At 30.9% G+C, this 52,441-nt stretch carries 45 protein-coding genes; 29 read left to right on the top strand and 16 right to left on the bottom strand.

Going from position 1 to position 52,441, the window contains the following annotated elements; all coding sequences use genetic code 11:
* Positions 1 to 743, top strand: a 743-nt coding sequence (locus tag ABJD66_RS07155) for a CotH kinase family protein (RefSeq protein ID WP_348129817.1), incomplete at its 5' end; no start/stop codon positions are given.
* A gap of 346 nt (positions 744 to 1,089) precedes the next feature.
* On the opposite strand, the gene ABJD66_RS07150 is transcribed toward ABJD66_RS07155, so the two are convergent.
* Positions 1,090 to 1,821, bottom strand: coding sequence for an NUDIX domain-containing protein (locus ABJD66_RS07150; protein ID WP_303544416.1), 732 nt, complete (start codon positions 1,819 to 1,821; stop codon positions 1,090 to 1,092).
* A 261-nt stretch (positions 1,822 to 2,082) separates the two neighbouring features.
* Between ABJD66_RS07150 and ABJD66_RS07145 the strand changes: the two genes are divergently transcribed.
* The 8 genes from ABJD66_RS07145 (at position 2,083) to ABJD66_RS07110 (ending at position 10,171) form a co-directional block, all read left to right on the top strand.
* A complete protein-coding gene (locus ABJD66_RS07145) occupies positions 2,083 to 2,913 on the top strand; it encodes a hypothetical protein (RefSeq protein ID WP_348129814.1) in 831 nt (276 codons plus the stop codon).
* Between the two features lie 20 nt (positions 2,914 to 2,933).
* The gene (locus ABJD66_RS07140; RefSeq protein ID WP_348129811.1) at positions 2,934 to 3,998 is read left to right on the top strand and encodes a substrate-binding domain-containing protein; all 1,065 of its coding nucleotides are present in this window, start codon (positions 2,934 to 2,936) and stop codon (positions 3,996 to 3,998) included.
* 1 nt (position 3,999) lies between these two features.
* On the top strand, positions 4,000 to 5,523 hold the full coding sequence (locus ABJD66_RS07135; protein ID WP_348129808.1) for a sugar ABC transporter ATP-binding protein: 1,524 nt from the start codon (positions 4,000 to 4,002) through the stop codon (positions 5,521 to 5,523).
* Positions 5,524 to 5,541: 18 nt separating this feature from the next.
* Positions 5,542 to 6,510 carry an ABC transporter permease gene (locus ABJD66_RS07130; RefSeq protein WP_100895999.1) on the top strand — a complete coding sequence of 323 codons (969 nt, stop codon included), beginning with the start codon at positions 5,542 to 5,544 and terminating at the stop codon, positions 6,508 to 6,510.
* A gap of 13 nt (positions 6,511 to 6,523) precedes the next feature.
* Positions 6,524 to 8,020, top strand: a complete 1,497-nt coding sequence (locus ABJD66_RS07125) for a mannitol dehydrogenase family protein (RefSeq protein ID WP_348129805.1) — start codon at positions 6,524 to 6,526, stop codon at positions 8,018 to 8,020.
* Positions 8,021 to 8,905: a carbohydrate kinase gene (locus ABJD66_RS07120; RefSeq protein WP_348129802.1), complete on the top strand. Its 885-nt coding sequence runs from the start codon at positions 8,021 to 8,023 to the stop codon at positions 8,903 to 8,905.
* A 143-nt stretch (positions 8,906 to 9,048) separates the two neighbouring features.
* On the top strand, positions 9,049 to 9,675 hold the full coding sequence (locus ABJD66_RS07115) for a TetR/AcrR family transcriptional regulator (RefSeq protein ID WP_348129799.1): 627 nt from the start codon (positions 9,049 to 9,051) through the stop codon (positions 9,673 to 9,675).
* Positions 9,676 to 9,685: 10 nt separating this feature from the next.
* Positions 9,686 to 10,171 (top strand): Mpo1-like protein, encoded by a 486-nt coding sequence (locus ABJD66_RS07110; protein ID WP_348129797.1) that lies wholly within the window; start codon positions 9,686 to 9,688, stop codon positions 10,169 to 10,171.
* Positions 10,172 to 10,226: 55 nt separating this feature from the next.
* Here the strand turns inward: ABJD66_RS07110 and ABJD66_RS07105 are convergent, their stop codons facing one another.
* From ABJD66_RS07105 to ABJD66_RS07090, 4 genes are read right to left on the bottom strand one after another with little or no spacing between them, the layout of a single operon-like run.
* On the bottom strand, positions 10,227 to 11,615 hold the full coding sequence (locus tag ABJD66_RS07105; protein ID WP_348129794.1) for a TolC family protein: 1,389 nt from the start codon (positions 11,613 to 11,615) through the stop codon (positions 10,227 to 10,229).
* Between the two features lie 6 nt (positions 11,616 to 11,621).
* Complete coding sequence (locus ABJD66_RS07100) at positions 11,622 to 12,977, bottom strand: HlyD family efflux transporter periplasmic adaptor subunit (RefSeq protein ID WP_348129791.1); 1,356 nt, start codon at positions 12,975 to 12,977, stop codon at positions 11,622 to 11,624.
* 3 nt (positions 12,978 to 12,980) lie between these two features.
* Positions 12,981 to 14,648: an ATP-binding cassette domain-containing protein gene (locus ABJD66_RS07095; RefSeq protein ID WP_100895993.1), complete on the bottom strand. Its 1,668-nt coding sequence runs from the start codon at positions 14,646 to 14,648 to the stop codon at positions 12,981 to 12,983.
* Positions 14,638 to 15,318: a TetR/AcrR family transcriptional regulator gene (locus tag ABJD66_RS07090; protein ID WP_348129788.1), complete on the bottom strand. Its 681-nt coding sequence runs from the start codon at positions 15,316 to 15,318 to the stop codon at positions 14,638 to 14,640. The genes ABJD66_RS07095 and ABJD66_RS07090 overlap by 11 nt, the downstream gene beginning before the upstream one ends.
* Before the next feature lie 333 nt (positions 15,319 to 15,651).
* On the opposite strand from ABJD66_RS07090, the gene ABJD66_RS07085 reads away from it, so the two are divergent.
* The 7 genes from ABJD66_RS07085 to ABJD66_RS07055 all read left to right on the top strand — a co-directional run bounded on the left by ABJD66_RS07085 (position 15,652) and on the right by ABJD66_RS07055 (position 22,961).
* Positions 15,652 to 16,410, top strand: coding sequence for a hypothetical protein (locus ABJD66_RS07085; RefSeq protein WP_348129785.1), 759 nt, complete (start codon positions 15,652 to 15,654; stop codon positions 16,408 to 16,410).
* Between the two features lie 345 nt (positions 16,411 to 16,755).
* Entirely contained in the window at positions 16,756 to 17,994 is a 1,239-nt protein-coding gene (locus ABJD66_RS07080; RefSeq protein ID WP_348129821.1) for a TolC family protein, read from the top strand.
* Between the two features lie 11 nt (positions 17,995 to 18,005).
* On the top strand, positions 18,006 to 19,211 hold the full coding sequence (locus ABJD66_RS07075; RefSeq protein WP_348129782.1) for an efflux RND transporter periplasmic adaptor subunit: 1,206 nt from the start codon (positions 18,006 to 18,008) through the stop codon (positions 19,209 to 19,211).
* 5 nt (positions 19,212 to 19,216) lie between these two features.
* A complete protein-coding gene (locus ABJD66_RS07070) occupies positions 19,217 to 19,960 on the top strand; it encodes an ABC transporter ATP-binding protein (RefSeq protein ID WP_348129779.1) in 744 nt (247 codons plus the stop codon).
* Between the two features lie 2 nt (positions 19,961 to 19,962).
* Positions 19,963 to 21,183 (top strand): ABC transporter permease, encoded by a 1,221-nt coding sequence (locus tag ABJD66_RS07065; protein WP_100895987.1) that lies wholly within the window; start codon positions 19,963 to 19,965, stop codon positions 21,181 to 21,183.
* 5 nt (positions 21,184 to 21,188) lie between these two features.
* Positions 21,189 to 22,229, top strand: a complete 1,041-nt coding sequence (locus tag ABJD66_RS07060; protein WP_348129775.1) for a histidine kinase — start codon at positions 21,189 to 21,191, stop codon at positions 22,227 to 22,229.
* A 3-nt stretch (positions 22,230 to 22,232) separates the two neighbouring features.
* A complete protein-coding gene (locus tag ABJD66_RS07055) occupies positions 22,233 to 22,961 on the top strand; it encodes a LytTR family DNA-binding domain-containing protein (protein ID WP_348129772.1) in 729 nt (242 codons plus the stop codon).
* 97 nt (positions 22,962 to 23,058) lie between these two features.
* Here the strand turns inward: ABJD66_RS07055 and ABJD66_RS07050 are convergent, their stop codons facing one another.
* The 3 genes from ABJD66_RS07050 to ABJD66_RS07040 all read right to left on the bottom strand — a co-directional run bounded on the left by ABJD66_RS07050 (position 23,059) and on the right by ABJD66_RS07040 (position 25,915).
* Complete coding sequence (locus ABJD66_RS07050; RefSeq protein WP_348129769.1) at positions 23,059 to 23,919, bottom strand: RNA polymerase sigma factor RpoD/SigA; 861 nt, start codon at positions 23,917 to 23,919, stop codon at positions 23,059 to 23,061.
* Between the two features lie 601 nt (positions 23,920 to 24,520).
* Positions 24,521 to 25,264, bottom strand: a complete 744-nt coding sequence (locus ABJD66_RS07045; RefSeq protein ID WP_303544462.1) for an acyl-CoA desaturase — start codon at positions 25,262 to 25,264, stop codon at positions 24,521 to 24,523.
* 81 nt (positions 25,265 to 25,345) lie between these two features.
* The gene (locus ABJD66_RS07040; protein WP_348129765.1) at positions 25,346 to 25,915 is read right to left on the bottom strand and encodes a Crp/Fnr family transcriptional regulator; all 570 of its coding nucleotides are present in this window, start codon (positions 25,913 to 25,915) and stop codon (positions 25,346 to 25,348) included.
* 403 nt (positions 25,916 to 26,318) lie between these two features.
* On the opposite strand from ABJD66_RS07040, the gene ABJD66_RS07035 reads away from it, so the two are divergent.
* From ABJD66_RS07035 to ABJD66_RS07020, 4 genes are all read left to right on the top strand, one after another.
* Positions 26,319 to 26,510 carry a cold-shock protein gene (locus ABJD66_RS07035; protein WP_027075965.1) on the top strand — a complete coding sequence of 64 codons (192 nt, stop codon included), beginning with the start codon at positions 26,319 to 26,321 and terminating at the stop codon, positions 26,508 to 26,510.
* A 134-nt stretch (positions 26,511 to 26,644) separates the two neighbouring features.
* Positions 26,645 to 27,115, top strand: coding sequence for a nucleoside deaminase (locus tag ABJD66_RS07030; protein ID WP_303544477.1), 471 nt, complete (start codon positions 26,645 to 26,647; stop codon positions 27,113 to 27,115).
* Between the two features lie 162 nt (positions 27,116 to 27,277).
* Positions 27,278 to 27,799 carry a YetF domain-containing protein gene (locus tag ABJD66_RS07025; RefSeq protein WP_348129760.1) on the top strand — a complete coding sequence of 174 codons (522 nt, stop codon included), beginning with the start codon at positions 27,278 to 27,280 and terminating at the stop codon, positions 27,797 to 27,799.
* Positions 27,800 to 27,857: 58 nt separating this feature from the next.
* Positions 27,858 to 28,457 (top strand): DUF6642 family protein, encoded by a 600-nt coding sequence (locus ABJD66_RS07020; RefSeq protein WP_348129757.1) that lies wholly within the window; start codon positions 27,858 to 27,860, stop codon positions 28,455 to 28,457.
* A 160-nt stretch (positions 28,458 to 28,617) separates the two neighbouring features.
* Here the strand turns inward: ABJD66_RS07020 and ABJD66_RS07015 are convergent, their stop codons facing one another.
* Positions 28,618 to 30,114, bottom strand: a complete 1,497-nt coding sequence (locus ABJD66_RS07015; RefSeq protein ID WP_348129754.1) for a YfcC family protein — start codon at positions 30,112 to 30,114, stop codon at positions 28,618 to 28,620.
* 66 nt (positions 30,115 to 30,180) lie between these two features.
* Between ABJD66_RS07015 and ABJD66_RS07010 the strand changes: the two genes are divergently transcribed.
* Positions 30,181 to 30,846 (top strand): uracil-DNA glycosylase, encoded by a 666-nt coding sequence (locus tag ABJD66_RS07010; protein WP_348129752.1) that lies wholly within the window; start codon positions 30,181 to 30,183, stop codon positions 30,844 to 30,846.
* Positions 30,847 to 30,856: 10 nt separating this feature from the next.
* Here ABJD66_RS07010 and ABJD66_RS07005 read toward each other — a convergent pair whose 3' ends face one another.
* From ABJD66_RS07005 to ABJD66_RS06985, 5 genes are all read right to left on the bottom strand, one after another.
* The gene (locus tag ABJD66_RS07005; protein WP_348129749.1) at positions 30,857 to 31,705 is read right to left on the bottom strand and encodes a substrate-binding domain-containing protein; all 849 of its coding nucleotides are present in this window, start codon (positions 31,703 to 31,705) and stop codon (positions 30,857 to 30,859) included.
* A gap of 2 nt (positions 31,706 to 31,707) precedes the next feature.
* Positions 31,708 to 32,577 (bottom strand): nucleoside phosphorylase, encoded by an 870-nt coding sequence (locus tag ABJD66_RS07000; RefSeq protein WP_348129746.1) that lies wholly within the window; start codon positions 32,575 to 32,577, stop codon positions 31,708 to 31,710.
* A gap of 1 nt (position 32,578) precedes the next feature.
* On the bottom strand, positions 32,579 to 33,511 hold the full coding sequence (locus ABJD66_RS06995; protein WP_348129743.1) for a DUF1835 domain-containing protein: 933 nt from the start codon (positions 33,509 to 33,511) through the stop codon (positions 32,579 to 32,581).
* Positions 33,512 to 33,580: 69 nt separating this feature from the next.
* Positions 33,581 to 33,910, bottom strand: a complete 330-nt coding sequence (locus ABJD66_RS06990; protein WP_100895973.1) for a translation initiation factor — start codon at positions 33,908 to 33,910, stop codon at positions 33,581 to 33,583.
* A gap of 130 nt (positions 33,911 to 34,040) precedes the next feature.
* Positions 34,041 to 34,991, bottom strand: a complete 951-nt coding sequence (locus tag ABJD66_RS06985) for a 2-oxoglutarate and iron-dependent oxygenase domain-containing protein (RefSeq protein WP_348129740.1) — start codon at positions 34,989 to 34,991, stop codon at positions 34,041 to 34,043.
* Positions 34,992 to 35,120: 129 nt separating this feature from the next.
* On the opposite strand from ABJD66_RS06985, the gene ABJD66_RS06980 reads away from it, so the two are divergent.
* On the top strand, positions 35,121 to 37,097 hold the full coding sequence (locus ABJD66_RS06980) for a dehydrogenase E1 component subunit alpha/beta (RefSeq protein ID WP_348129737.1): 1,977 nt from the start codon (positions 35,121 to 35,123) through the stop codon (positions 37,095 to 37,097).
* A 58-nt stretch (positions 37,098 to 37,155) separates the two neighbouring features.
* On the opposite strand, the gene ABJD66_RS06975 is transcribed toward ABJD66_RS06980, so the two are convergent.
* Both ABJD66_RS06975 and ABJD66_RS06970 read right to left on the bottom strand, forming a co-directional pair.
* Positions 37,156 to 37,458, bottom strand: coding sequence for an HPF/RaiA family ribosome-associated protein (locus ABJD66_RS06975; protein ID WP_100895970.1), 303 nt, complete (start codon positions 37,456 to 37,458; stop codon positions 37,156 to 37,158).
* 198 nt (positions 37,459 to 37,656) lie between these two features.
* Entirely contained in the window at positions 37,657 to 37,962 is a 306-nt protein-coding gene (locus ABJD66_RS06970; protein WP_100895969.1) for a hypothetical protein, read from the bottom strand.
* Between the two features lie 586 nt (positions 37,963 to 38,548).
* Here ABJD66_RS06970 and ABJD66_RS06965 point away from each other — a divergent pair.
* The 7 genes from ABJD66_RS06965 to glpK form a co-directional block, all read left to right on the top strand.
* On the top strand, positions 38,549 to 39,565 hold the full coding sequence (locus tag ABJD66_RS06965; RefSeq protein ID WP_348129733.1) for a GntR family transcriptional regulator: 1,017 nt from the start codon (positions 38,549 to 38,551) through the stop codon (positions 39,563 to 39,565).
* Between the two features lie 162 nt (positions 39,566 to 39,727).
* Positions 39,728 to 42,748: a TonB-dependent receptor gene (locus ABJD66_RS06960; RefSeq protein WP_348129730.1), complete on the top strand. Its 3,021-nt coding sequence runs from the start codon at positions 39,728 to 39,730 to the stop codon at positions 42,746 to 42,748.
* Positions 42,749 to 42,766: 18 nt separating this feature from the next.
* Positions 42,767 to 44,344, top strand: a complete 1,578-nt coding sequence (locus ABJD66_RS06955) for a RagB/SusD family nutrient uptake outer membrane protein (RefSeq protein WP_348129727.1) — start codon at positions 42,767 to 42,769, stop codon at positions 44,342 to 44,344.
* A 92-nt stretch (positions 44,345 to 44,436) separates the two neighbouring features.
* Entirely contained in the window at positions 44,437 to 47,790 is a 3,354-nt protein-coding gene (locus tag ABJD66_RS06950) for a VCBS repeat-containing protein (protein WP_348129724.1), read from the top strand.
* Positions 47,787 to 49,559, top strand: a complete 1,773-nt coding sequence (locus ABJD66_RS06945; RefSeq protein ID WP_348129721.1) for a glycoside hydrolase family 36 protein — start codon at positions 47,787 to 47,789, stop codon at positions 49,557 to 49,559. The genes ABJD66_RS06950 and ABJD66_RS06945 overlap by 4 nt, the downstream gene beginning before the upstream one ends.
* 4 nt (positions 49,560 to 49,563) lie before the next feature.
* The gene (locus tag ABJD66_RS06940) at positions 49,564 to 51,219 is read left to right on the top strand and encodes a solute:sodium symporter family transporter (RefSeq protein ID WP_100895963.1); all 1,656 of its coding nucleotides are present in this window, start codon (positions 49,564 to 49,566) and stop codon (positions 51,217 to 51,219) included.
* A gap of 31 nt (positions 51,220 to 51,250) precedes the next feature.
* Positions 51,251 to 52,441 (top strand): glycerol kinase GlpK (gene glpK / locus ABJD66_RS06935; protein WP_348129717.1); only part of this gene is annotated, 1,191 nt, incomplete at its 3' end.

Here is a 52,441-nt window from a genome sequence, read left to right as displayed (position 1 = left end):
TGTATTTTGGTTTATACACTATGGTAGAAGAAGTAGAAGATACAGTTATAGATACGCAGTTTGCAGATAATGATGGAAACTTGTACAAACCAGATGGTGATGGCGCAAGCTTTGCAGATGGCTCTTTTACTGAAGATGTTTTTGTAAAGAAAACAAATGAAGACGATGAAGATTATTCAGATATTTTAAGCGTTTTTGAAGTTTTACACGCAGAGAATAGAACTACAGACCCTGAAACTTGGAGAACAAATTTAGAATCGGTTTTTGATACAGATAAGTTTTTAAAATATTTAGCTGTAAATACTGTTATACAAAATTGGGATACGTATGGTAGAATGACGCATAATTACTTTTTATACAACAATCCAGATACAGAAAAGTTACAATGGATACCTTGGGACAATAATGAAGCATTACAAAATGGAAATATGCAAGGCTCTTTAGCTTTAGATTTTTCTGATTTAAACTCAACAGAATGGCCTTTAATTGGCTATTTATATGCAGATGATACTTATAAAGCTACCTATGATGCTTATGTGCAAGATGTAGTAGACAATACATTTAATACTAGTATTATGCAATCTAAATACACCAATTATGCATCATTAATAGAACCTTATGCAACTACAGAATTAGAAGGGTATACATTCTTAAATTCTAGTGCAGATTTTTATATAGCGGTAGACGAATTAAAAAATCACGTTAGCGAACGCGCAACAGCAGTTCAAAATTATTTAAATTAGTGGGTAAACAATATCAATTTTACAAAAGTCAGTTATTCTACTATAACTGGCTTTTTGTGTTTTTGAGTATGCACATTTAAAGGTATATTAGTGTAAAATACAATTACAGAATTAAATAGGGTATTTACAGAAAACCACTACCAATACACAGATTGTTCAACATTAGCATTACTAAATACCGCATCTTTGTAGTGTAAATAAGATTTTTGATAATAGTAGTTTTTTTAGATTGATTGAAATTTAACTACTTGTAGTCGGTAGTTAAATTGGTTAGTAGTTGAGTTAGTTTTAAAAAACCGGTTATTTTTTAATAACCGGTTTTTTATTTTTAATAACTAAGAGTTTATTATATGCTAATTAAATAATTTTTCTGAAACATTTTATCATATATATCTTTACTAAACATATACAATTGTGCAGGTTTTTTAGAAACGCCAACCTGTTTTTCATCTAAAGCTATGATGTATTTTTTATTAATAAGCTTTCGTCTAAAGTTTCTATTATCAATTTCTATACATAAAATAGACTGGTAAAGATCTTGAACCTCATTAATGGTAAATTTGTCTGGTAATAATTTAAAAATTATAGGTTCAGACAAGCATTTTACTTTTAAATCTTCATAAGCTTCTAAGATAATGTTTTTATGGTCAAAGCCAACTTCTGGTAAGTTGTTAACAGGAAACCATTTAGCGTTGTATTTATTCTTATTTAAATCTACATCATCTGTCTTTAATAAAAAATAATAGGCAATAGTTATGGTTCGTAAATTAAATTCTTCATTCCTAATCCATACAAGATCCTTTTTATTCATCAATCTATTTGGATCACCAAAAGCCTTAAATTGTTTTTTATATTGATTTCTTAAACCAGTTAGTTCTTCTAATACTCTTGTGGCTGTTTGGTCTAACGTCTCGTCTTCATATACATGGTATCCTGTTAATACATAATCATCTACAAGTACTTCTTTATCTTTCTCCAAATACCTTTTAATGAGCAAAACATTTAAAGATTTGGTAATGGTATCAAAACCAAAAACAACACAATCTACAGATATGTTTAATATTTTTTTCTGTTCCATAGTATAAATCAATCTAAAGGATTATAGATAATATTTAGGCTAATATAAGTATTTTTTATTATTAAACGTACTAAATACGTTTTGATGATTTTCATTTTAAATTGATAATATCTCATTTTAAGGGTAAAATAATACACTTAAATGTTAAATTAATACATTTTAAATACTTTTTATTAGGTTTTTAAGTTATTATTTATTTACATTTGAAAACAAACGTAAAAATGACGTTTATAAATTTATATAAATAATATATTATAAGATATGAAAGATATAAAGCTATTATTACCAAAAAATATTAGTCTGTGTATTGGTTTGGTATTTGTTTTTGGAGTAAATTTAATTTATGCACAAAATGATACTATAGTTGATTATAAGCCATTTAGCGTTAGTGCACACGTTAAAAATATGCATATATGGCACGGATTTGTGGTGCACTCTGGAGCCGTATTAGCTACAAGTTTAGAGTTTAACTCAAAAAATGAAAAGTTTACGTTTGGTTTTTGGGGTGGAGGAAGTTTTGCTACTACAGATGTAATAAATAAAGATACGGGAGATAATGTAAGTGCGTATTACAAAGAATTATCTATTTATACCAAATACCGCTTTTCTGACAAATTTTTTATAGAAGCAGTTACACATAATAATTATACTGGAGTAGAAGAAAGAGGAGATAAATTAAGCTATTGGAGTTATGATAAAACCCAAGGATACAACTTTGTAGACCTTAATTTTGGATATAATGTTACACCAAATACATTATTATACTTAGCAACAATTATAAATGGAGGTTCTGGAGACTATGAAGTTTTAGATGATGGAAGTTTAGAAAATTCTTGGACGCATTATTTTGAAATTAATAGTAAAGTTTGGCAAGATAAAAACTCTAGTTTGTCAGTTTTTGCTGGTGGAGCTTGGTCTTTTATAACAGACAAAACTTTTTATACAGAAAGTAGTGGTAATATTATAAACGTTGGTACAACTTACAATAAAAATATAGATATAAAAGGGTATAAATTGCCAGTAGATGTAACTTTAATGTGGAATCCAGAAGCAGAAAAAGCTGTATTACAATTAGATATAACCTTATTTTAATAACAACAAAAAAATAAACTATGAAAAATAAGAACTTTAAAGTAGCTTTTAATAAGCTATGTGTGCCGTTACTGTTGTTTACTTTAGTCATAAATATTGTTGGTTGTGCAGAGGAAATAAAAACAACCAAACGATCTAATGGTGATGAAGAAGAAACCGGACAAATTTTTAAAAGTGCTATAAATTTAAGTGGTAAAAAAGTGGGCTATTGTACTCCATCTTTAAATGCTCCTTATTATCAAGCTTTATTACAAAGCATTAAATCTACTGTAGAAAAAAACGGAATGGAATTTATTTCTGCAGATGGTCAGGATGATATAAATAAGCAAGTAGCTGCCGTAGAAGATTTAATAACTAAAGGTGTGGATGTATTGCTTTTAAACCCTAAAGATCCTGATGCTTTAGTTGGTGTAACAAAAATGGCAAATAAAGCGGGTATACCTGTATTTATTATAGATAGTTCTATTAGTCCTGCTGCAGAGTATATTACTACCATACAATCTAATAATTTGGCAAATGGTGAATTAGCAGGTGAGTGGTTGGTAAAAAAAATGGGAAAAACTAAAATGAATATAGCCCTGCTAAGTGGTAACGCAGGTAACCCTGTTGGTAAAAAACGTAAGCAAGGTTTATTACAAGGTATTACAGAAGAACAGCTAAGAACTCAAGGTAAAATAGACTTAAATGTAAAAACTCAAGCTTACACAGATTGGTCTTATGCAGGTGGTCTAAAAGCTATGGAAGATATTTTAGTGGCTCACCCAGATATTAATGTAGTAATTACTGAGTCTGATGTTTGTGTACTTGGTGCTATAAAAGCTATTGCACAAGCTGGCAAAACTGATGAGATATTAATTGTAGCTGGTGCAGACGGACAAAAAGAAGCTATAAAGTACATAATGGACACAGATTTTTATGGTTGTACAGCAATGAATAGTCCTGTGCAAATTGGTATAAACTCTGTAAAATATGCAATTGAGTACTTAAATGGTAAAAGAGATTTTGACAAAACATCTTTTACTGCTCCATTGTTAATTACAAAAGAGAATGCCTCAAAATACTACAATCCAAAAGCATTATTTTAATATGAAAAATTCTGATAATGAGTACCGATTAATAATGTCTGGAATCTCTAAAAGTTTTGGAAATGTTTCAGTATTAAAAGATGTAAACATAAAAGTAAAGCACGGAGAAATTCACGCTTTACTAGGTGAAAACGGTGCAGGAAAATCTACCTTAATTAAAATACTAAGCGGTGTACACCAAAAAGATACGGGTAAGGTGGTTTTAGATGGTGAAGAAATTACACCAAAAAACACGCATGATGGTCAGGTTTTAGGTATAAACGTGGTATACCAAGAGTTGTCATTAGTGCAAGATTTATCTGTTGCAGAAAACATTTACTTGCACAAACTTGGTACTACTAAATTTTGGATGAACTGGAAAGAGTTAACCAATAATGCACAAGAATTATTAGACTCTTTAGGTTTTAAAATTAACGCTTCAGCAAGAGTTAGAGACTTAAGTATTGTACAAAAACAAGTAGTAGAAATAGCAAAAGCCATTTCTGAAGATACTAAAGTATTGGTGCTAGATGAGCCAACAACAGTTTTTGACCCTACAGACATAAAAAAACTATTTAGTAACCTATTTAAATTAAAAGAAAAAGGAATTTCTATTATTTATATATCTCATCATTTAGATGAAATTTTTAAAATAGCAGATACCATTACTGTGTTAAGAGATGGTGTAGATACAGGCAGTATGTCTACTTCAGATACAGATAAAGATAGTGTTATTCATTTAATGATTGGTCGTGAATTAAGGGATTTGTACCCTAAAAAAGATAATTTAATAGGTGAAATTCCTGTTTTTGAAGTTAAAAATTTAACTGCAAAAGATACTATGGTTTATGATGTATCTTTCTCTGTAAAACCAGGTGAAATATTAGGTATTGCTGGTTTGGGAGGTAGTGGAAGAACAGAAACGGCTAAGCTTATTTTTGGTGCAGACAAAAAAAAATCGGGCACATTGTTTTTAGAAGGAAAAGAAATTAAAACAAATTCTCCTGTAGATGCAGCTGCTCACCAAATTGGTTTTGTGTCTGAAGACAGAAAAGAAGAAGGTGTGTTTTTACCATTATCTATTAGGCGTAATATAAGTGTTACTAGCTTTAAATCTATCTCTAGCAAGTTAGGTTTTATAAATATAGATAGTGAATATAAAAAGGTATTGGGTTTAATTGAAAAATTAAATATAAAAACTCCAAACTCAGAGGTTAATGTAAAAAACCTAAGTGGAGGAAATCAGCAAAAAGTAGCATTAGCAAAATGGCTAAGTATAGATAGTAAAGTAATTTTTATAGACGAGCCAACAAGAGGTGTAGATGTTGGTGCTAAAATTGAAATTTACAAGCTTATAAATGAAGTTGCTAAAAAAGGAGTTGGTGTTGTAGTAATATCTTCTGATATGCCCGAAATTATGGGAATTACAGACCGTATTTTGGTAATGCACCAAGGAACAATTTATGGAGAGCTACAAAAGCATCAATTTTCTGAAGAAAACATTCTACGTTACTCTATAGGAGAACCATTAAAACAAACTAATTAATAATATAAAACCAACATTATGGCTATCACATTAAAAGAGCAATTAAGCAGCCCAGGTGGTGTTCTTAAGTTTTTAGTAAAATATAATACAGTATTTATTTTTTTATTATTGGTGCTATTTTCAGCACTAATTTCAGATGTGTTTTTTACATCGGTAAATTTATCTAACTTATTAAAACAAGTATCTGGAATAGGAATTATAAGCATTGGTATGCTTATAGTAATTTTAACTGGCGGTATAGACCTTTCTGTAGGCTCTATGGTAGCATTACTTGCAGTAACATTTGCCATTTTAGTTAATATTTTTGCTTTACCATTAGCAATTTTAATGACACTTGCCATTGGTTTTGGTTTAGGTAGTATTTCAGGTTATTTAGTTGCTTATCAAAAAATGGCACCCTTTGTAGCAACATTGGCATTAATGACAATTGCTCGTGGTTTAGGTTTTATTTACTCTAAAGGTTCTCCTGTAACTTTTAAAACCTATGGAGGGCTATATATGTCTAATTTTGCTAACAACTCTACCTTGGGTGTTCCTAATATTGCAATTGTATTTTTTGTTATAGTTGGTATTACTATGGTTATGCTTAGGTATAATGTTTTTGGTAGATTAATTATTGCTATAGGTAGTAACGAAGAAGCTTCTAGGCTTTCTGGGATTAAGGTTAATAAATATAAGTTTTTAGTATATGCTATTTCTGGCACATTGGCAGCAACAGCTGCTATAATTGTAGCTTCTAGAACAAACTTAGGTTCTCCTAATATGGGAATGTCTTGGGAGTTAGATGCTATTGCTGCTGTAGTTATTGGAGGTGCCAGTTTAAATGGTGGTAAAGGAACTGCTATTAATACTTTAATGGGAGTGCTAATTTTAGGACTTATAGGTAATATTTTAAACTTATTAAATGTGCCATCTTACCCACAACAAGTAGTTAAAGGTGGTATTATCATATTTGCTGTTTTATTACAAAGGTTTGAGCGTAAATAAAAAAGATTCATCAATGGAAAATTTAAAATTAAATAACAGTAATCTTTCTAAAATATCAGAAAGAGTTTTGGTTCCTAATTACAATAGGTCAGACATTAAAACAGGTATTGTACACGTTGGTATTGGTGGTTTTCACAGAGCTCACCAAGCTTATTATACAGATTTGCTTTTGCAAAACAATAAAAATAAAGATTGGGGAATTTGCGGTGTTGCTCTATTAGATTTTGATGCTAAAATTTACAACACCTTAAAGGAGCAAGATGGATTGTATACACTAATAGTTAAAGAGTTAGATGGTACACATACCAAACAAGTTATAGGGTCTATAGTAGAGTATTTATTTGCCCCAGAAAACCCTGCAAAGGTGATTGAAAAAATGGCTAATTCAGATGTGAAAATTATTACACTTACCATTACAGAAGGTGGCTATAACTATAACGAAGCTACTAAAGATTTTGACTTTGATAATGCATTAATTAAGCACGATTTGGAATTTCCTAATAACCCTAAGACCATATACGGTTACTTAACACAAGCTTTTAAATTAAGAAAAGAAAGAGGTTTAAAAGGGTGTACCATACAGTCTTGTGATAATATACAAGAAAACGGACATATGATTAAAAATATGTTACTTAGTTATGTAAAAAAGGCGCAACCAAGCTTATGTGACTGGATTAAAGAAAACGTATCTTTTCCCAATGCAATGGTAGACCGTATAACACCAGCTACATCCTTAGAAGATATTGCTAATCTAAAAAACACATCAGGTATTTTAGATGCTTGGCCAGTAGTTTGTGAGCCATTTAAACAATGGGTAATTGAAGATGATTTTGTGCAAGGCAGACCAGATTGGGAAAATGTAGGAGCACAGTTTGTTACTGATGTTGTGCCTTATGAAAAAATGAAATTAAGTTTGTTAAATGCAGGTCATTCTGTAATTGGTATTTTAGGAGCTTTATTAGGTTACCAAACCATAGACCAAGCTGTACATAACAAAAATATTAGCACATTTTTACATTTGTATATGAATGTAGAAGTTACACCAGTATTGGGTAATTTAGAAGGCTTAGATTTAGATTTATATAAAAAAACGCTATTAGAGAGGTTTGGAAATAAAAACATAAAGGATCAGATAGAAAGAATTTGTTCTGAGAGTTCTGCTAAATTTCCAATATTTATTTTGCCTACGGTTAAGGCTCAATTAAAAAATAATGGTTCTGTAGACTTAGCTGCTTTTGTAGTGGCAGCTTGGGCAATATATAGCCTTGGTAAAAGTGAAAAAGGAGTGCCATTAATTATAAAAGATGCTAATAAATTATTGTTAGATGTAAAAGCAACAGCTGCTATTACTAAGCCAGAAGCATTTTTAGAATTAGATACTATTTTTGGAGAACTAAAAAATGCTAAAAAGTTTAAAGAAGCATACATCAAAGCATACAATAACATTACTAATAATGGAGTAGAGCAATGTTTAAGAGAGATAAATAGTAATAGTTTAAGTCAAATTTAAATGAAAAAAATTGTATGTTTTGGAGAAGTCCTTTGGGATATTTTTCCTACTCATAAAAAAATTGGAGGCGCACCTTTAAATGTTGCATTAAGATTAAATTCTTTACATAATAATGTGTCAATTATCAGTAAAATTGGTGATGATGAAAACGGTGAATTAATTAAAAAATATATTCAAAAACAAGGTGTAAATATCAATAACCTTCAGGTAGATGATACTTTGCATACCGGAGAAGTAAAGGTTCTACTTAACGCTAAAGGTTCTGCTACTTATGACATTCAGTTTCCTAGAGCTTGGGATAATATAGTACTCACAAACAGCACAGAGGAAATTGTAAAAAGTTCTGATGCTTTTATATATGGTAGTTTAGTTGCTAGAGACACAACATCTAGAGATACACTGTATAGCTTATTAAGGCTAGCTAAGTTTAAAATTTTTGATGTGAACTTAAGAAGTCCTTATTACACAACTGAAGTTTTAAATTATTTAATGAATGAGGCTAGTTTTATTAAATTTAATGACGATGAAATTTTTGAAATTACAGCTAGTCTAAACTTAAAAACTCAATCCTTAGAAGAATCTATAAAATTTATAGCATTAACAACAAATACAAAGTCCGTATGTGTAACAAAAGGTAGTAATGGAGCTATTTTATATTATAATAATATTTTTTACTACAATAGTGGTTACCAAATAGATGTTGTAGATACTGTTGGTGCAGGAGATTCTTTTTTAGGAACTTTAATTAATAAATTACTAGCAAAAAACAATCCACAAAAAGCCATTGATTATGCTTGTGCTGTTGGGGCTTTGGTTGCTGGTAGTGAAGGTGCTAACCCTAAAATTACTAATAAAGAAATTGATGAATTTATGTTGCAAAAATAATTTATAAGATTATTAAATACTATAAAAGACACTAACACATTTAGTGTCTTTTTTGCTTTTTGACTATAATAAGTAAAGAATGTCTAATATTTTAATTAAATTAGTAAACGCTTACTAACTTAGTATTTTTAAATATTTTCATTTTGAAAGAGAAAATAAAAAAAACAGCAATATCAATATTTAATACAAACGGAATAGCCAATGTTTCTATGAAACAAGTTGCCGATATACTAAAAATTAGTGCTGGCAATTTAAGATATCATTATAAAACCAAAGAAACACTTTTGGCTGTTATATATAGTGATATGTATGCGGAAACTTTAGATTATATTCTTCCTGAAAATACATATATAACTCTTTTTCATTTTGAAGAAATGATGCTAAAGTTTGATGATCTGCAGCAACGTTATTGCTTCTTTTTTAATGATATAGTTCATATAATTAAAACTTACCCAGAGATAGCAAAACAGTATGAGAAATCTAACATTGTGAGATTTAAAGATGCCAGAAAACTAATAGATTATTATATAGAAACCGAACGAATTGTACCTGAAAATGATTTTATAAACTACAATAAAACTATTTATAATATTTGGATGACAAGTACATTTTGGCAATCTCAAAAACTAGCTATAAATACAGCCAGTTATACCGTTAATAAATGTAGATCTATAGAAATGCTCTGGAGTATTTTATTGCCTTATTTAACAACAAAAGGCCTAGAGGAATACAAACAGCTTAGAAAATTTGTAAAATTACCTACCAACTAAATATACAACTATGAGAAAAATTGATAATCTATTGGCAGAATATGCTGTAAGTCATCAAACAAAACTAAATATAACGATACATTATATTTGTGTACCACTTATTTTTTTTAGTCTAATTGGCTTGTTGGCTAGTATACCTATGCCTAGTGAATTACAAAATATTTTACCAACTTTTTTACTGCCTTATGCTCATTTAGGTACTCTTGTAATAATTTTTGGTTTATTTTATTACTATAAGTTATCTAAATCTTTGTTTGTAGGAATGGTATTTTTTTCTACAATAATACTTTTAACAATAAATTTTGTAGCATTGTTTGTTCCTGCTCCTTTGTGGTTAAGTATGTTGCTAATTTTTATAGTTGCTTGGGTAGGACAATTTATAGGGCACAACCACGAGGGCAAAAAACCATCTTTTTTAAAGGATTTACAATTTTTAATGATTGGTCCGGCCTGGACAATGAGCCACTTTTTTGAAGCTTTGGATATTAAATTTTAAAATCAAATAATAATATTGTAAAATAAAAACACAGCATTAATCTGTGTTTTTATTTTTATAAAGCATTAATGGTGCTTAATAGTTTAGACTTACTTAAAAACAATTTATACTCCGTATCTATCTCTTTTAGCTGACTTTCTATTAATTTTACCTCCCTGTAATTCACTAAAAATAAAGAACCTTCACCTAAACTAAATTTACGCTCTTCTGTATGTACCAGTTTTTTATAATCTAGTACTAGGTTATTTAATATTTTAAACTGATTATTATAAGATTCTATTTCCTGTAAACTGCTTTCTATTTTGTTACTTAAACTTACTTTAGTAGCCATTATGTCAAAATTTAGATCTTGTAATTTTACTTTTGCCAGTTTTAAATCTGCTCTTTCTTTTCTCAAAAAAAGAGGAAAACTAACTACTAATCCTGTTTTATAGTTTGATGTATTAAAACTATCTAAATTTTGATAATCTGAACTTAAAAAATTATACTGTAAATCTACTTTAGGTAACAAATTATTGGTTTTATACCTTTTGTCAATTGTTAATATCTCCTTTTTAGCTTGTAATTCTTTTAATTTTGGATGATTTTCAACCAACTCATCAGTAGTGTTTAGTATAGCACTATTTAATACCGTATTAATACTATTAATTGTGGTTACATCTGGTGCAATAGCATCTTCAATTTCCAAAGGCAAATTATTTTGCAACCATAAAAAATTAGAGACTTCTAACTTAGATTTTAAATAACCAATTTTTGCTTTTTCAATATCTAATAATCTATTTTTATAGTTAATATTAGCCTCTAAGGTATCTACTGCAGGCTTGTCTCCAGCATCAAAACTTTTTTTAACATTTACTAATCTTGTTTCTGCATTTTTTAAATATACGTCGTAAACAAGTTTTGCTTTGTAGTTTTTTAACCAGTTAAAATAAGCTTCAGTAGCAGCAAACAAAAAGTCGTTTATTACTTGTTTTTGTTTAGCACTAGCTTGTTTTGTATACAATTTGGCCTGTTTTAAAGTAGCCATTCTTTTATTGGTTAATAAGCCTTTAGCTAAAGAAACAGAAACACCTGCACTATACAAACCATCATCTGGAGTATTGTATTCTGGATTTAAATAGGTACCGTCATTATTTTCATAATTTGCTTTTAGCTCTATGCCATACCAGGTAGGTATTTTAAAAGCTGCGTTTAGTTTATCATAATAAGTAGTTCCTTTAAATTCTTTATTACTAAAGTCTACTTCTAATTTAGGGTCAAAAGCACCTCTAGATTTCATTAATTTGGCCTCACTTTCTGTAGTTATTAAACGCGCTTGCTTAACTATAGGATGATATTTTTTTACGTAACCTAAATACTCTTCTAAGCTAAGAATACTATCATTACCCTGTGCGTGAGTAAAAACACAAAATAAAGAACAAAATAATATAATATAATTCCTCATTTGTATTTATTTTTTAGGTGAAGCTGTTTCTTTGGGAGCTTTGGGAGTATAGTAATTTGGTGGGAAACTATTTATTTGTCGCCAAATCTCAAACCAAATAGGAACATTTTCTAATAAAGCTATTGTTTTAGCACCAGAGCCAACGCGTATGGCTTCTGGCCAAGCAACCTCATTAGAGTTAGGTTTTAGTAAAACTCTATATTTTCCGTTAGCACTAATAAAGTTTTCTATAGCAACAATTTTTGCTCCGTAGGTACCATAAGATACATTTGGCCAACCACTAAAAACAATTGCCGGCCAACCATCAAACTGTACGCGCACATCTTCACCAATATGTATTAAAGGTAGGTCTATTGGGCTAACATACATTTCTACAGCTAAATCATAATTAGCAGGCATAATATTTACTAATGGTTCTCCTTCTTTAAAGGTTTCTCCTATACCTGCTTTTATTGTTTTATTAATGTAACCAGCTTGTGGGGCAGTAATGTATAATAAACTACTACGTTTGGTGTAATTAGCCAAACTAGTCTCTAGTTTAGAAACTTGCGCTTCTGTGTCTAACCCGCTAGATTCTGCAGTATATAAACTACTTTGTGCTTTTGCAATTTTATCTGCATAAGTAGCACGTAAAGTTCCTATGGCTAACTTACTGTTAATTAAGTCTTGTCTAGTGCTTAGCAATTTGTTTTGTTGTGATGTTAGCTTGGCATTTATTTCTTGTAATTTAGATTGCTTTTCTTCTACATCTTTAACTGCTTTTATACCTTCTGTCTGTAATGCAATTGTACGTTGGTATTGTGTATTTGCAATATCTGCGTTAATTTTTAAAGCCTCAAGGTCTATACTATCACTGGTAACTTTTAAAGCAGTTTGTGCTACTTTATTTTTTGCTTGTTCTAATTTTAAAACACGCTCTTGTTGCAAAGCTGCTATTTGGTTTTTTAAGGCATCAGTTTTGTTTTTATAAGCAACTACAGAAGAAGACTTAGCTGTAAGTTGATCATTAGTTCTTTGCGCTAAATTTTCATCAAAATAATCGCTTTTTACTTCCGATATTCTAAGTATAGTATCACCTTTTTCTACAAAATTACCCTCTTGTACATACCATTGCTCTACACGACCTGGAATTTGAGATTGTAATGTTTGTGGTCTTTGGTTAGGCTTAAGAGTGGTAACATTACCTTGGCTTGTGATGTTTTGTGTCCAAGGTAAAAAGAGAATTAGCAGCAAAAAAACACTAAAAAATTTCAGAAAATTTTTAAAACCTTTGTGATACTCTTTATTAAATATTTCTTTTCCAGACCTATAGTGAGATAAGTCTATATTTTTAGCTACTTGATTTTTAGATATATTTAGCATAGCTTATGATTTAGAAGAGATTATAACACCATTTTTTAATGTTATTTTCTTATTACATTTATTTTCCCAACTTCTATTATTACTAACAATTATTAAACTCCAAGGATGAGTTTTTAGCGATAAATAATCTATAATTTGATTTGCTTCTTGTTCCTCAAATAAATCTAATGGATTTTCTAAAATTAATACCTTAGGTTGTTTAACTATTGCTCTAGCCAAAACCAATTTTTTAGTTGTTGTGTAAGCAATTTGCTTGCCTTCTGGTATTAATATTGTATTTAAGCCTAAAGTTTGTTGTTTTAGAAAATCTATCAATCCTAAGTGCTGAAAAGTAGTGTATATAGCTTCATCACTAATCTCCTCGTCTCCAAAGGTTACATTTTCTCTAATACTACCTTCAAACGTAGTTTCTTCAAACAAAGACATTCCTAAGTTAGCTCTATAGTTATTTATGAATAAACCACTAATAGCCAAATCATTCACGTGTAAATAGCCACTTGTAGGTAATACAACACCAGCCATTAATTGTAACAAAGTAGACTTTCCAGATCCACTTTCGCCAGTAACTAAAACTCTATCTTTAGGGTTAACTGTAAAAGATATATCTTTTAAAATTGTTTTATTTCTTTCTCCTACAGTATATGATATGTTATTTAATTCTAAAGTAAAATCATCCTTTTCATTAATAATTTCACCTGTTTGTGGTTCCAAAGGTTTGTCTACAATTTGACCAAGTTTTTCAATAGAGGTTAGAACATCGTAAAAAGATTCTAAACCTAATATTAATTTTTCAACAGAATTTATAACTAATAAAATTATAATTTCAGCAGCAACAAACTGTCCTATATTCATACGTTGGTCTAGTACTAAAAAACCACCAATAGATAATAAACCCGCTGTTACTATAACTTTAAACCCTATCATTTGTAAAAATTGTACCTTTAAAATAGAGAAGTGACTTTCTCTAGATTTTAAATACTTATCTACCAAATAATCTGTTTTTTCTAATGCTAATGATGTTTTACCAGACAGTTTAAAACTAATTACAGATCTAGAAATTTCTTGTAACCAGTGAGCAACTCTATATTTATTTTTAGATTCATTTAAACTAGTGTCTAATCCTTTTTGAGAAGTGTATTTAAAAACAACATACGCTAAAAGAACTAACAATATTCCAAACAGAATAAAAAACGGATGGTAAAATGAAAGTAAAATTAGAGCAAAAATTATTTGCAATAGGGCAGAGGGTACATCTATTAAAATTTTAGATAACCCTTTTTGTATTGTTAGGGTATCAAAAAATCTATTTGCCAATTCCGGAAAGTGTAAATTTCTTAATTCTACCATTTTTATTTTAGGAAAACGATAGCTTAACTCAAAAGAGGCGCGTGTAAAAATACGCTGTTGTATCGTTTCTATAATTCTTATTTGCATTAGTTTTAGCACACCAGAAAAAGCAACTCCTATAGTAACTAAAACAATTAAAACAATCCAAGAAGCAGATACTTGTGCACCTTGTAATAAATTTATAATGGTTTGTATACCAATAGGTAAGCTAAGTGCTACAATCCCTTCAAAAACAGCATAATAACCAATTTGTAATATATCTTTACGCTCTAACTGCAATAACCCCAAAAATCGTTTCCAAGGTGTTAAAGTTTTATTTGACATTTAGTAGTGTTTTAAAAGTTAAGTCTGTATAAAAATCTGTTGGTGTAATTTTGCTATTACAGTTTGTAATAGACTTAAAATGTAGTTTTAAAAAGTGCTGGTGTAAAGCACCTTCTACTAAATTACTAGCAAAACTTAAAGGGTATTTATAAGTAGGGCTGTAAGCTGTAATAATTTCTGCAATACGCTGTACAGTACGTTTATATGGCATAAAAAAACCTTCTTTATTATCTTGATCTACGCCTTTGGTATAATAAGCCTTAGAGTTTTCGTTAACAATGATAGAGTACAGTAACTCCTCGTTTATGTGGCTATACTTATTATCTTGTTCTGTAGTTTTAGTAACAACCTCTATAGCTTTTTTTAACTTTTCAGAAGTGTCTGTAATGCTATAAGTTTCTATAACTAGTTGGTACTCTACCCAACCCCAGTACCAAGCTGTTAGGTACATAAGTAGCTTGTGTTTACTCTCAAAATACCTATAAATAGAACTCTCATTAGAGCCAATATTTTTTCCTATTTTTTTAAATGTAAAATCTTCAAAACCAATTTCTTCTAAAAGAACAATACTGTGTTCTATAATTTTTTTACCTAATGTAGATGATTCAGGATCTTTTAAATAAATTCCTTCAGGTATTTCTATTTTAATGTTTGAAAGTAATTTTTTCATAACCAAAACTATTATATGCAAATATAATAGTAATACTATTAAAAAAGAAATACTGTCTATTAATTAGCTCAATGTGACTACGATAAAATTAAGAAAACACTAGTAGAATATGGCCTTTAGAGTAATAATTAAATATATGTTAAAAGTTGATAGTCATTTTTTTTGAATATATAACTTAGGTAGAGTATTAGTAATAATAATTGAAATGATTAAGTAACAAAAACCTAATAGAATGGAGGTTTCACTGAAAATTGAATGGTGTTTACAGAAATTTACTTTTTGAGGAATTTTTAATACATAGATTTGAATAAAGAATGTAATTACAATAAGACTATGAAGATAAAATTAACAGCTATACTTATTTTAATCTGTACAGTTATTACTGCACAGGAAAAAGATACTCTAACAGGGCGTGAGGATAATGTAGAATACAAAGTAATTCTTGATGGTGAAAATTTGTATTTAACGCTGCGCACAGAGTTTAAAGAAACTATGCAATCTATGTTGCACCGTGGCTATACTATATATTTTGATGTAAAAGGGAAGAAAAAGAAAAATGTAAGTATACAATATCCTTTAAAAGGAGAACGCCCAGAAAAAAGAGCTAGACCAGAAAGGGGTGAAGGTAAAGTAAGAGGTGAAAATAGCAATGAAAAAGCGCCAGATATAGCAAAAATGATTGAAAATTTACCTAAAAAGGCAAATTACACCTATTTTGATTCTTCTAGAGATTTTAATTTAGATATAAATGATTTAGGAATTACAATGAACTATAATTATGAAGATGCCAATGAAGGACCAATTTTAGAATATCATCTAAAAATACCAGCTTCTAAAATTTCAGAAGACAACATAGATTTGACTAAGCTATCTATAGGTATTGTTTCTACTAAGTTAGCGCAAAACCAACAACAGCCTAGTGTAAGTATGGGCGGTAGACAAGGTGGTGGCCAAGGCAGACCTTCTGGTGGCAGAGGCGGTGGTCGTGGTGGTGCTGGTAGAGGAAACAGTGGTGTACCTCCGCAAAGAACTGCAACAACAGAAAATAAAATAGATTTTTGGTTTAAGCTTTATCCAAAAAAAAATAAATAAAAACACTAACCATTACATTTTATTAAAAACCGATTACGTAACCGTAGTCGGTTTTTTTTTGCGTTATGTTTTTTAATTAGCTGTAAATACAACGCATTAACACTTATACTTATAATCTATAATTGTATTTAGTTGCTCAAAATCTCATCGATTAAAATAGGGTTTTGGTATAGAGAATTCACCCAAACGTCTATTACACTTTATTATGGTTGTCTTTTGTTTCACTTTTGAAGTGTAAATTAAAATACACGTTATATGAAACGATTACTAATTATAACCATAGGCTTTTTAGTGCAAGTAAGTTTTGCACAAACAAATGAAGCATTAGCAAAAACAACTTGAACGCTGCAAGATTGTATTACCTATGCTATAGAAAATAACATAACACTAAAAGATGCAGCATTAGACAAATCTCAAGCAGATGTAGCTTATTTTAAAGCTAAATCTTCTAGGTTGCCAAATCTTTTTGGCTCTGCGTCTCAAAGCTTTACCAATGGTAGCTCTATAGATCCTATTACAAGTGATTTTGTAACAGATCAAATATATAGTACCAATGTAGGTTTAAATAGTTCAGTTGCACTTTTTCAGGGCAATCAAATTAACAATGAAATTGCAAAAAATAAAATACTTGCAAACCAAAGTTTGTTTTTGCAAGAAGAGGCTAAAAACAATATTATTTTAAGTGTTTTAGAAAATTACTTGCAAGTGTTACACGCTAAAGAAGGTATTGCTATAGCAGAAAACAACTTAAAATCATCTGAGGCAGAGGTAGAACGTGCTAAAGCAAGGTTAGATGCTGGTACAATAGCACTTAATGATTATACAGAAGCTCAAAGTCAGCAAGCATCTAATAAGTATACTTTAATAAATGCTAAAAACACATATCAGCAATTTGTTATAGCCTTAAAACAATTACTAGAGCTAAACCCTGCTAATGATATAGTGATAGAGCCACTAGACAACAACACAGATTACTCATCTATATTATTAGATAAAACAGAAATATATAGTAAGGCTTTAGGTATTCTACCTGAGGTAAATGCTAGTGATTTAAATATAGCGTCTAGCAAAAAAGATTTAGATATTGCCAAAGGAGCTTATTTACCAACTTTGTCTTTAACGTCAAGCATAGGAACAGGTTATACAAGTATTAATAATAACACATTTTCAGATCAGTTTGAAGTTAATTTTAACCAGCGAATAGGTTTGTCTCTTAACATTCCAATTTTTAATAAAAATCAAACCAAAGCGGCTGTTCAAAATGCAGAAATTAATATTGAAAAAGCACAAATAGCAAAGCTGTCTACAGAAAAAGAAATATATCTTAAAGTAGAAACTGCTTATCAAAATGCAATATCAGCTCAAGAGCAATTGTTTGCTGCAGAGTCTTCTATGGAAGCTGCTAAACAGTCTTACCAATTAGCTCAAAAAAAATATGAGTTAGGTGGCTTAAGCACAACAGATTTGGTAATTAGTCAAAACACTTATACCAGTGCACAAGAAGACTATTTACAAGCAAAGTATCTATATATTTTATATCACGAATTATTACAATTTTACCAAGGAAACGACATAAAACTTTAATCAATATAGTTATGAAAAATAAAAAATACATAATAATAGTCAGTATAGTATTAATTGCACTAGCAATTGGTGGGTACAGCTTTTTTAAAAGCGATAATGCAATAATTATAGAACCTAAAACAGTTACTGCTAAAAAAGCAAATGTTACTACAATGGTAACTGCTACCGGAACCATAGAGCCTATTAACCAGGTAGATGTTGGTACACAAGTATCTGGCGTAGTTGAAAAAATTTATGTTGACTACAATAGTGTTGTTAAGGAAGGTCAACTTATAGCAGAATTAGACAAAACTAATTTACAAGCTGCAAAAACACAGGCACAGGCTGCTTATGATAATGCAATTAGTCAAAAAAATTATACAAAAACAATTTACGACAGGCAAAAAACTTTATATGACAATCAAGTTATAAGTAAATCTGATTTTGATGATGCAGCATACGCCTATCAAACAGCAAAAGGAACGGTAACTCAACGTTATTCTGACTTACAATCTGCAATAACAAATTTAGGATATGCTAATATTTACTCGCCAATAGATGGTGTGGTTTTGTCTAGAGATATAGAAGAAGGACAAACAGTAGCTGCTAGTTATAGTACACCTACATTATTTACCATTGCACAAGATTTAAAAGAAATGCAAGTAGAGGCAAATGTAGATGAGGCAGATATAGGACAAGTTATAGAAGGACAACGTGTAGAGTTTACAGTAGATGCCTACATAGGAGAAACGTTTAAAGGTATAGTTACACAAGTGCGTTTAGACCCTACAGTAACCTCTAATGTAGTTACTTATACTGTTGTAATTAAAGCAGAAAATGAAGATTTAAAACTTAAACCAGGTTTAACGGCAACCATTTCTATTTTTACTTTAGAGTTAAATAATGTATTAACAGCAGAAGCTAAAGCAATTAACTTTAAACCAGAAAGAGAAACCTTTTTAGCATACAATCAGCAACATAAATTAGAGGCTAGTAATGATGAAAGATCTAGAGAAAATAAAACACTTTGGCTATTAGAATCTAATGGTGCTATTGTGCCTAAAGTAGTAACACTTGGTGCTAGTGATGGTGTAAATGTTCAAATTTTAAGTGGTGTTAATGAGGGTGATAAATTAGTATACAGTTTAAAAGGTGTTTCTAGGTCAGAAGCAGAAACTTCAGAGAAAAGCGAAAGTCCATTTATGCCACAACGTCCAGGAGGTAACAGAAAAAAATAATAGCTATGAGTAAAGAAATTATCAAAATAGAAAACTTAAAACGAGAGTTTACTATGGGTACAGAAACTGTTCATGCGCTAAAAGGAATATCATTTGATATTAAAGAAGGTGAGTTTGTAACCATAATGGGTTCTAGTGGATCTGGTAAAAGTACAATGCTAAATATTTTAGGATGTTTAGACCAGCCAACCTCTGGTTTGTATGAGATTGATGGTGTTAGTGTAAAAGATTTAAATAGAAATCAATTAGCAACTATTAGAAACGAAAAAATTGGTTTCATTTTTCAATCTTATAATTTACTTGCAAGAACATCTGCTATTGAAAATGTAGAACTACCGTTGCTGTATAACAGTAAAGTTTCGTCTAATGAACGTAGAGAACGTGCTATTAAAGCTTTACAAATGGTAGGTTTAGGTGAGCGATTACACCATACACCTGCTCAGTTGTCTGGAGGACAACAACAACGTGTAGCTATTGCTAGATCTTTAGTTAATAATCCAGTTATGATTTTAGCAGATGAAGCTACAGGAAATTTAGATACGCGTACCTCTTACGAGATTATGTCGTTATTTCAAGAATTAAATAAACAAGGTATTACTATAACATTTGTTACGCATGAGCCTGATATTGCTACGTTTAGTAGCAGAACTATAGTGTTAAAAGATGGTGAAATTATGCAAGATTATAAAAATCATAAAGTACAATCTGCGGCAGATGAATTGGCTAAATTACCTAAACAAGACCATTAATTATGAGACTATTAAACTTATTTAAAATAGCAACAAAAGCAATTATTCTTAATAAAACAAGAACCTTGCTTACCATGTTAGGTATTATCATTGGTGTAGCTTCTGTAATTGCAATGCTTGCAATAGGAGAAGGCTCTAAAGAAAGTATACGTACTACTATTTCTGCAATGGGATCTAATATGATAACCATACAACCAGGAGCAGATAGTAGAGGACCTGCTAGAGGTAGTGGTGGGGATGTACAAACTTTAACACTTGCTAATTACAAAACTATAAAAGAGCAATCTACTTTGCTTAGTTATATAACTCCTGTGGTAAATGGTTCTGGGCAGGTTATTAATGGTTCTAACAACTGGCCTTCTTCAATTTATGGTGTAAACCCTGAATATTTAGACATTAAGGTTGTTGGTTTGCAAAGTGGTAGTATGTTTACAGATGCCGAGGTAACTTCTGCTTCTAAAGTAGCTGTAATTGGTCAGACTGTGGTAGAAAACGTTTTTCCTGATGGTCAAGAACCAGTAGGGCAAATGATTCGTTTTAATAATATTCCGTTTAAAGTAATTGGTGTTTTAGAAGAAAAAGGAGAAAACACCTTTGGTCAAGACCAAGATGATGTGGTAATTGCTCCTTATACAACAGTTCAAAAACGTATTTTGGCAATAGACCATCTAAACCAAATAATAGCTTCTGCAATTAGCGAAGATGATGCACCAGCAGCAGTAACACAAGTATCTGAAATTTTAAGAACAGAACATAAGCTGCAAGCCAATCAAGAAGATGATTTTAGTGTACGGTCTATGGAGGAGTTAATTTCTACATTTAGTTCTACTAGTGAAATGCTTACTATTTTACTAGTTGCAGTAGCCAGTATATCTTTATTAATAGGAGGTATAGGTATTATGAATATTATGTATGTGTCTGTAAAAGAACGTACAAAAGAAATTGGATTACGAATGGCTGTTGGCGGAAAAGGATCTGATATTTTAATGCAATTTTTAATAGAAGCCATTTTAATAAGTATTACAGGTGGTGTGCTTGGTGTAATCTTAGGGCTGGGAGCAACTGTATTTATAGAAAAATTCTTAAATTGGCCAACAAGTGTAGCTATGTATTCTATAATAATATCTTTTGCAGTTTGTGCAATTACAGGTATCTTTTTTGGATGGTATCCTGCAAGAAAAGCTTCTGCTTTAGACCCTATAACTGCTTTACGTTACGAATAATATATATGATGTTAAAAAACAAAAATATAACCCTATTATCGCATATACTGGTCTGGTTTGTACTTTTTAGTATGCCTTACTTATTATCTTACGGACAGGAACAAGAAATAAATAGAGTTGTTATTCATTTTTGGACTCCATTAGTGTTTTCAGCAATTCTATTTTACTTTAATTATTTTGTGCTAATTGATAAATTTTTGTTTCCCAAAAAAACAATTTGGTTTGTATGTATTAACATAATTATAATTTCTTTTTTCATTTTTTGTAAAGAGACTATAGAAGCAACTTTTTTTGAAGAGCTAACCAAAAATCGCGTCAATACCAAAGAAGGTGGAGGCCCAAGATTTAAAATGTTTATTTATGTTCAAATGGTATCATATATGGCGCCATTGTTGTTTTCTATTGCAGTTAAAACAACCAAACGCTGGGTTAAAACAGAGGCAGAACGTAAAGAGGCTGCTAATTTCAAATTAAAGTCAGAGTTACAACATTTACACTATCAGTTGCAACCACATTTCTTTTTTAACTCATTAAATAATATTTATGCTATGGTAGATGTATCGCCAGACGAGGCTAAAACAGCTATACATAGTTTAAGTAAACTTATGCGTTATATGTTATATGAAACTAATGTAGAACAGGTTTCATTATCTAAAGAAATAGATTTTATGAGAAAATACATAGAATTAATGAAATTGCGTGTATCTCATAAAACAACAGTAAATTATAGTTTTCCTACTACAGAAACAGGAATAAAAATTGCTCCATTATTATTTATATCTTTAATAGAAAACGCTTTTAAACACGGTGTTTCTGCAAGTAAAGATAGTAGTATTAATATACAGATGAGCTGTACCAATAACAAAGTACTTTTTACTATTGTAAATACTAATTTCCCTAAAAAAACAGACGATAAAAGTGGTTCTGGTATTGGCTTACCTAATATAGAAAAACGGTTACAGTTGTTGTACCCAAACAAGCATTTGTTTACTACAAGCGTAGAAGACAATAACTTTGTTGCCCAATTAGAAATTGAAACTAATTAAATTATGAGTATCTCAAAAATTACTTGTGTTATTGTAGATGATGAGCCTATGGCACTTAATTTAGTGGAGAGCTATGTACAAAAAACACCTTTTTTAGAGCTAAAAAATAAGTGCAATAGTGCTATAGAAGCATTAAGTTTTATACAAGAAAACCCTGTAGATTTGTTATTTTTAGACATACAGATGCCAGATTTAACAGGGATAGAATTTTCTAAAATGTTACCCAAAAATACACGTGTAATTTTTACCACAGCTTTTGACCAGTATGCTTTAGAAGGCTTTAAAGTAGAAGCCTTAGATTACCTGTTAAAACCGTTTGATTATGCAGAGTTTTTAAGCGCAGCCAATAAAGCAAACAATTGGTTTAGTCTAACCAAACGTAACGAGCAGCAAACAAATGAAAAAGAGTTTTTGTTTGTAAAGTCTGAGTATAAACAACTACGCATAAAATTAGCAGATGTGTTGTATTTTGAGGGTTTAAAAGATTACATAAAAATTTGGCTTAAAAACAACCCTAAACCCATACTTACTTTAAAAAGTTTAAAAGCGTTAGAAGAAGAATTACCAAGTACAGATTTTATGCGTGTACACCGTTCTTTTATTGTTTCTTTAAAGAACATAGAAGTTATAGAACGTAGTCAGATAGTAATAAACAATCAGCGTATAACTGTCTCAGAACAATACAAACCACAGTTTTTAGCTTACATACAAAAAAACTCTTTTAATACGTAAGAGTAGAATTTATACAAAAAGAGAGTCATTTTATAAAAATGACTCTCTTTTAATTCTGTATTGGTTAGTTGTATTTATAATTGGTTTATAAAAAATACTATAAATACGCTTTTAAAAGTTGGTTTTGTGGCTTTCTGCGTAGCAATAAAATAGCCTTTTCTCTAATTTGCCTAACACGCTCTCTACTTAAATCAAAAAGTTCTCCAATTTCAGATAAGCTTAAAGGTGTTTTTTCTCCTATACCGTAATACAAACGTATAATTTCGCTTTCTCTAGGAGGTAAGTTCTTTAAAAGCTGAGTAATATCTGAGCTAAGAGATTCTTGCATCATTTTAGCGTCTGGACTATTAGCTTCTTTAGATGATATAACATTGTATAGGTTAGACGATTCTCCTTCTGCAAAAGGAGCATCCATAGATAAGTGTTTGCCTGTGTTTTTTAAAGCACCTTTTACTTGGCTGGCACTCATATCTAATTCCTTAGCAATTTCTATAGCATTTGGGGGTCTTTGGTAGTTTTGTTCTAAAGAAGAAAATACTTTGTTTATTTTACTAATTTCTCCAATTTTATTTAATGGTAAACGCACTAACCTAGATAGTTGAGATATTGCTTGTAAAATAGATTGTCTAATCCACCAAACGGCGTATGATATAAATTTAAAACCTCTAGTTTCATCAAAACGTTGTGCAGCTTTTACAAGTCCTACGTTACCTTCGTTTATCAAGTCTGATAGTCGTAAACCACTACCTTGATATTGTTTAGCAACAGAAACTACAAAACGTAAATTTGCGTTTACTAATTTGTTTAAAGCAACCTGATCACCTTCTCGTATTCTTTTTGCCAGTTCTACTTCCTCATCAACGGTAACCATATCTAATTTAGATATTTCTTGAAAATACTTCTCTAATGATTTTGTATCTCTGTTTGTAATTTGCTTCGTGATCTTTAGTTGCCTCATATATGTGTTTTAGTTAATAATTCTCTTACTTTATTATACTATTTTTTTTACGTATTTCCTAATTAAATTGCATATTTTATCAATTTTATTGTAAAAAAGTGTTGTTTATGGTTAAAATAGTACCTTTTTTTAACTGTTTTATTGTTTAGTTAATAACTATTAAAAAGCATTACGGAAAAGCGTAATAGGCTACGTGTTAATTTTTTAAAAGATAATTGTAGACAGATAGTTGGTAGATATTCAGAGAATAATTCATTTTATGAAATTAATGGCAAGTACTATTACGGTGAATATGATCACGGCTTAGGGGGTTGTACAGTCTTATAAAACCATATTAGGAAATAGCAGAGATTGAAAATGATAAATTAAAAATAAGAGACTTATCTTATTATAATTCAGCTATTACTAAAGAAGTACAATTGAGGTAAACATAGAATAACTAACATCAATTTCGTACAGTTGATAAAACAATTTTAATCAAAGATTTAAAGCATTTCAAAAGTGTTTTGAAAATTTAATTTTTAACCAAAGTGTATCCTTTTTTAGCTAGCTACTAAAGTAATATGTAAAACTAAAAACGATATTAATACTACAAAACAACTTATTTACTAGGTACTTTAATAGTTCTAAGTTTAATAAGTCCAAAGGCATTAAGTATTTTAATAATAACATAGGTAACATCTACCTCGTACCATTTTACTCCAAAATTAGCTCTACTAGCATATTTGTGGTGGTTGTTGTGGTAACCTTCGCCCATCATTAAAAAATCGAACCTAAAAAGGTTTTTACTCGTGTTTTTCATTTTAAAATTTACGTAACCGTAAATATGTCCAAACCAGTTAATAATAACGCCGTGTATTGGTGCCATTAAAAAAGCAATTGGTAACAAAGCCCATTGCCAAGCGGCTGTAGTAAAATAGGCAAAGAATAAAATATATAGTGCTATCCATAAAAGCCTAGAGAATCTAGAGCTTGCAAAAGCATCAAAAGATTTCCATTGTGGTACGTTTTTAGTAAAACGTTTGTCTACTGCAATACGCTCTTTATTAATGTCTTGGTATACTGTTTTTGTACGCCACATCATAGAAAACAAATTGTCGTCATAAGCAGGGGAGTGCGGATCTTTTTCTGTGTCTGTATACGCGTGGTGCATGCGGTGCATTACGCCATAACCATAGGCACTTAAATAACTAGAACCTTGAAAAATCCAGGTTAATACAAAGGTAATACGCTCCATAGTTTTAGACATTGTAAAAACTTGGTGCGCTGCATAACGGTGTAAAAAGAACGACTGAAAAAATAAACCTCCGTACCATAACACCAAAACAAAAATGACTACTGCCATATAACTTTTTTTTGCAAAGGTAAATTGGAGTTTTTCGCAAAACAATGAACCTAAATCAATAAAAAGCCAATATATGCTGGCTTATAGGCGCTTTCTTATACGGCTTAGAGCCTGTGCTGTAATACCAATGTAAGAACTTATGTACTTTAACGGAATTACCTTTAAAAGTTCTGGGCGTTCTTTAAATAACTTTAAGTAACGTTCTTCTGCAGTGAGGTTAAGTAAGTTTTGCTCTCGTTTAGACTTTATTAAAAATAAACGCTCTGCTGTTAACCTACCTATAAAATTACCAATTTGTGTTTTTGCATATACTTGCTGCAAATCTTCATAAGTTATACTTAATAAAGTGGTTTTGGTAAGTGCTTGTAACTCGTATGCAGAGGACTGCTGAGTTAAAAAAGAATCGTATGCACTAATAAATTGATTGTCAAAACTAAAACCAAACGTAATTTCTTTGTCTGGGTTATCTTTTGGTATAAACAAACGTACTACACCAGTTTCTATAAAAGAAATATGGTTTTCTATTTCATTTAGCTTTAAAAAAACCTCTTTTTTGGGTATTACTCTACGTTGTAATTTAGAGGTAAAAAACTCCCAATCTTCATTAGAAATTGTTGCTATTTGATCTAAGTACGCTTTTATCTGCTCCAAACCTTATAAATACTAGTGTTTTAAGTTTGTAAAGATACGTATTACTGGTTTTTCACCATCAATTTAGAGATATTATTACTATTAATATAGTTTAGAATTCATCAAAAATAGATAAAGAGAATTATACATTTTATAACTAAATCAGCTAAAATAATTACAATAAACAAACCATACAGTTATAACTATATAAATAAGCATACTATTAGTGTACCTTTTGAAGTAGAAATACCTTTAAATAACAATTAAATCTTCAGTATTAAAACCAACTAAAAATCATTTTAATTAGTACTTTAAATATTTTTTGTAATTTATTTATTAATAATAAGTTACAAAAAAGAGCCTTTCTATTTTTATTGGCACTATCTTTGCACTATTGATATCAAATTATTAATACAATATTATTATGAGTAAAGGAACAGTAAAGTTTTTCAACGACACAAAAGGATTCGGATTTATAACTGAAGAAGGAGTAGAGAAAGATCATTTTGTACACATTTCAGGATTAGTTGATGAAATCCGTGAAGGTGATGAAGTTGAATTTGACTTACAAGAAGGAAACAAAGGATTAAATGCAGTAAACGTAAAAGTTATCTAAATATATATTTCAAGTTTTTACAAAAAGTCCATCATTAGTTTGATGGACTTTTTTTTATGCCCAAAAACGAGTAATTGTAATAAATATGAGCTTATTTTAAAATGATTTGTATTTTGCTAAAAAATAGAAATAAAATGAGTGATGAAAAGTTTATGCAAGAAGCTGTAAATGCAGCTTTAAGAGGAATGCAAAACAATGAAGGCGGACCATTTGGTTGCGTTATAGTAAAGGATGGTAAAATTATAGGAAAAGGAAATAATAAAGTAACATCTACTAACGACCCAACTGCACACGCAGAGGTTACTGCAATTAGAGATGCGTGTAAAAATTTAGATTCTTTTCAGTTAGATGGTTGTACAATTTATACCTCTTGTGAGCCTTGCCCTATGTGTTTAGGTGCTATTTATTGGGCTAGACCAGACAAAGTTTACTACGGTAGTAGCCAAGCAGATGCTGCTAATATTGGGTTTGATGACGAGTTTATTTACAAAGAAATTCCGTTACCATACAATGAAAGGAGTATCCCGTTTGAGCAATTGTCTCCAGAGATAGCAATAAAGCCTTTTAACGAATGGACTAAAAAAGAAGATAAAACAGAGTATTAATTAAAGAGTATTCCGTTTTAAGCACTAATTAAACTAGTAAACATCTGGTTTTGTTAGTGCTTTTTTATTTAAAAGGCTAAAAAATGTATAGCGTTAACATAAAATCTAATTAAGACAATTACAAAATACTAATATCTATAGTTTTGAAATAAAAAAATAGATATGGAAAATTGGTTGTTTGCCTCAGGTGATATTATAGGAAAAGTTATACTAAGTATTTTAGCAATTTTTACAATAATTATTGTAATTACCAGAATATCTGGGCTAAGAACTTTTGCAAAAATGTCTAGTTTTGACTTTGCTTCTACAATAGCTATAGGCTCTATATTAGCATCTATAGTTTTAAACTCAGGGCAATCTATTACTAAAGGAGCAATAGCTTTGGGTGGCATCATCTTATTTCAATCTGTTTTTTCATATTGCAAACGAAATTTTGAATGGTTTAATAATTTGTTTACCAATAAACCAATGTTATTAATGGAAAACGGAGAATTTATTCTTAATAATTTAAGAAAAACAAATGTAGATGCTAAAGATGTTTACGCTAAGCTTAGAGAGGCAAATGTAAAAGATAAAAGTGAAGCTTTAGCTGTTGTTTTAGAGAGTACCGGAGATATATCTGTAATACATAAGAGTAAAGATATTGGCTTGTCTGATGAAATTTTAACGGGTGTTAAAAAATAAATAGACTAAAAGATAAGTATTATTTTTGCATTTTATTTGTTATCATAAATACTAAAGTTTGTTAGAAAAAAGGCAACAATTACCCCAAGAAGAATTAATAGATCCAGATTATTTTATTTACTGTTTAGAAGCAGTAGATGATATAGAAATTGAAACATTTACTGATGCTCAAAAAAAATTAGCAGAGTTAACTAAGCAATATGGTGTAGCTAGTATTTATAAAACTTGTGACACTATTGAAGGTTTAGAAGCAAGTTTGAATACACTGCTTTTAGATGATCATAATTTTAAAAACTATGAAATAATTTACTTAGTTATAACTGGCGAAGCTAATAGTATTTGCTTAAATGACTATTATTATAGTTTACAAGAAATAGCAGAAATTTTTGAAGGTAAATTACAAGATAAAATTTTACACTTTTCTAATGCTAAAGTTTTAGATTTAGACGAAGAAGAAGCTCAGTATTTTATAGACATAACTGGTGCTAAAGGTGTTTCTGGCTATGGTAATGAATTTAATGGAATAACTAGCTCAGAACTAGATAAAGCATTCTTTAATTTATTTAAAGAAGATGATAATATGTTTGATGTTGTAGAAGAGTTACACCAAAGGCATTATAAAATGTGTAAACTGCTAGATTTTAGATTGTACTACTAAGTAGAAATTATTTTTTACTAAAAATTCCAAATCTACGAGAATCACGTATTTAAAAATATCTGTACATAATTACAAAATACGCCATTTGTGACAACTCTATTTTTTAACGTTGTTGAAAAAAATAATTCCTGTCACTTTATAAATATAAAGCTAGTTTTATTTATAAATAAACAGATACAGTAAGCACTACCATTAAAAATATGGTTAAAATAGCTACTAAAGGCCATACAAATTTTAGCCATTTATTGTAACCAACCTTCACAATTGCTAAAGAAGCAAGTATTAATCCGGTAGGGTTTATAAACTTAAATAACCCCATACCATACAAATACGCATTTACAATCATTTCTCTGCCAATACCTGCTGTGTCTGCTAAAGGCGACATAATAGGCATACTTAAAACAGCCATACCAGATGTAGAAGGTATAAAAAATGAAAGTCCGCTATACACCAACATTACAGAGTTAATAAAAATACCTTTTTCCATACCGCTAGTAACACTAGACGCGTAGTATAATAGTGTATCTCCTATTGCACCATCTTGCATTAAAACGGTCACACCCTTGGCAATACCTATAATAAAAGCAACTCCCAATAGGTCTCCTGCACCTTTAACAAAAGTATCTATAAATTGTGTTTCTTTTATTTTTGCAATAATACCTATGATTATAGAGCCTACTAAAAACACAGTTGTCATCTCTACAAACCACCAGTCTAAACTAGATACACCGTATACCATTACAACAAAACAAGCTGTAAATACAAGCAATATTAAGCGTAGTCTACCAGTTAATTTTAAGTTAGTCTTACTAGCGTCTGATCCAAATAGGTGTTCTATTTCTGCTTTTTGGTCATAAATAATAGACCTAGTAGGGTCCTTTTTAACACGCTGTGCATATCTAGTAATGTAAATAATACAAATAATTAAACCCAAAACAAGTGTAATAACTCTACCATCAATACCAGATGTCCAGTTTATACCAGCTGCATTAGATGCTATAATAACACTAAACGGATTTATGGTAGAAGCTAAAGTACCTATACATGAACCAATGTAAATAGATGCCAAAGCAACCATTGCATCATATTTAGCAGCTAAAAATATGGGAATTAAAATAGGGTAAAAGGCTATTATTTCTTCTTCTAAACCAAAAGTTGTTCCGCCTAAAGCAATAAGGCAAGTAACCAAAATTATTAATATGTATTCTTTTCCCTGTAACTTATTAGCTAACCAGGCAATTCCGGCATCAAATGCACCAGTTAAATTCATTATGGCAATTAAACCACCAATAATTAAGACTAAAAAAATGATGTCTGCAGCTTCAATTATTCCTTTTATAGGCGATTTTAAAAAAGCTGCTACACCTTGTGGTTGTGCCTCAATCTCTTTATAAGTATCAGGTATACCTATAGGCTTTCTTATATCTCCGTTTTTAAATTTTTCTAAAGGAATATTAATGTGCAATGTAGTTAGTACCTCGTTAGTGGCAGGTATTACAGTAGATTCTGATCCACTTTTTCTAACAAACGTATTATCAGCTTCATTATACGTTAATGTGTCGTATTTACCGGCTGGCACTAAATATGTTAAAACAGCTACAAGTGCTGCTATTACTAATAAAATTGCTTGTGCAGAAGGAAATTTTAATTTTTTCAATGCGTATATTTTTTCAAGGGTTTAAAGATAGTATTATTTTAGTTGAATAATTAGTTTTGATAAAGAATGAAAACAAGTATACCAGAAAGTTGGAGTCATATTATTTTACAAGAGTTTAAAAAAGAGTATTTTAAAGAGCTTACTTCTTTTGTTACTGAAGAGTATAAAAAAAATACATGTTATCCTGAAAAAAAAGACATATTTGCTGCCTTTAATTGGAGTTCTTTTAATGATACTAAGGTGGTTATTATTGGTCAAGATCCTTATCACGGACCAAACCAGGCAAACGGATTGTGTTTTTCTGTAAAAGATGATATTAAGCATCCGCCATCATTAATAAATATTTTTAAAGAATTAGAAACCGATTTAAATATATCGTATCCTGAAAGTGGTAATTTAGAACGATGGGCTAAACAGGGTGTTCTGTTATTAAACGCTACATTAACTGTTAAAGCACACGAGGCTGGTAGTCATCAAAAAAAAGGATGGGAAACGTTTACAGATACTGTTATTAGTAAAATATCTGAGGAAAAAGAAGGTGTTATTTTTTTACTTTGGGGTGGATTTGCCAAAAAGAAATCAAAATTAATAGACACTAAAAAGCATCATATTTTAACAAGCGGACACCCATCTCCTTTAAGCGCAAATAGAGGGTATTGGTTTGGCAACAAACATTTTAGTGCTGCAAATACCATTCTAAAAGATAGTGGAAAGGCACAGATAGAATGGTAATTGAGCTTATTTATGAAAGTAAAACAGAGTTACTGTCTAGTTTTTTATCTATTAAATCTAAAGAAAGTAAAGTGTCTTGTACTTTCTCTAATGTTTTTGTGTTTAATTGTGACTGACTCCAACGTGTTTTGGACATCCATTCTTGTATGTCTTCTAACTTTTGTTCATACCTATTAGCTAAAGTCCTATCTATACTTGGTATAGTTTTAAATTCTTCAGTATACATATTAATTACCTCTAAAATATGTTGTAGTGTACCAGAATTTTCTGCAATAAAATTATCTGTTGCAGCAATTACAAAACAAGGCCAAGGAGTAGGGCAGTCTGCTACTCTTCTAAAAGTTCCATTATCTACTAAAGGTTTTGTAGTAAAATGTTCCCACATAAAATAATCTGCAGTACCGTTAGTTAATCCTTCTACAGCGCCATCTAAATTATTAATAATTTGAAACTGTAATTTGCTGGTGTCCCAATTTTTGTTTTGTGCATTAACATATGCCATTAAATGACTACCACTACCAAACCTACTAATTGCTGCTTTGGTATTTATAAGCTCTTCTATAGTCTGGTACTTACTGTTTGCACCAACATGTATTCCCCATAAAAGAGGTGTTGCAATATACTCTTGTACAATTTTTGCTTTTGTACCTGCAGTAATACTTTTTACCAAACCTTCAGTAAGTATAATAGCTATATCTGCCTCGTTATCTGCCAACATTTGACACATTCTTCCTGTACCTTCAGGAATATCTGTCCATTCTAAATTTATACCACGGTCTTTAAATGCATTTTCTTCTATAGCTAAATGCCAAGGTAAATTAAAATGCTCCGGAACTCCTATTATTTTAACTGTTTTCAATACTATGATGTTAGCTTGTTTAGCGTATATTTTATTAACTCTTCTACAGTTTCTGATGGTGTTACAGAAAATTCTCCGTTAGCTCTATTAGCCAAAATAGCGTTTAATGATAATGCATTATGACCAAGCAATTTTGCTAAGCCATAAATACCAGAAGTTTCCATTTCTAAATTGGTAACTTTTAAATTATTATGCCTAAAAGATGCTATTTTGTTGTTTAACTCGTTATCCTGAGTGTTTAAACGTAAAATTCTGCCTTGAGGACCATAAAAACCAACATTTGTAGCGGTAAAACCTTTTACAAATTTATCTGAGTATATTTTATCTGCTAGTTTTGTGCTGCAAGTAACAACATAGGGTGTAGATTTCTCTTTTGCCCAATTTGTATGTGTCACAAAAGCATCCTGAATTTCAGTATGCTGTACGTGTTTGCTATCATAAAATTGCAACAAGCTATCTAAGCCAATGGCATATTCGCTCATTAGAAAAGAATTTATAGGAATATCTGCTTGTATTGCACCAGATGTACCAATTCTAATAATATCTAAAGTTGTTTTCTCTTCTTTAATAGTTCTTGTAGTAAAATTTATATTTACTAAAGCGTCTAATTCGTTTAAAACAATATCTATATTATCTGTACCAATACCTGTAGAAATAACAGAAATACGTTTTCCGTTAAGTACACCAGTATGTGTAATAAACTCTCTTTTACCTTTTTTAAGCTCTATGGTATCAAAATACTTAGATACTTCACCAACACGGTCGGGATCGCCAACAGTAATTATGGTAGTTGCTATATCTTCTGGTAATATATTAAGGTGATAAATGCTATTGTCAGCATTTAAAATTAACTCCGATGGACTTAATTGCATATTATAATTTAAGGATTCTGTCTGTATTGGTGTTGTACAAAAAGTTATACTTTAATGCACCACCTAAATAAACGTCATTATCTTGTATACAAGAGTAATAACTTGTTTGTTGCTCTAGTATTTCTTTTCCTTTTTTTGTTAGTTTAACTGGGTTAAAAGAACCAAATAAAGGTTTTAAAGAAGTTATTATTTTTTGATATTGAATATCTCCAAAACCGTAGTTATTATCTGCTACAAGTAACTTTTTAATAAGTTCGTTTTTGGTTTTTGGTTTTTTGGTTGATGCCAATTGCAAAAGATTATTTTCTACTGCATTTAAGCCATTTTTAATAGATGGGAAGCGTTGTAAATGAAGTTCTATAGCTTTTTCTAAGTAAGGAAATCTATATTTGGCAAAATCTGTTAAGTTTTCTAACCTAATAGGATTATCACTACAATACAACTGCCATATATAATCTGCATATTCTATATCATCTTGTCGTAAAAACGTACGCTCTTCATAATGCTGCAGTAGTTGGTCGTTTGTTAATTCAGATAAACTATAAAGTTTAGATTTTCCTTCTATTTCTCCGCTACAAACTACAGATATTTCTGCGTATCTGCGGTGCATTTTTAACCAACTAACAACGGCAAGCATATTAATCTGACAAAACAAGTCATACTCAAACCATAAAACAATTTTATTTTCTTTTTTATGATTACATAAAGACCTGTATTCTTTTAATGTTAAATCAATAAACTTTGCTTTAGTAACCTTATAGTTTTTGCTTAAAAAATCAAACCTAGCTTTCCAAAAACTTTCACTACCTACGTTATTTAATGTTTTGCCTTCGCACAACATCTCATTCCAGGTAATAATGTCTCCTTTTATAGGTAAGTTTTTCAATCTATCTGTAAAGTTTCCTCCGTTGGTTATGTGTAAGATGGACCCCATAGTAGTTTTCTAGATTTGAACTATTAAAATTACATTTTTATCTAAATAATCAAAAAAAAATTAACACTTTTAACCACCAACGCGTTTAACGTTAAAGCCTTTCTCTTTTAGTATGCTCATAATCTGGTCTCTATAATCTCCCTGAATTATAATGCTATCGTTTTTAAAACTACCGCCAACGCTAAGTTTTTGCTTTAATTCTTTAGCTAACAACTTAAAATCTGCATCTGCACCAGTATAACCTTCTAGTATGGTAATTGGTTTCCCTTTTCTTTTCTCGTACTTACAAATAATAGGATCATCTTGCAACCAAATATCACTTTTAGGTGCTTTTTTTTCTACATCTTCACTTGGTTTATGGTCCGGAAAAAGGTTTTTTAATTGGTCTTGTAAGTCCATTTTACTATAATATTGATTAAATGCTTTTATTAAGGATATTGGTTCTTCAATATAAAAAAGAAAAACAACTAAATATTGGAGTTTTAAAATACCAATATTTAGTTGTTTGTGTATACTTCTTTAGAAATTATTACTTTTTAATAAGTCCTAATTCTATCAATCTTTCGTGTAAAAATTCACCTGCAGTAATATCTTCAAACTGTTTTGGGTTGTTATCATCTACGCAATTTTCTAAGCAATTTAGTGGCATTTCACTAACAGGGTGCATAAAAAACGGAATAGAATAACGAGAAGTTCCCCATAATTCTTTTGGTGGGTTAACCACTTGGTGTATGGTAGACTTTAATTTGTTGTTTGTTAGCCTAGATAACATATCGCCAACATTAATCATTAACTGGTCTGGACGTGCAATAGCATCTACCCAGTCACCATTATGGTTTTTAACCTGTAAACCTTTACCGTGGGCACCCATTAACAATGTAATTAGGTTAATATCTCCGTGGGCTGCAGCACGTACTGCATTTTTAGGTTCATCTTTAATTGGTGGGTAATGTATAGGCCTTAAAATAGAGTTTCCGTTTTTAATGTAATCATCAAAATACGTTTCTTCTAAATTTAAATGCAATGCTAAAGCTCTAAGTACATACTTAGCTGTTTTTTCTAACATTTTAAAAGTTTCTTCACCTATAACATTAAAGTTAGGTTGCTCTTTTACTATAACATTATCTGGGTATTCGGCTTCTAATTTAGCATCATTTTCTACATACTGTCCAAAGTGCCAAAACTCTTTTAAATCTCCTTCTTTTTTACCTTTTGCGTGCTCTTTACCAAAAGAAGTATATCCACGCTGACCGCCAATACCTTCAATCTCATAACTATCTTTTAATTCTTGAGGCTGGTTAAAAAAGACTTTAATTTCTTCATATAAATCTGCCACTAACTCATCAGATAAAAAATGGCCACTTAAGGCAACAAAACCTATGTTTTCAAAAGCACTACCAATTTCCTTGATAAACTTTTCTTTTTGTGTCTTGTCGTCAGATAAAAATTCCTGTAAATTGACACTTGGAATAGAACTCATCGTATAATATTTTTTTATATATTCAAATTTAATAATAATCTAACATTTTCTGATAAATTATTAATTTTTATAACAATATCTCTTCTAATTTGTTACTTTTATTTCTCAATTTATAAAATTTTCCGCTAAATGGAATTCAATAATAAAACAATTTCTTCAGAAGAGCAGTTATTACTGTACAAACGTATGATAAAGCCGCGTTTAATTGAAGAAAAAATGCTTATTTTATTACGTCAAGGCAAAATTTCTAAGTGGTTTAGTGGTATTGGTCAAGAAGCCATTGCTGTTGGTGTCACTAGTGCCTTACAAAAAAACGAATATATTCTTCCTATGCACCGTAATTTAGGTGTGTTTACAACTCGTGATATTCCTTTATATAGACTATTTTCTCAATGGCAAGGAAAAGCAAACGGTTTTACCAAAGGTAGAGACCGTAGTTTTCATTTTGGGACACAAGAATTTAATATTGTTGGAATGATATCGCATCTTGGACCACAATTAGGTGTTGCAGACGGTATTGCTTTAGCTAATAAATTAAAAGATAATGGCAAAGTAACAGCTGTTTTTACAGGAGAAGGCGCTACTAGCGAAGGTGATTTTCACGAGGCATTAAACGTTGCTGCTGTTTGGCAACTTCCTGTTTTGTTTTGTATAGAAAATAATGGCTACGGCTTATCTACTCCAACAAAAGAGCAATATTATTGTGAGCATTTGGTAGATAAAGGTATTGGTTACGGCATAGAATCTCACCAAATAGATGGTAATAATATAATAGAGGTATATAGTAAGGTTAACCAATTGTGTGAAAGCATTAGAAAAAATCCTAGACCAATATTAATAGAGTTTTTAACTTTTAGAATGCGAGGCCATGAAGAGGCTAGTGGTACTGCTTATGTGCCAGATGCATTATTAGATGAGTGGGCAAAAAAAGATCCTATTGCAAATTACGAAGCTTTTTTAAAGAAGAACAATGTTTTAAATGATGACTTAATTACAAGTATTACAGCTAATTACAAAGCTGAAATAAATGACAACTTGCAAGTTGCTTTTGAAGAGCCAACAATAACGTCTACAGTAGAAAACGAATTAAATGATGTTTTTAAACCTTTTAATTTTGAAGAAATTTTACCTGTAGGCGAATCTAAAAATATACGTTTGGTTGATGCTATTTCTCAAGGCTTAAAACAAGCTATGGAAAAGTATAAAAACCTTGTAATTATGGGACAAGATGTTGCCGAATACGGTGGTGTTTTTAAAATTACAGAGGGTTTTGTTGCCGAATTTGGTACAGAACGCGTTCGGAATACGCCAATATGTGAGTCTGCTATAGTTTCTACTGCAATGGGCTTATCTATAAACGGGCACAAAGCTGTTGTAGAAATGCAATTTGCAGATTTTGTAAGTAGTGGTTTTAATCCTATAGTAAACTTATTAGCTAAGTCTCATTACCGTTGGGCAGAAAATGCAGATGTTGTGGTACGTATGCCCTGTGGTGGCGGAGTTGGTGCAGGTCCTTTTCACTCTCAAACAAATGAAGCTTGGTTTACCAAAACACCAGGTTTAAAAGTGGTGTATCCTGCTTTTCCTTATGATGCCAAAGGGTTATTAGCAACAGCTATAGAAGATCCTAATCCGGTTTTATTTTTTGAGCATAAAGGATTGTATAGAAGTATTTACCAAGACGTACCAGAAAATTATTATACATTGCCTTTAGGTAAAGCAAGCATTTTAAAAGAGGGTAGTGCCGTAACTATTGTAAGTTATGGTGCAGGTGTACATTGGGCTTTAAACACATTAGAAAACAATAAAGATATTAGCGCAGATCTTATAGATTTACGTTCGTTAGCTCCTTTAGATAAAGAAACAATTTATACATCTCTTAAAAAAACAGGCCGACTTATAATTTTACAAGAAGATACTATGTTTGGAGGTATTGCTAGTGATATATCTGCAATGGTAATGGAAAATTGTTTTGAGTATTTAGATGCGCCTGTAAAGCGTGTAGCTAGTATAGAAACACCAATACCTTTTGCTAAAGATTTAGAAAAAGAATACCAATCTAAAAATAGATTTGAGCAAGAACTAAAAAATTTGCTAGCGTATTAAAAACTAGCAAATTTTTTAGAGCCTAAAAGACTACTTAAAAGTTAAGATGAAAACAGAATTAATATGTTTTCATTTTAGCTTTTCTTTTTTCTAATTGTCTGCTTAAATCATCTACACTAGATGTTATAGCAGCTTCGTAAGATGCCTCACTAGATTCTGAAAATAATCTAGGTCCTGGTGCACTTAAACGTACGCCAATTACTTTTCCTGTTTCAGGCGAAGAAGTATTTTCTTTTTTAAAGAAAATGTCTGCACTTACAATAAAGTCGTACTTGTTTAAAAGTTTATCAATTTTTTTAGCTACTAATATTTCTAAGCGGTTACTTGCTGTAACACCATCGTAGTGAAAGTTTATATTCATAGGTCTAGTATTTTATTTGAAGATACATATAGTACACTAAAAAATCAAATGTTTAAACCTAATATTATATTAAAGTTAAAACATTGTTGCTAGTTCTAAATTTAAGACATTAAAAATTAATAGGTTGTATAATTATTAAAAACAAAAAAAAGCACAACAATTAAGTTGTGCTTTTAGTAATTTAATGATAAATAGCAATTACTCCTGCAATTCCAGGTCTGTAATAATGCTAGTAGTTGTTTCTTCTTCTGTTTCTGCATCCACAACAGTTTCAGATTCGTATGTAATAGCAAACGTTTTGCCTTTAAAGGCTTCGTCAGATAAATCATACTTACCTAATGCTTCTGCACTTACTCCTTGAAATTCCAAAGTAGATCCATCTTCCGCAGAGAATTGATATACTTCGTTTTCAAATCCAGCATAAGTTGCAGTTACATTTTCTGTTGATACTAAAGAAGTTACAGCCGTAGCTAATGCAAATAATACAATTGATAATGTTTTCATAGTGTTCAAATTTATTTAGGGTTAATAACTGGTATATCTACGCACAAAAAATAGCTTTAGATGTTATAAAAATTTACTTTTATGTATTTTTAATATGTATAAGTTATAAATTTAACATAATAAACAAATTTAAATCACTTAAAATCAACACTTTATTTGTTTTGTAAGAAAATATGTTAAATTTTAGTTTTATTGGTATTTATAACTGAAATGCGTTGCAGAATAGCAATGTATTTGAAGTTTTTATTCATCTTTTAGCAATTCTAAGTCTACAAAACGTTTTTAATCTCCTCTTCTTAGGTTCCTGTAAATATTTCTGTATAAACAAATATGTACGTTTTAGCTATAATCCCTAGATGTTATAAAAGTCATAAATATGTAGTTATTTTTATTTTATACTGAGTAAATGATAAATAATATAGGTTTATATTGTAAAACCCTTTGTTTTAAGGGTGTTTTAAAATTAATATTTCAATATTGCTGTTGTAAAAAAAGTAGCACAACTCATCTAATATTAGTTTAATAACTTTGATTTTTATAATTTGAGAACTTGTACCAATAAGTTATTAGAGTAACCACTGTATAAATGAATGAGCTTTTTAATAAAATAAAAGAATTAAAAGACGAAAGTTTAAGGTCTAAGCATGAGCAATTAGTAACTGGTATTATAAATGCTATTAATGACAAGGATTTAAAAAAGGGAGATCGTTTGCCTTCTATTAATAACATGGTAAAGGAAGTTGGTTTTGCCCGTAAAACTATCGTTAGGGCTTATGAAGACCTTAAAGGAAGAGGCATTGTAGAGTCTAAAAACTTTAAAGGCTATTATATAGCTAACATAAATACAAAATCTAAGCTAAAAATTGCTTTGTTATTATATGCGTTTCAGGCTTTCCACGAGGATTTTTACAATACATTTAGAAAAGAGCTTGGTAAAAAATACCAAATAGATATTTTTTTTCATCATAATAACCTAGAGGTTTTTAAAAATATAATAGATACTGTTAATGGTAAATATGGGATGTATGTTATAGCGCCTATTCCTGTACCAGAAGTAGGGGTAATGCTACGCCAAATACCATCTGAAAAATTGCTTATTATAGATAGATATATAGAAATGCCACAGGAGTATTCTTTTATTTCTCAAGAGTTTGAAAACTCTACCTATCAAAGACTACAAGAATTATATGATGGTATTAAAAAGTATGATAAAATGATTCTTTTTTATAGAAGTGACTCTGATTATCCAGAAGGTATAAAAAATGGGTTTACAAGGTTTATTGATGATTACTCTATAAACGGATCTATACAAAAAACTCACAAACAAGGTAGTGTTAAAAAAAATACACTTTATTTTTTTATTAGTGATACCAATTTGTGGCAAGTGTTAAAAGACACAGTTCAAGAAGGTTACAAGTTAGGAGAAGATGTAGGTATTATTACGCATAATGATAGTGATGCTAAAGAAATTATTTTTAACGGCATTACCACTATTTCCGCGGATTTTAAAGAAATGGCTATTGAAGCAGCTGCATTTGTTAAAGATAAAATTGCTGTTCATAAAATTATTCCCTCTCAAATAAAGAAGAGAAATTCTCTTTAGTATCAATACCCAATTTTTAGTCACATTTTATTAGCTAATCTTTAAATTTATTTGTAAAAATTTGAAGATATGATATTTATGTATATATTTGCTTGTAGCATACTGTATCACAGTTTTGTTAAAATTAAAATAGAACAACTATAAACTTTAACACTTTATTAAATGACTAAGCAACAACTTAAGCTTTTGTTTTATGCAGCCATATTACTTATTGGCTTTGTAACAAATGCACAAACAAACACTGTAACAGGTACTGTTACAGATGGGGAATATCCACTACCTGATGTGAATATTTCTGTAAAGGGAACTACCAATGGAGTAATTTCAGATTTTGATGGTCTTTATACTATTAAGAACTTAACTTCTGGTGATGTTTTGGTATTTAGTTATGTTGGGTACATTACTCAAGAAATAGCATATACCAATCAAGAAACTGTAAATGTTGTAATGAAAGAAGATGCAGAAGCATTGGACGAAGTTGTAATTGTTGGTTACGGTACCTCAAGTAAAAGAGAGGCTACTAGTGCCGTAGCTACAATAAAAGGTAAAGAAGTAGTAAATACAATTGCTAGTAACCCAACAACGGCACTGCAAGGTAAACTGTCTGGTATACAAATTGAAGCTCCAGGTGGCCAACCAGGCGGATCTCCAAATGTGTTTGTAAGGGGTATAAACTCTTTAAGTAATGCTAACCCATTATACATTGTAGATGGTTTATTTGTAGACAATATGGATTATGTAAATCCAAAGGATATTGATGATATATCTGTATTAAAAGATGCCGCTGCTGCTGCAATTTATGGTTCTAGAGCAGCAAATGGTGTGGTTTTAATTAAAACAAATCATGGTAGAAAAAATCAGGCTTTAAAAGTAGATTTTAATGCCAGAGTAGGTGTAGATTCTCCTAGTAAAAAATTAGATTTTATTAATGGTGAGCAATATACCAATTACTTAAACCAACGTTTTATTAATGATGGTTCTGCTAACTCTGTAACTTGGAATGGAGTAAGTACAGATTGGCAAGAAGAGTCCTTACAATCTGGTATTGTAGAAGATTACGGATTGTCTATTTATGGTGGCGGTGAAGTTTCATCTTATTTTGGGTCTGTAAACTATTTTAACCAAGATGGTATTTTAGTAGGCTCTGGATTTAAAAGGTTAAATGCAAGGTTTAATTCTGAACATCAATTTAATAAATTAAAAATAACACATTCTTTAGGTATTACAGAAGGGGAGTTACAAAGTAATAATTGGTATGGTTTTGATGCCGTAACAGCACCAACAATTGCGTTATCTAATCCAAATTATGAAGGTGGTTTTGATGGGCCTTCTTTGCCTATTCACGGTCCTGGTGGTTTAAACCAGTACGGTTTGGCATCTTTAGAAGATAATAAAGAAACTACAAGAACATTATTTACAAGCTTAAAGTTAGATTATGATATTACAGACAATTTATCTGCCGCTGTAAATTTTGGTTTAGATTATAGACACAGAAAAAATTACCAATTTACTCCAACGTTTGAGATGACAGATCCTAACAATCCAATAGATGCTGTGCGTAATTTAAATGTAGTAAATGATTTAACAAACTATACGCAAGAGGATGTAAACTTGTTGTTTGAGCCTACTATTAATTATAAAAAAACATTTAATGATTTACATAAGGTAGATGTTGTTTTAGGATATACAAGATTTTTAGAAAACCAGACAAGCAACGGTTTGTACGGTGAGGATACTCCTAGTAATAATACAAGAGTAGCTAGTGCTTTAGGTACGTTAATACAACCATTAGGTGAAGATAATAAAGCTGCTTTATTATCTTATTTTGGGCGTTTTAACTATGGGTATGACAGTAAATATTTATTTTCTGCTACAGTTAGGAGAGATGCATCATCTCGATTTAATAAAGACAATAGAGTTGGTTATTTTCCTGCTTTCTCTGGTGCTTGGAATATTAGTAGCGAAGACTTTTTTGAGTCAGAAACAGTTAACTTTTTAAAATTAAGAGTTTCATATGGTGAACTTGGATCTTATCCAGATGCTTTTTACCCAACACAATCAGTATTTTTAGCCAATCAGTCTAACACTAGCTTTGGTGGTACTCTAGCACCTGGACTAGCGCAAACAAGACTAGCAGATCCTGACTTAGTTTGGGAAACAACTAAAACTTTTGATATTGGTGTAGACTTAGCAATGTTTAACAATGCTCTTAAATTTACAGCAGATTATTACACAAAAAATGTAGATGATGCTCTAGTACCTATTAGTGTACCATCTACTGCTGGTGTTAGTTTACCTGTTATTAGAAATGCTGGTACATTAGTAAATAATGGTTTTGAGTTTGATTTGAGTTACAAAAAATCTGATGGAGACTTTAAATATAATGTAAGCACAAATTTTTCTTTTAACCTTAAAAATGAAGCAAAAGATATACCTGCTACCATATTAGGCCCGGAAATAGATGAAGATTTACGTATTGTAAACAGAACACAAGCTAATAGCCCTGTTGGTGCTTTTTACGGTTGGACGGTTGAAGACAAAGTTAATCCAGCTACAGGAGATTTTGTACGTGTTGATACTAGTGGAGATGGTATTGTAGATGAAAATGATATAGGTATTATTGGAGATCCAACACCAGATTTTACATATGGTTTAAACTTTACTGGAGAATATAAAAATTTTGATATTGCATTAAACTTTAATGGTGTACAAGGAAATGAAATTTATAACGTTGGTCGTTATTACAACATTTTATGGCAAGATGGCGGTAAACTAACAGAAGTTTTAAACTCCTGGACTCCAACCAATACAGATACAAATATACCAAGAGCTACAATTGCTGATGAGCAGGGTAATAGAGCTCCTTCATCTTTCTTTGTAGAAGATGGTTCTTTCTTTAGATTAAAAAATATAGAACTTGGTTACAAATTTCCTAATGAAGTTTTAGGTACTGATTGGGTAAAAGATTTAAGAGTATCACTAAACCTACAAAATGTATTTGTAATTACTAGTTACAGCGGTTATGATCCTGATGTTGCCTCAACAAATGGTGGCCGAGCAAACATTAATTCTGGTGTGCCTGGTGTTAGAACTGCTGTAAACCCTTTATTAGGTAGGGGTTTAGATGCTAGATCTTATCCAAATGCAAGAACAATTAGTCTTGGTGTAACAGCAAGTTTTTAAAAAATAACTCATACAATTATGAAAAATATATATAAAATAAAATCGCCTTTTAGTACGCTATTATTAGTATCTATGGTGTTTATCTCTAGTTGTTCTGATGATGTTTTAGATCAACCAAATAATAATGCGACCTCTACAGGGAATTTTGGTAATACAGCAGAACAAGTAGAAACTGCTATTAACGGAGCTTTTCATCCAATAACAGGAACTTTTTTTTGGGGAAGAATTATACACACTGGAGCCTTTTTAAGGTCAGATGAGTATAACGTAATACCTTTAGATCTTAATACAACAATGTCTACTCTACAAGGTAAACCAGGAGATCGCTGGTCTACAGAGCTTTGGCAAGAACTTTACAAATCTATTTCTAGATGTAATAATATAATAGTTAATACATCTAAAGAAAGTATTGCAGAAGAAGATTACAATCCTTTAGTTGGACAAGCATATTTTTTAAGAGCTTTTGATTATTGGTACTTATTAAACTTATATGGTAATGTTCCTATTATTCCAGATACTCCAGATTTTGACAATCTTTTACTAAACCAGGCTCCACAAGCAGATGTTTGGAAACAAATAATTGAAGACTTAGAAAAAGCAGAAACAATGTTACCTGAAAGTTGGGATGGCACCAATTTAGGTAGAGTAACGTCTGGTGCTGCTACAGCTTTAAAAGGTAAAAGCTATTTGTATATGAAAGACTGGACAAATGCACACCAAACATTAAGTACCTTGGTTGGTAAATATGCCTTATTACCAGCATCAGAATACGGAGATAATTTTACTGAAGCTAATGAAAACAATGCAGAATCTGTATTTGAATTACAATTTTTAGGTCAAACAAACTTTGTTTGGGGTTCAGATATTCCGCAAACTGGTACAATGGGTAATTTTCATATAGATTATGCTCCGCCAGCTAAATCTGCTGACAACGGACATATTTTTAATCCTTGGTTAAAAAAATTGTTTGAAGATAATGGAGATACGTTTAGAAGAAATGAAACTTTAGTTTATGATTATCCTGGTTCTACAGGTTACGGCGGGTCTGACTATTTTACAGATTTTGCAGAAGATATAGGTATTGCAGAAGATTTTGGTGTAGAACCTATATTCTCTAAAAAATACGCTGGTTTAGATATAGGAGAAAGAACAGAAGTTGATAGATTAGGGACTAATGTTGGTACTAATTGGAGGGTTATTAGATATTCTGATGTTTTACTAATGTTAGCAGAAGCATTAAATGAAGATGCACAAACAGCAGAGGCTATAGGATATTTAAATATGGTTAGAGAAAGACCAGGTTCTGGTTTAACAGCAACTACAGCTGTATCTCAAGACGAAGTTAGACAGGCTATAATAGAAGAACGAGCAATGGAATTAGCTGGTGAAGGTCATCGTTATTTTGATTTAGTACGTTGGGGATTAGCAGACGATTATTTGGGGGCAACATCTTTACACGTAACAAATGGTGCGCAACCTAATCATCCAAAATCTATTAGTGGTGGTACGTTTACTCCTGGTAGAGATGAAGTTATTTGGATTCCTAACTCAGAAAGAGATGCTAATCCTAATTTAAAACAGAATCCTAATTATTAAAGAATTGAGTTAGTTTTTTTTGAATTTTTTTAATTTACAAATAAGAGCCAAGTTTTTATAACTTGGCTCTTATAACTAAACTCTTTATTATTTTGAAATATCTAATCTTTTATTGCGCCATTCTAACATTATTTTTCTCTTGTTCTAACCAAAACAAAGAGGAACGTTTTACGTACGTTACTACCAGTGACTCAAACCTAGATTTTAATAATACTATTATAGATAATGATAGCTTAAATATAGTTACGTTTCAATACATATATAATGGTGGAGGCGTTGGTATTGGCGATTTTAATAATGATGGTTTACAAGATGTTGTCTTTACAGGAAACCAAGTATCATCTAAAATATACTTAAATAAAGGCAAGCTTACTTTTTTAGATATTTCTGAAGAGGCCAATTTTACTACCAATTCTTGGGTAACAGGTGTTGCAATTGTAGATATTAATGCAGATGGTTGGGATGATGTTTACTTAAGCGTTGGCGGACCAAATTGTAATAACGACTGTAATAACTTACTTTTTATTAATCAAAAATTAAACAAAAATGGTGTACCAACTTTTAAAGAAGAAGCAGAGGCATACCAATTAAACGATCCTAGATACAGTCAACAAGCTGTATTTTTAGATTATGATTTAGATGGTGATTTAGATGTGTTTATTGGTCACAATGGTAAGGTTCGCTTTTCTCAAAATTCACCAGTACCAAAACATTATATGCCAAAAGAATTGGCAGATTATTTACTACGTAATGATAGTAAAAAAGGAGTAGACCATCCTATTTTTACAAATGTTTCAGATTCTTTGGGCATTACATATCAAGGGTTTTCATTGGGTGTAAGTGTACAAGATATTAATAATGACAATCTACCAGATATTTATGTTACAAACGACTTTTTAACAGAAGATTTAGTGTACCTAAATAAAGGTATGGACACTACAAATAACAAGCACAGAGGTTTTTCTGAAATAAATAAGAAATTTTTAAGTCAGCAAACCTATAATGCAATGGGTGTAGATATTGCAGATGTTACAAATAATGGGTATCCAGATGTGCTGGTTTTAGATATGTTTCCTGAAAACTACAGCAGACAAAAAAGTATGTTAGGGACTATGAACTATGATAAGTTTTTAACCTCTAAAAGAAATAATTACACACCGCAGTTTATGCATAATTCTCTGCAAATTAATAACGGATTATTAAAAGATTCTATTTTAAAGGCTAGTGAAACTAGTAATTTGTCTGGTATTGCTGCCACAGACTGGAGTTGGTCTCCTATGATGGTAGATTTTGATAATGATGGTGATAAAGACATATATATTACTAATGGCTATGTAAAAGATATTACAGATTTAGATTTTATAAATTACTCTAAGCAGAGTACTATTTTTGGCTCAGAAGATTCAAAAAACAAAAAATTATCGCAACTAATAGCTAAAGCTCCAGGTGTTTTTGTTCCAAACTATTTTTATGAGAATAACAATAGCTTAAAGTTTACAGATGTTAGTACCAATTGGGTTTCTCCTAAAAACTCTTTTAGTAATGGTGCTGCCTTTACAGATTTAGATAATGATGGAGATTTAGATATTGTAGTAAATAACATAAATCAAAATGCATTTATTCTCCAAAATAACACAACAACTTTAGAGCCACAATCTAACTTTTTAAGGCTAAAGCTTAAAGGAACATCAAAAAATAAAAAAGCAATTGGCGCAAAAGTAAATTTGTGGTCTAATGGTGTATTGCAAACGCAATACCAGTCGCTTACACGTGGTTATTTATCGTCTGTAGAACCAATTCTTCACTTTGGTGTAAAAACTACAAAGGTAGACTCTCTACAGGTTATATGGCCAAACAATTTGATTTCTACTTTGTATAACCCTAAAATTAATTCAGTTTTAGAAATCGATATTTCATCAGCTAAAGAAAACAATATAAAAACAGTTGCAACAGCAACTATATTACAAACCAACACATCTATTTTACCATTTACACATAAAGAAAATAGTGGACACGATTTTGTTTCTCAACATTTATTAATGCGCCAATACTCTAAATTTGGACCGTGTATAGCGGCTGCTAACGTAGATTTAAAAGTTGGAGATGAGCTCTTTATTGGTGGTAGCAAAGGAGAACCTTCTACTGTATGGACACAGAATAAGGACGGAGTTTATCAAATTACTCAAAAATTAGATAGTATTTATGAAGATACTGCGGCTAGCTTTGTAGATATAGATAATGATAACGATTTAGATATTTACGTAGCAAGTGGAGGGTCTGAGTTTGCTACAAATTCACCTGAATTACAAGACAGAATTTACATTAACAACGGAAAAGGAGTTTTTTCCTTAGCTACTAATAATTTACCAAAAATAACAAATATTGGGTCTTGTATTGCTGCAAATGATTATGATAAGGATGGCGATATAGACTTTTTTATAGGTAGTAGATTGGTTAAAGGTCGTTACCCAACAACACCAGAAAGTAGCTTGTTACAAAATAATTCGGGCATTTTTACTGCTATTAAAAACGATGCTTTAACAGGCATTGGTATGGTTACAGATGCAACGTGGCAAGACGTTAATAATGATGGTTGGCAAGATCTAATTGTAGTAGGAGAGTGGATGTCTATTTCAATTTTTATAAATAACAATGGTACCTTAAAAAAGAGCACTCCTAACTGGGTAAACGCTGCTAATAAAGCCACAGAAGTTTTGGGTTGGTGGAACACCATTAAAGCTGGTGATTTTGATAATGATGGCGATATAGATTTTATTGCAGGTAACCAAGGAGAAAATAGTTTTGTTTGCCCTAAAGAAAATAAGCCTGTATACGTTTACAATAAAGATTTTGATAACAACGGAAGTATAGACCCTATTGTGGCGCAGTATTTTAACGACCCAACCAAAAATAACGTTCTACTTCCTGTACAAACTAGAGATGATGTTATGAAACAATTGGTTGTTTTAAAACAGAAATACAATAGCTATAAAGATTTTTCTAAACCAGATTTTGTAACACTATTAGATATAAAAAATTTAGATGAAGAAACGCTTAAAGCAACCACTTTTGCTAGCAGTTACATAGAGAACTTAGGAAATAACACTTTTAAAATAACCAAATTACCACAAGCTTGTCAGCTTGCTCCAATAAACGACATTCTTATTAAAGACATAAATAACGATGGCTATTTAGATGCCCTTCTTGTTGGTAACGACACTACAGCAGAAACAATTTATGGCACAACAGAAGCTATAAAAGGAGTGTATTTAAAAGGTAGTGAAAATGGATTTAAAGTAGTAAACACTGCTAATTCGGGTTTCTATGTACCACATCAATCTAACCATATAATAGAAGTAAATACAAAAGATAACAACAGCTTATTTATTGCAACGCAAAACAATACAAAAACACAAAACTTTACAATTAATAAAAATATAAAATGATAAAACAAACGACTATCATTTCTGCTGAAGATATACAAATAGAGGGTAATACAAGTAATTTTATTACCACAATAACCAACTTGTCTACACAAGACCAAGTAACTATATTTAATATTAGTATAAACGCTAAAGAAGCACAAATACCAGGACCAATTTCATTAAAATGGAAAATTCCTGCACATAACGTTAAAGGTATTTGGAAACCTACTACAGATTTTAATAAAAGAATACAAGCAGATTGGGAGTTGCAATTTATGGAGTCTCGCGTTTCTATAGACGCACCAATTATTAGCTTATTTGGTAATGACGATACAAACACACATACTTTTGCGTGTTCTAATGCCATAAATATGCTTGAGTTAAATGCACAAATTAGAGAAGAAGATGATTGTTTTTACTGTTTTGTAACACTCTTTACAGAGCGTCATTTTCCTTTAAGTGAATTTAATATGCAACTTAGAATAGATGCTAGAGATATTCATTTTTCTGATGTATTAAAAGATGTTTCTAAATGGTGGGAAACTTTTGATGATTTACAACCTACAAGCGTACCAGAAATTGCAAATGCTCCTTTATATTCTACTTGGTACAATTTTCATCAAAATTTAGATGAAGACCTTTTAGAAAAAGAATGTAAAAAGGCTAGCGAATTAGGGTATAAAGCTATTATAATTGATGATGGTTGGCAAACAAACGATGGCAACAGAGGTTATGATTATACGGGAGATTGGTTGCCAGAACGTATCACCAAAACAAAAGAGTTTGTAAGTAAAGTACACGCTACAGGTTTAAAAGTAGGCTTTTGGTATTCTGTACCTTTTTGCGGAAAAAAATCTAAAGCATACAAACGTTTTAAGGGCAAGTTTTTAACAGAAAACCACAGATGGGCTCCTGTTTTTGATCCCAGATACCCCGAGGTTAGAGATTATTTAATAAACATTTACAAATCGGCTTTAGTTGATTGGAACTTAGACGGATTTAAATTAGATTTTATTGATGATTTTAAGTTTTACCCAGAAACTAAAAAAGAAATTACCACAGATATGGATTATACGTCTGTTAATGAAGCGGTAGATAGACTGCTTTTAGACGTTATAAGTACTTTAAAAGCAATAAAACCAGATGTTTTTGTAGAATTTAGACAAAAATATACAGGTCCGGCTATGCGTAAATATGGTAATATGTTTAGAGCTTTTGATTGCCCTGGAGACGCAACTATGAACCGTATTAGAATAGCAGATATAAAAATGCTAGCTGGTAATACTGCAGTACATTCTGATATGATTACCTGGCATAATGATGAGCGTTTAGAAGTAGCAGCTTTACAACTTGTAAATACTTTGTTTGGAGTGCCACAATTATCGGTTTTATTAAAAGATGCTCCACAAGAATTTTTAAATATGATTGGTTTTTATACCAAATATTGGAATAAAAATAAAGAACTAATTACAACGGGTAATTTTACACCTTTTAAGCCTTTAGCTAATTACCCTGTAAAGCAAGTTGTAAACCAAAATAAGTTGCTTTTAGGTGTTTTTGATGATTATGTGGCACAAATTAACAGCAAAACTCAATATATAGATATTTTAAACGGCAAGCTTTCTACTAGTTTAATTGTACAGAATACGCAAGATTTAGGTACTTATACAGGAACAATTTACAATTGTGAGGGTACCGTAATAAGTACCAAAAAGTATGCTTTGAATAAAGGAATTTTAGCTGTAGAAATTCCGTCTTGCGGATTACTTAGATTAACACAAAAACAATAAAATTATGGATACACTTTCTATTATATCATTCTTAGGGTTTACCATTTTAGTAGGTTTTGTAGCGTGGTATGCCACAAGAAAAACCGATGAAAGTACAGCAGACGGATATTATTTGGGCGGTAGAAGTTTAGGAGCTATTACTATTGCAGGCTCCTTACTACTAACCAATTTATCTGCAGAGCAAATAGTAGGCTTAAACGGACAATCTTTTGCAGAAGGTGTATTGGTAATGGCTTGGGAAACATTGGCTGCAATTGCAATGATTTTTACAGCAATTTACTTGTTACCTAAGTATATGCGTTCTGGTATAACTACAATACCAGAGTTTATACAAGACAGGTTTGATGGGCAAACAAAAGCCATTTTATCTATCTTATTTTTAATAGCATTTGGTGTGGTTTTATTGCCAACCATTTTATACTCTGGTTCCTTGGCTTTTAGTACTATGTTTAATTTACCCGAAACACTAAATATTTCTCAAGGAGCTGTAATTCAGCTTTGTGTTTGGTCTATTGGTATTATAGGTATTATTTATGCTATTTTTGGTGGATTAAGGGCTGTGGCTATTTCAGATTTAGTTAATGCTATTGGGTTACTAATAGGCGGTCTTTTAATTCCAATTTTTGGATTAATGGTAATTGGTGATGGTAGTGTTACAAACGGTTTAGATATTTTGTGGACCAGTAACCCAGAGAAGTTTAACGCCAAGGGTAGTGTTACTTCTTCTATTCCTTTCGGGACTATTTTTACGGGTATGATGATTGCTCAAATGTATTACTGGGGAACCAACCAATCTATATTACAGCGTGTTTTTGGTGCAAAAAGCTTAAAAGAAGGTCAAAAAGGAATGATTTTAGCCGGATTTGTAAAATTCTTAATTCCAGTAATTGTGGTTTTACCTGGTATTATTGCATGGCATTTATTCGAGGGGAATTTAGAAAACGCAGATCAGGCATACCCAGCATTAGTGCGTAAAGTATTGCCTGGTGCTTATTTAGGTTTCTTTGCTGCGGTATTATTTGGTGCTATATTAAGTTCTTTTAACAGTTTATTAAATAGTAGTGCCACGCTTTTTGGATTTGATTTATATAGACAGTATTTTAGTAAAAATGCATCAGACAGCCAAACAGTAAGAGCAGGTAAAATATTTGGTTTTTTCCTAGCTATTGTATCTATATTAATTTCTCCTTTAATAGCAAATGCTCCTGATGGTTTGTTTGCGTATATACAAGAATCTTTAGGTAGTTTAAGTGTGCCTATTTTAGCGGTTGTTACAATGGGGATTGTCTCTAAAAAAGTACCTGCAATTGGTGCAAAAATTGTGCTTATTGGTGGTGTTATAATGTATTTGGTGAGTCAGTTTGTACTAAGCCCATATTTTGTGAATAAAGCACTAAAAGACGCTGCACTTTTTGGTATCACAAATACAGAACAACTTGCAATAATTAAAGCAGAAGCATATCCACATTTTTTACATATTATGGGGATTTTATTTGTAGTAAATAGTATTATAATGTTAATAGTAGCCAAAATAAAACCAAAACAAGATGAGTATATTCCAAAGGTTACAGAAGAAATAGATATTGTACCTTGGAAATATGCAAAAATTATCGGTTTAATAATTACTATCTTAGTATTAAGTACATACCTTATTTTTTAAGCAACGCAGTAACAATCAGATTTTATAGAGAATGGAAAAAAAATATGTAATAGCATTTGACCAAGGGACTACAAGCACTAGAACAATCATTTTTGATCAAAAAGGTGGTATAAAAGCCATTTCTCAGAAAGAATTGACACAGCATTATCCACAATCTGGTTGGGTAGAACATGATCCTGTAGAAATTTATAAAGATCAATTAAGTACGTTTTATAAAGTAATTGAAGAATCTGGAATTTCCCCTGAAGAAATAGCATCTATAGGTATTACCAACCAAAGAGAAACTACCGTTGTTTGGGACAGAAATACAGGTGAACCTATATACAACGCTATTGTTTGGCTAGACAAGCGTACAACGCCTATTTGTGAAGATCTTAAACACAAAGGGTATACTTCATATGTAAGAGAACACACGGGCTTGGTTATAGATTCTTATTTTTCTGCCACAAAAGTAAAATGGATTTTAGATAACGTAGAAGGTGCAAAAGAAAAAGCAAATAGGGGAGAACTCTGTTTTGGAACTATAGACAGTTGGTTAATTTTTAAATTTACTAACGGAGAAAAACACCTTACAGATCATACAAACGCATCGCGCACACTTGTGTATGATATTAAAAATTTAAAGTGGGATGATACGTTGCTTAATGCATTAGAAATTCCTAAAAGTATGTTGCCAACGGTGCAAAAATCATCGTCGGACTTTGGAAACGTGGAATATAAAGGAACAAAAATTCCTATTTATGGTGTTGCCGGTGACCAACAAGCATCATTATTTGGACAAGGAGGTTTTAAATCTGGTATTGCAAAAAACACTTATGGTACAGGATGTTTTATGTTGCTTAATATTGGTAAAAAACAAGTGGTTTCTACCAAAGGATTATTAACTACATTAACGTGTAGCCTAGATTCTGAACCTATAAAATACGCTTTAGAAGGTAGTATTTTTGTAGGTGGCGCATCTATACAATGGTTAAGAGACAGACTAGAGCTTATAGATAATGCTGCTGATACCGAAGAAATTTGCAACAGTATTCCGCCTTTAAAAAGTGTGTATGTTGTACCTGCTTTTGCCGGTTTGGGCGCTCCGTATTGGGATGCCAATGCAAAGGGTAGTATTTATGGGATGACGTTAGATACAGGTAAAAAAGAACTTATAAAAGCCACCGTAGATGCTTTAGCTTACCAAACTAAGGACGTTATTGATGCTATGATTGAAGATAGC

It is taken from the genome of Cellulophaga sp. (genome assembly GCF_039943695.1).
Lineage (GTDB): Bacteria > Bacteroidota > Bacteroidia > Flavobacteriales > Flavobacteriaceae > Cellulophaga.
Note: the sequence above shows the minus strand (reverse complement) of the source record. Positions and strands in the feature narration are given on the sequence as shown.

What these genes read in the sequence shown, in the direction of transcription:
- ABJD66_RS07150 (WP_303544416.1), bottom strand. Translation starts at nt 1,821, where the DNA reads ATGGAACAGAAAAAAATATTAAACATATCTGTAGATTGTGTTGTTTTT.
- ABJD66_RS07145 (WP_348129814.1), top strand. Translation starts at nt 2,083, where the DNA reads ATGAAAGATATAAAGCTATTATTACCAAAAAATATTAGTCTGTGTATT.
- ABJD66_RS07140 (WP_348129811.1), top strand. Translation starts at nt 2,934, where the DNA reads ATGAAAAATAAGAACTTTAAAGTAGCTTTTAATAAGCTATGTGTGCCG.
- ABJD66_RS07135 (WP_348129808.1), top strand. Translation starts at nt 4,000, where the DNA reads ATGAAAAATTCTGATAATGAGTACCGATTAATAATGTCTGGAATCTCT.
- ABJD66_RS07130 (WP_100895999.1), top strand. Translation starts at nt 5,542, where the DNA reads ATGGCTATCACATTAAAAGAGCAATTAAGCAGCCCAGGTGGTGTTCTT.
- ABJD66_RS07125 (WP_348129805.1), top strand. Translation starts at nt 6,524, where the DNA reads ATGGAAAATTTAAAATTAAATAACAGTAATCTTTCTAAAATATCAGAA.
- ABJD66_RS07120 (WP_348129802.1), top strand. Translation starts at nt 8,021, where the DNA reads ATGAAAAAAATTGTATGTTTTGGAGAAGTCCTTTGGGATATTTTTCCT.
- ABJD66_RS07110 (WP_348129797.1), top strand. Translation starts at nt 9,686, where the DNA reads ATGAGAAAAATTGATAATCTATTGGCAGAATATGCTGTAAGTCATCAA.
- ABJD66_RS07105 (WP_348129794.1), bottom strand. Translation starts at nt 11,615, where the DNA reads ATGAGGAATTATATTATATTATTTTGTTCTTTATTTTGTGTTTTTACT.
- ABJD66_RS07100 (WP_348129791.1), bottom strand. Translation starts at nt 12,977, where the DNA reads ATGCTAAATATATCTAAAAATCAAGTAGCTAAAAATATAGACTTATCT.
- ABJD66_RS07095 (WP_100895993.1), bottom strand. Translation starts at nt 14,648, where the DNA reads ATGTCAAATAAAACTTTAACACCTTGGAAACGATTTTTGGGGTTATTG.
- ABJD66_RS07090 (WP_348129788.1), bottom strand. Translation starts at nt 15,318, where the DNA reads ATGAAAAAATTACTTTCAAACATTAAAATAGAAATACCTGAAGGAATT.
- ABJD66_RS07085 (WP_348129785.1), top strand. Translation starts at nt 15,652, where the DNA reads ATGAAGATAAAATTAACAGCTATACTTATTTTAATCTGTACAGTTATT.
- ABJD66_RS07075 (WP_348129782.1), top strand. Translation starts at nt 18,006, where the DNA reads ATGAAAAATAAAAAATACATAATAATAGTCAGTATAGTATTAATTGCA.
- ABJD66_RS07070 (WP_348129779.1), top strand. Translation starts at nt 19,217, where the DNA reads ATGAGTAAAGAAATTATCAAAATAGAAAACTTAAAACGAGAGTTTACT.
- ABJD66_RS07065 (WP_100895987.1), top strand. Translation starts at nt 19,963, where the DNA reads ATGAGACTATTAAACTTATTTAAAATAGCAACAAAAGCAATTATTCTT.
- ABJD66_RS07060 (WP_348129775.1), top strand. Translation starts at nt 21,189, where the DNA reads ATGATGTTAAAAAACAAAAATATAACCCTATTATCGCATATACTGGTC.
- ABJD66_RS07055 (WP_348129772.1), top strand. Translation starts at nt 22,233, where the DNA reads ATGAGTATCTCAAAAATTACTTGTGTTATTGTAGATGATGAGCCTATG.
- ABJD66_RS07050 (WP_348129769.1), bottom strand. Translation starts at nt 23,919, where the DNA reads ATGAGGCAACTAAAGATCACGAAGCAAATTACAAACAGAGATACAAAA.
- ABJD66_RS07045 (WP_303544462.1), bottom strand. Translation starts at nt 25,264, where the DNA reads ATGGCAGTAGTCATTTTTGTTTTGGTGTTATGGTACGGAGGTTTATTT.
- ABJD66_RS07035 (WP_027075965.1), top strand. Translation starts at nt 26,319, where the DNA reads ATGAGTAAAGGAACAGTAAAGTTTTTCAACGACACAAAAGGATTCGGA.
- ABJD66_RS07030 (WP_303544477.1), top strand. Translation starts at nt 26,645, where the DNA reads ATGAGTGATGAAAAGTTTATGCAAGAAGCTGTAAATGCAGCTTTAAGA.
- ABJD66_RS07025 (WP_348129760.1), top strand. Translation starts at nt 27,278, where the DNA reads ATGGAAAATTGGTTGTTTGCCTCAGGTGATATTATAGGAAAAGTTATA.
- ABJD66_RS07010 (WP_348129752.1), top strand. Translation starts at nt 30,181, where the DNA reads ATGAAAACAAGTATACCAGAAAGTTGGAGTCATATTATTTTACAAGAG.
- ABJD66_RS07000 (WP_348129746.1), bottom strand. Translation starts at nt 32,577, where the DNA reads ATGCAATTAAGTCCATCGGAGTTAATTTTAAATGCTGACAATAGCATT.
- ABJD66_RS06995 (WP_348129743.1), bottom strand. Translation starts at nt 33,511, where the DNA reads ATGGGGTCCATCTTACACATAACCAACGGAGGAAACTTTACAGATAGA.
- ABJD66_RS06990 (WP_100895973.1), bottom strand. Translation starts at nt 33,910, where the DNA reads ATGGACTTACAAGACCAATTAAAAAACCTTTTTCCGGACCATAAACCA.
- ABJD66_RS06985 (WP_348129740.1), bottom strand. Translation starts at nt 34,991, where the DNA reads ATGAGTTCTATTCCAAGTGTCAATTTACAGGAATTTTTATCTGACGAC.
- ABJD66_RS06980 (WP_348129737.1), top strand. Translation starts at nt 35,121, where the DNA reads ATGGAATTCAATAATAAAACAATTTCTTCAGAAGAGCAGTTATTACTG.
- ABJD66_RS06975 (WP_100895970.1), bottom strand. Translation starts at nt 37,458, where the DNA reads ATGAATATAAACTTTCACTACGATGGTGTTACAGCAAGTAACCGCTTA.
- ABJD66_RS06970 (WP_100895969.1), bottom strand. Translation starts at nt 37,962, where the DNA reads ATGAAAACATTATCAATTGTATTATTTGCATTAGCTACGGCTGTAACT.
- ABJD66_RS06965 (WP_348129733.1), top strand. Translation starts at nt 38,549, where the DNA reads ATGAATGAGCTTTTTAATAAAATAAAAGAATTAAAAGACGAAAGTTTA.
- ABJD66_RS06960 (WP_348129730.1), top strand. Translation starts at nt 39,728, where the DNA reads ATGACTAAGCAACAACTTAAGCTTTTGTTTTATGCAGCCATATTACTT.
- ABJD66_RS06955 (WP_348129727.1), top strand. Translation starts at nt 42,767, where the DNA reads ATGAAAAATATATATAAAATAAAATCGCCTTTTAGTACGCTATTATTA.
- ABJD66_RS06945 (WP_348129721.1), top strand. Translation starts at nt 47,787, where the DNA reads ATGATAAAACAAACGACTATCATTTCTGCTGAAGATATACAAATAGAG.
- ABJD66_RS06940 (WP_100895963.1), top strand. Translation starts at nt 49,564, where the DNA reads ATGGATACACTTTCTATTATATCATTCTTAGGGTTTACCATTTTAGTA.